The 57,671-nt window shown below is 57.9% G+C and carries 45 protein-coding genes and 1 pseudogene (1 of these 46 running past the window's edge); 17 read left to right on the top strand and 29 right to left on the bottom strand.

Features of this window, described 5'->3' with window-relative positions:
- Nucleotides 1-225 precede the first annotated feature (225 nt).
- The 9 genes and pseudogenes from PLU01S_RS09880 to PLU01S_RS26570 all read right to left on the bottom strand — a co-directional run.
- Nucleotides 226-2,163, bottom strand: coding sequence for an ATP-binding protein (locus PLU01S_RS09880; RefSeq protein ID WP_074827755.1), 1,938 nt, complete (start codon nt 2,161-2,163; stop codon nt 226-228).
- A gap of 274 nt (nt 2,164-2,437) precedes the next feature.
- Nucleotides 2,438-5,722: a PAS domain S-box protein gene (locus PLU01S_RS09875; RefSeq protein WP_139208849.1), complete on the bottom strand. Its 3,285-nt coding sequence runs from the start codon at nt 5,720-5,722 to the stop codon at nt 2,438-2,440.
- A 209-nt stretch (nt 5,723-5,931) separates the two neighbouring features.
- A complete protein-coding gene (locus PLU01S_RS09870) occupies nt 5,932-6,591 on the bottom strand; it encodes an ion channel (protein WP_010797490.1) in 660 nt (219 codons plus the stop codon).
- A gap of 90 nt (nt 6,592-6,681) precedes the next feature.
- Nucleotides 6,682-7,605 carry an SdiA-regulated domain-containing protein gene (locus PLU01S_RS09865; protein WP_074827750.1) on the bottom strand — a complete coding sequence of 308 codons (924 nt, stop codon included), beginning with the start codon at nt 7,603-7,605 and terminating at the stop codon, nt 6,682-6,684.
- Between the two features lie 117 nt (nt 7,606-7,722).
- A complete protein-coding gene (locus PLU01S_RS09860) occupies nt 7,723-8,601 on the bottom strand; it encodes a lipid kinase (RefSeq protein WP_074827748.1) in 879 nt (292 codons plus the stop codon).
- A 201-nt stretch (nt 8,602-8,802) separates the two neighbouring features.
- Entirely contained in the window at nt 8,803-9,219 is a 417-nt protein-coding gene (locus PLU01S_RS09855; protein WP_019366649.1) for a hypothetical protein, read from the bottom strand.
- A 76-nt stretch (nt 9,220-9,295) separates the two neighbouring features.
- A complete protein-coding gene (locus tag PLU01S_RS09850; RefSeq protein ID WP_074827744.1) occupies nt 9,296-10,300 on the bottom strand; it encodes an alpha/beta fold hydrolase in 1,005 nt (334 codons plus the stop codon).
- 130 nt (nt 10,301-10,430) lie between these two features.
- Complete coding sequence (locus tag PLU01S_RS26575) at nt 10,431-11,147, bottom strand: methyl-accepting chemotaxis protein (protein ID WP_374940326.1); 717 nt, start codon at nt 11,145-11,147, stop codon at nt 10,431-10,433.
- A 171-nt stretch (nt 11,148-11,318) separates the two neighbouring features.
- Nucleotides 11,319-11,576: pseudogene (locus PLU01S_RS26570) on the bottom strand (HAMP domain-containing protein); the annotation flags it as partial.
- Between the two features lie 670 nt (nt 11,577-12,246).
- Here PLU01S_RS26570 and PLU01S_RS09840 point away from each other — a divergent pair.
- Entirely contained in the window at nt 12,247-12,429 is a 183-nt protein-coding gene (locus PLU01S_RS09840; protein WP_019366646.1) for a hypothetical protein, read from the top strand.
- A 54-nt stretch (nt 12,430-12,483) separates the two neighbouring features.
- Here the strand turns inward: PLU01S_RS09840 and PLU01S_RS09835 are convergent, their stop codons facing one another.
- From PLU01S_RS09835 to PLU01S_RS09790, 10 genes are all read right to left on the bottom strand, one after another.
- Nucleotides 12,484-13,191, bottom strand: coding sequence for a DUF3053 family protein (locus PLU01S_RS09835; RefSeq protein ID WP_074827741.1), 708 nt, complete (start codon nt 13,189-13,191; stop codon nt 12,484-12,486).
- A gap of 156 nt (nt 13,192-13,347) precedes the next feature.
- Nucleotides 13,348-14,082, bottom strand: coding sequence for a hypothetical protein (locus PLU01S_RS09830; protein ID WP_074827739.1), 735 nt, complete (start codon nt 14,080-14,082; stop codon nt 13,348-13,350).
- Nucleotides 14,083-14,280: 198 nt separating this feature from the next.
- Nucleotides 14,281-15,522, bottom strand: coding sequence for an L-fucose:H+ symporter permease (gene fucP, locus PLU01S_RS09825; protein WP_074827736.1), 1,242 nt, complete (start codon nt 15,520-15,522; stop codon nt 14,281-14,283).
- 40 nt (nt 15,523-15,562) lie between these two features.
- A complete protein-coding gene (locus PLU01S_RS09820) occupies nt 15,563-16,876 on the bottom strand; it encodes an MFS transporter (RefSeq protein ID WP_074827735.1) in 1,314 nt (437 codons plus the stop codon).
- A 56-nt stretch (nt 16,877-16,932) separates the two neighbouring features.
- Nucleotides 16,933-17,286 (bottom strand): L-rhamnose mutarotase, encoded by a 354-nt coding sequence (locus tag PLU01S_RS09815; protein ID WP_074827733.1) that lies wholly within the window; start codon nt 17,284-17,286, stop codon nt 16,933-16,935.
- Nucleotides 17,283-18,059, bottom strand: a complete 777-nt coding sequence (locus PLU01S_RS09810) for an L-fucose dehydrogenase (RefSeq protein WP_010797502.1) — start codon at nt 18,057-18,059, stop codon at nt 17,283-17,285. Before PLU01S_RS09810 ends, PLU01S_RS09815 begins: the two co-directional genes overlap by 4 nt.
- Nucleotides 18,056-18,931 (bottom strand): amidohydrolase family protein, encoded by an 876-nt coding sequence (locus tag PLU01S_RS09805; protein ID WP_074827731.1) that lies wholly within the window; start codon nt 18,929-18,931, stop codon nt 18,056-18,058. The genes PLU01S_RS09810 and PLU01S_RS09805 overlap by 4 nt, the downstream gene beginning before the upstream one ends.
- Before the next feature lie 100 nt (nt 18,932-19,031).
- Nucleotides 19,032-20,318 (bottom strand): L-fuconate dehydratase, encoded by a 1,287-nt coding sequence (locus tag PLU01S_RS09800; RefSeq protein WP_074827728.1) that lies wholly within the window; start codon nt 20,316-20,318, stop codon nt 19,032-19,034.
- A gap of 150 nt (nt 20,319-20,468) precedes the next feature.
- The gene (locus PLU01S_RS09795; protein WP_074827727.1) at nt 20,469-21,317 is read right to left on the bottom strand and encodes an ureidoglycolate lyase; all 849 of its coding nucleotides are present in this window, start codon (nt 21,315-21,317) and stop codon (nt 20,469-20,471) included.
- A gap of 39 nt (nt 21,318-21,356) precedes the next feature.
- Nucleotides 21,357-22,097, bottom strand: a complete 741-nt coding sequence (locus tag PLU01S_RS09790; RefSeq protein ID WP_019366638.1) for an SDR family oxidoreductase — start codon at nt 22,095-22,097, stop codon at nt 21,357-21,359.
- Nucleotides 22,098-22,277: 180 nt separating this feature from the next.
- Between PLU01S_RS09790 and PLU01S_RS09785 the strand changes: the two genes are divergently transcribed.
- Nucleotides 22,278-23,045 carry a FadR/GntR family transcriptional regulator gene (locus tag PLU01S_RS09785; protein ID WP_074827726.1) on the top strand — a complete coding sequence of 256 codons (768 nt, stop codon included), beginning with the start codon at nt 22,278-22,280 and terminating at the stop codon, nt 23,043-23,045.
- 6 nt (nt 23,046-23,051) lie between these two features.
- On the opposite strand, the gene PLU01S_RS09780 is transcribed toward PLU01S_RS09785, so the two are convergent.
- The gene (locus PLU01S_RS09780) at nt 23,052-23,789 is read right to left on the bottom strand and encodes an SDR family oxidoreductase (protein WP_074827725.1); all 738 of its coding nucleotides are present in this window, start codon (nt 23,787-23,789) and stop codon (nt 23,052-23,054) included.
- A gap of 201 nt (nt 23,790-23,990) precedes the next feature.
- Here PLU01S_RS09780 and PLU01S_RS09775 point away from each other — a divergent pair, with 201 nt between their 5' ends.
- From PLU01S_RS09775 to PLU01S_RS09750, 6 genes are all read left to right on the top strand, one after another.
- Nucleotides 23,991-25,055 (top strand): glycosyltransferase family 4 protein, encoded by a 1,065-nt coding sequence (locus tag PLU01S_RS09775; RefSeq protein ID WP_074827723.1) that lies wholly within the window; start codon nt 23,991-23,993, stop codon nt 25,053-25,055.
- A 20-nt stretch (nt 25,056-25,075) separates the two neighbouring features.
- Nucleotides 25,076-27,220, top strand: a complete 2,145-nt coding sequence (locus PLU01S_RS09770) for an amylo-alpha-1,6-glucosidase (protein ID WP_074827847.1) — start codon at nt 25,076-25,078, stop codon at nt 27,218-27,220.
- A 205-nt stretch (nt 27,221-27,425) separates the two neighbouring features.
- A complete protein-coding gene (gene recC / locus PLU01S_RS09765) occupies nt 27,426-30,929 on the top strand; it encodes an exodeoxyribonuclease V subunit gamma (protein WP_074827721.1) in 3,504 nt (1,167 codons plus the stop codon).
- Entirely contained in the window at nt 30,926-34,627 is a 3,702-nt protein-coding gene (gene recB, locus PLU01S_RS09760; RefSeq protein WP_074827719.1) for an exodeoxyribonuclease V subunit beta, read from the top strand. Before recC ends, recB begins: the two co-directional genes overlap by 4 nt.
- Nucleotides 34,628-34,761: 134 nt before the next feature.
- Nucleotides 34,762-36,756 carry an exodeoxyribonuclease V subunit alpha gene (gene recD, locus PLU01S_RS09755; protein ID WP_074827844.1) on the top strand — a complete coding sequence of 665 codons (1,995 nt, stop codon included), beginning with the start codon at nt 34,762-34,764 and terminating at the stop codon, nt 36,754-36,756.
- A gap of 239 nt (nt 36,757-36,995) precedes the next feature.
- Complete coding sequence (locus PLU01S_RS09750; RefSeq protein ID WP_074827718.1) at nt 36,996-38,582, top strand: DNA recombination protein RmuC; 1,587 nt, start codon at nt 36,996-36,998, stop codon at nt 38,580-38,582.
- Between the two features lie 42 nt (nt 38,583-38,624).
- On the opposite strand, the gene PLU01S_RS09745 is transcribed toward PLU01S_RS09750, so the two are convergent.
- A complete protein-coding gene (locus PLU01S_RS09745; protein ID WP_074827716.1) occupies nt 38,625-39,938 on the bottom strand; it encodes an MFS transporter in 1,314 nt (437 codons plus the stop codon).
- 621 nt (nt 39,939-40,559) lie between these two features.
- Nucleotides 40,560-42,482, bottom strand: a complete 1,923-nt coding sequence (locus PLU01S_RS09740) for an AAA family ATPase (protein WP_074827712.1) — start codon at nt 42,480-42,482, stop codon at nt 40,560-40,562.
- 433 nt (nt 42,483-42,915) lie between these two features.
- Here PLU01S_RS09740 and PLU01S_RS09735 point away from each other — a divergent pair, with 433 nt between their 5' ends.
- From PLU01S_RS09735 to PLU01S_RS09715, 5 genes are all read left to right on the top strand, one after another.
- A complete protein-coding gene (locus tag PLU01S_RS09735; RefSeq protein ID WP_074827707.1) occupies nt 42,916-43,701 on the top strand; it encodes an SIR2 family NAD-dependent protein deacylase in 786 nt (261 codons plus the stop codon).
- 269 nt (nt 43,702-43,970) lie between these two features.
- Complete coding sequence (locus PLU01S_RS09730; RefSeq protein ID WP_019366625.1) at nt 43,971-44,600, top strand: helix-turn-helix transcriptional regulator; 630 nt, start codon at nt 43,971-43,973, stop codon at nt 44,598-44,600.
- A 4-nt stretch (nt 44,601-44,604) separates the two neighbouring features.
- On the top strand, nt 44,605-44,997 hold the full coding sequence (csgE, locus tag PLU01S_RS09725) for a curli production assembly/transport protein CsgE (RefSeq protein WP_019366624.1): 393 nt from the start codon (nt 44,605-44,607) through the stop codon (nt 44,995-44,997).
- Nucleotides 44,994-45,404, top strand: coding sequence for a curli assembly protein CsgF (locus tag PLU01S_RS09720; protein ID WP_010797522.1), 411 nt, complete (start codon nt 44,994-44,996; stop codon nt 45,402-45,404). Before csgE ends, PLU01S_RS09720 begins: the two co-directional genes overlap by 4 nt.
- A 28-nt stretch (nt 45,405-45,432) precedes the next feature.
- Nucleotides 45,433-46,284 carry a CsgG/HfaB family protein gene (locus tag PLU01S_RS09715; protein ID WP_010797523.1) on the top strand — a complete coding sequence of 284 codons (852 nt, stop codon included), beginning with the start codon at nt 45,433-45,435 and terminating at the stop codon, nt 46,282-46,284.
- Nucleotides 46,285-46,325: 41 nt separating this feature from the next.
- On the opposite strand, the gene PLU01S_RS09710 is transcribed toward PLU01S_RS09715, so the two are convergent.
- From PLU01S_RS09710 to pobA, 4 genes are all read right to left on the bottom strand, one after another.
- On the bottom strand, nt 46,326-47,399 hold the full coding sequence (locus PLU01S_RS09710) for a glycoside hydrolase family 5 protein (protein WP_083397948.1): 1,074 nt from the start codon (nt 47,397-47,399) through the stop codon (nt 46,326-46,328).
- Between the two features lie 484 nt (nt 47,400-47,883).
- Nucleotides 47,884-48,681, bottom strand: coding sequence for a hypothetical protein (locus PLU01S_RS09705; protein WP_074827706.1), 798 nt, complete (start codon nt 48,679-48,681; stop codon nt 47,884-47,886).
- A 66-nt stretch (nt 48,682-48,747) separates the two neighbouring features.
- A complete protein-coding gene (nadC, locus tag PLU01S_RS09700) occupies nt 48,748-49,596 on the bottom strand; it encodes a carboxylating nicotinate-nucleotide diphosphorylase (RefSeq protein ID WP_074827704.1) in 849 nt (282 codons plus the stop codon).
- 99 nt (nt 49,597-49,695) lie between these two features.
- Nucleotides 49,696-50,880, bottom strand: coding sequence for a 4-hydroxybenzoate 3-monooxygenase (gene pobA, locus PLU01S_RS09695; RefSeq protein ID WP_074827702.1), 1,185 nt, complete (start codon nt 50,878-50,880; stop codon nt 49,696-49,698).
- 169 nt (nt 50,881-51,049) lie between these two features.
- Here pobA and PLU01S_RS09690 point away from each other — a divergent pair, with 169 nt between their 5' ends.
- Both PLU01S_RS09690 and PLU01S_RS09685 read left to right on the top strand, forming a co-directional pair.
- A complete protein-coding gene (locus PLU01S_RS09690; protein WP_074827700.1) occupies nt 51,050-51,946 on the top strand; it encodes a helix-turn-helix domain-containing protein in 897 nt (298 codons plus the stop codon).
- Between the two features lie 45 nt (nt 51,947-51,991).
- Nucleotides 51,992-52,849 carry a LysR family transcriptional regulator gene (locus tag PLU01S_RS09685; RefSeq protein WP_010797529.1) on the top strand — a complete coding sequence of 286 codons (858 nt, stop codon included), beginning with the start codon at nt 51,992-51,994 and terminating at the stop codon, nt 52,847-52,849.
- Nucleotides 52,850-52,889: 40 nt separating this feature from the next.
- On the opposite strand, the gene PLU01S_RS09680 is transcribed toward PLU01S_RS09685, so the two are convergent.
- Both PLU01S_RS09680 and hmpA read right to left on the bottom strand, forming a co-directional pair.
- Nucleotides 52,890-54,068, bottom strand: a complete 1,179-nt coding sequence (locus PLU01S_RS09680; RefSeq protein ID WP_083397947.1) for an HPP family protein — start codon at nt 54,066-54,068, stop codon at nt 52,890-52,892.
- A gap of 143 nt (nt 54,069-54,211) precedes the next feature.
- Complete coding sequence (hmpA, locus tag PLU01S_RS09675) at nt 54,212-55,393, bottom strand: NO-inducible flavohemoprotein (RefSeq protein WP_074827699.1); 1,182 nt, start codon at nt 55,391-55,393, stop codon at nt 54,212-54,214.
- Between the two features lie 142 nt (nt 55,394-55,535).
- Between hmpA and norR the strand changes: the two genes are divergently transcribed.
- Both norR and PLU01S_RS09665 read left to right on the top strand, forming a co-directional pair.
- Complete coding sequence (gene norR / locus PLU01S_RS09670) at nt 55,536-57,086, top strand: nitric oxide reductase transcriptional regulator NorR (RefSeq protein ID WP_074827695.1); 1,551 nt, start codon at nt 55,536-55,538, stop codon at nt 57,084-57,086.
- 97 nt (nt 57,087-57,183) lie between these two features.
- On the top strand, nt 57,184-57,579 hold the full coding sequence (locus tag PLU01S_RS09665) for a hypothetical protein (RefSeq protein ID WP_074827693.1): 396 nt from the start codon (nt 57,184-57,186) through the stop codon (nt 57,577-57,579).
- A 47-nt stretch (nt 57,580-57,626) separates the two neighbouring features.
- Here PLU01S_RS09665 and PLU01S_RS09660 read toward each other — a convergent pair whose 3' ends face one another.
- On the bottom strand, nt 57,627-57,671 hold the final stretch of the coding sequence (locus PLU01S_RS09660) for a hybrid sensor histidine kinase/response regulator (protein ID WP_074827691.1). 1,071 nt of this gene lie beyond the right edge of the window; only the last 45 of its 1,116 coding nucleotides appear in the window; its start codon lies beyond the right edge, outside the window; the stop codon is at nt 57,627-57,629.

The raw sequence follows: 57,671 nt of genomic DNA, 5'->3' as shown, positions 1-57,671 counted from the left end.
ACGGCTGTAATCAGCCGAGCGTCATCAGGCAGCGACTACTGCCACAACAACCGGAGGGGATACGACAGGTGGTGCGAGGGAGAAACGCGCATGCAGGCACCCCACGTCCGGTGCGGACGAGGAGGAGAACTGGCCTGTATGCAGATGATTCATGGTAGCGTCAGCCAACAGCTGGCAAATGATTAAGAAACATTAGCGCCTCCGCTGGCAGAGCGCAAGCCATAATCAATCTTCCAGAATGATTTCCTTGATCCGGCTGGCCAGCAACTCCATTGGGAATGGTTTGGTCATGACGTGCATGCCTGCCTCAAGGTTGCCATTTCCCACGGCTGCATTTTCCGCATAGCCGGTGATGAACAGTATCTTGAGATCAGGGCGTGCCTGGCGGGCCGCATCGGCCATCTGCCGCCCGTTCATGCCGCCGGGCAGGCCCACGTCCGAAATCAGCAGGTCCAGGTGCGTATCGGAGAGCAGTATCTTCAGCCCCGAAGCACCATCGGCCGCTTCGATGGCGGCATAGCCCAACTCTTCGAGCACTTCGGTGATAAGCAAGCGCACCATCGGCTCATCGTCAACAACCAGAACGGTCTCGCCGGTGCTTGCACGTGGGGCGCGCATCAGTTCAGTCTGCTGAGGCTCTGGTTTGCTCTCTTCCAGATGGCGCGGCAGATAGATCCAGACCGTGGTGCCTTTGCCAGCTTCGGAATAGATGCGTGCTTGCCCGCCTGACTGCTTGGCAAATCCGTAAATCATGGACAGGCCCAAGCCGGTCCCCATGCCGATGGGTTTAGTCGTAAAGAATGGGTCAAATGCCCGCGCTACGATTTCTGGGGTCATGCCAATGCCAGTGTCCATGACTGCTATGGCAACGTATTGCCCAGAGAGCATGTCCTGTTCATGGGCATCGCGCTCATCGACCCAGATATTGGCGGTACGGATTGTCAGCTGGCCGCCGTCCGGCATGGCATCCCGTGCATTGATACATAGATTGAGCAGGGCACTTTCCAGTTGGTTCGGATCGCACAGCGTTGACCAGAGATCAGCGGAAAGGCTAGTGGTTACCGTAATCTCCGGGCCTACCGTCCGGTCGATCAGGTCCTGCATGCTTTCGATCAGTGTGTTGGCCTGGGTCGGTTTGGGATCGAGCGTTTGGCGACGGGAGAAGGCCAGCAGCCGGTGGGTCAGGGAAGCCGCGCGGCTGGCAGCCGTCTGGGCGGCGGTAATATACCGATCGATATCCGTAGCGCGACCCTGGGCTACACGCATCTGGATCATCTCGAGGCTACCGGAGATGCCTGTCAGCAGATTATTGAAGTCATGAGCGATACCGCCAGTAAGCTGACCTACGGCTTCCATTTTCTGGCTGTGTCGCAACAATTCTTCGGCACGGTTAAGTGCTTCGCTTTGCTCTTTTTCAGGCGAAATATCGCGCACCGTGGCATAAATTTGATCCCCTCGAGCCACGGCGTTCCAGGACAACCAGTGATACGTGCCATTCTTGTGCCGGTAGCGGTTCTCAAAGCGAAAGACCGTGTCGCCCCGTTGCAGCATGTGCAGTGCCTGGGCGGTGCGCTCTACATCGTCCGGGTGGACAAATTCACTGAAGGGTTTGGAATGCATCTCCTGGTCGGACCAGCCAAGGGTTTTAGTCCACGCCGGGTTAAGGCTTACAAAATAGCCAGCAGCGTTAGTCGTACACACTAGATCAGGCGTTGTTTGCCAGATCTGGTCGCGCTCACGGGTACGTTCCTCTACGCGACGCTCTAGCGTGTCCATCAGATCGTTCAGGCGAATCAGGTTCTTTCTGAGTGCAGCGCACACTGCCACGATGCCGAAGTTGACGAGGATGAACAGGGCGTTGGCTGCCCACTGGAGCAGATCGAGATCGAACGTGAAGGGGGTAGAGACAAACAGGTAGGCCGCTGCAAGGGCGGCAACGACGGTGGCGAAAAGACCGGGCCCCAGGCCCAGCGTGAAGCCGATAATCATCAGAAGCGGAATGAACAGCAGGTACGGCAGGCCCAGAACAGGCAGGGCCAGACGAACGCCTGCACTGACAATGACAGCTGCCCCGGCGACAGCATAGCGCAGGGGGGTAGGCCATTCATGGCGTAATACCCACTGTTGCAAGCGATCAAAGAGCGTTTCTTTCTTTTGCTGCAAGATTCCGGTACCTGTTCAAACTCAAGTCTATGACTTGGGCTTGCCACGCTAAGGATATAGAACGGAGGTTACGACGTGTAAGGGCACGTACGTAAATGATCCGTAGTCACTCGTGTTGGACACACCGATTGCGATAAGGTCCCGACTCGTTCAGGTTGAGGCCGTAGCGTAATCCTGACAAGTGACAGAACGCCCTACCCAAACTGCAAAATGGTCAAGCATTAGGTATATAGCGGTTGGCGCTCCATTTTCTTGAGGCCGCATTCAGCATTGTTCAACAACTCTTGAGGATAGTTTCCAGGCGGGTTGCCAGCAACTCCATGGAAAAAGGTTTGGTCATGAGATGCATGCCATTCTCCAGATTACCATTGCCTACTACCGAATTTTCTGCATAGCCGGTAATAAATAGTACCTTCAGGTCCGGACGTTGATGGCGAGCGGCATCGGCCATCTGGCGGCCGTTCATGCCCCCTGGCAATCCTACGTCCGAAATCAGCAGATCGATATGGGTGGAAGAGGAGAGTATGTCAAGCCCTGACGCGCCGTCAGCCGCTTCGATTGCCCTATAGCCCAGCTCCTCGAGTACCTCTTTGATCAGCATGCGTACGGTGGGCTCATCATCAACGATAAGTACGGTTTCACCCTTTTCCGTGCGCGGTGCCTCCCCTGATCTAACCTGCTCCGCACCGGCCTCGACCGCACCTGCATAGCGAGGCAAATAAATTTTCATGGTGGTGCCCTTACCGGGTTCGGACAGGACACGCACTTGACCGCCGGACTGCTTGGCAAATCCATAGATCATGGAAAGACCCAGTCCAGTGCCCATGCCGATGGGCTTGGTTGTAAAAAATGGATCGAATATACGCTCCATGATTTCCGGCGACATGCCCGTGCCCGTGTCGGATACTTCCGTCACGATGTACTGCCCGGGGTTCATGTCGCGCTCATGGGCGCTGGCCTCATCCTGGTAGCGATTTTCGGTTCGAATGAGTAATCGACCACCATCCGGCATGGCATCTCGTGCATTGATGCACAGGTTCAGTAGGGCGTTTTCGAGCTGATGGGGATCACAGAGCGTGGGCCAGAGTGCTTCGCTGAGATCGGTCGTGATACACACGGCTGGCCCTACGGTACGTGTGATCAGTTCACGCATGCCTTCGATCAGCTGGTTGGCCTGGGTGGGTTTGGGGTCGAGCGTTTGGCGACGGGAAAAGGCCAGCAATCGGTGGGTCAGGGCCGCGGCTCGATTGGCAGAGTCCTGAGCAGCGGTGATGTATTTATTCAGATCGTTCAAGCGTCCTTGGGTCAGGCGCGTCTTGAGCAGGTCCAGGCTACCGGAAATCCCGGTGAGCAGGTTGTTGAAGTCATGAGCCAGACCGCCGGTGAGCTGTCCTACGGCCTCCATTTTCTGGCTATGGCGCAACCGTTCCTCCGTCTGATGCAGGGCTTCGGCCTGCGCCTTTATTGTGGTGATATCACGTGCAATGCTGTGGAACAGCCCGTCACGACGTTGGGAGTTCCAGGATAACCAGCGATAGCTGCCATCCTTGTGCCGGTAGCGGTTCTCGAAGTTTGACAAGGCCTGGCCGTTGGCAAGTAGCCGTTTGGTTTGCACGGTATGTTCCAAGTCGTCTGGGTGGAGAAAATCCTTGTAGGGGCGTGCCTTCAGCTCCTGCTCCGACCAGCCCAGGGTTTCGCTCCAGGCAGGGTTGAGGTTGAGAAAGTAGCCTTCCGGGCTGGCGGTGCAAACCAGGTCTGGCGTGCTGCGCCAGATCTGGTCGCGCTCGCGGGTACGCTCCTCGACACGTTGCTCAAGCGTCTCGTTCAGCTCCCTCAACTGGCTCTCGCTGGCCTTGAGCCGGTCTTCGGCCGCTTTGCGAGCCGAGAGATCGATGGTCACGGCAATGATCGAGTGTAGGTTGCCTTCATCATCGTTCAGACAGGTCAGATTGCTATTGGCCCAGACAATAGTACCATCGGGTCGGAGGTAGCGCTTGTCGAGGCGAGTCGGCTGTCGGGTGGCCAGGACATGTTGAAGCGCCTCGAGCGTCCTGGGTTGGTCTTCCGCTAGGGTAACGGTCTTTGCGGTTGTGCTTAACATCTCTGTGCGAGAGCGACCCAACAGGCGGCAGAGCTCGTCATTGACCCGTAGAAAGCGGCCGTCGAGGCTGATTTCGGACAGGCCTACCGAGGCTTCGTCGAAAATGGAAGCCAGGCGGGTTTCGCTTTCCTTCAGCGCCAGCTCAGCGCGGGTGCGTTCGGTGATGTCGCGGCCAATGGAGAGCAGTTTTTCAGGCGTGCCGTCTGCGCCTGGTATGTAGGAAATAGCAATATCCCACCATTTGGGTTTTCCTGTGTGGGTAGGGCAGTAGCCCTGGAAGCGTCCTGTCCCTCCCGCGCGAGCATTTGCGATGGCGTTGCGTGCCGCCTCCAGATCTGCGTCTTTCCATACCCGGAGCCACGGCTTACCCAGTACGCAAGAGAGGTCCGTAATCTCCATGGACTCTATACCGCCGGGGCTCACGAACTGGGTATGCCCTTCGAGATCCATGATCACGATGCAATCCTGACTCGAATTGAGAATAAGGCTGTTCATCTGGCGAGAGATGCGTAGCGCATTCTCGATAGAGTGATTCGCAGTAATGTCCCGCGAAATGGAGAGCAGCTTTTCAGGCCTCCCATGAGAGCCGAGGATAGGCGTGACCTGTACATCCCACCACTTAGGGGTTCCTGCCAGGGTATTGGCCTGCCCGATGAACCGGCCAACCTGACCCGCGCGGGCCAGCGTCATGGCCTCTTTCGCTTCCTGGCTCCCCTTGTCTTGCCAGAAAGTCGGCCAGGGGCAACCCGCAATGGCATTGAAGTCGCTGACTTCCATAGCGTCCTGGCCGTTTGGGCTCATGTAAAGCAGTTTGCCGTCAAGGTCGAGCACCTTGATGCAGTCGTCAGAGGAGGCCAACACGCTGCGCAGGAACTCGGCATCGGCCTGCTGAGCTTCAATTACTTTTTGCTGCCGGGTCTGATCGCGCAGAATTTTCAGAAAACCCAGGTGGGTTCCATCGGCTGATCGGAGCGGCATCATCTCGCCATTGGCCCAGAACAGGGCGCCGTCCTTTTTCTGGTGCCAACGCTCATCACTGGCGCGACCTTTTTCCAGGGCACGTTGCATCTCGCATTCGGCGCGCTGCTGGAATTGGTCCTCTACAGTGAAGAGGCGATTGATAGAGGCCCCTAGTATACTTTCGGCTGTCCAGCCAAAGACCTGCTCTGCACCAGAGTTCCAGTGAGTAATGCGACCGCACTGGTCGGTTGTGATGATCGCAAAATCGACAGCACTGTTCAGAATATCCTGATGGCGCTGGTTCTGTTGGTGAGTCGTTTCGGCAACGGCCTTGAGCGCCATATTCTCGGCTTCGAGTTTGGCGATACGCAGACGCAGATGTTCGTTTTCGATGGTAGTCATGCCGGTATAAAAAGAAGGGTGCGGTACGCCAGGTACCTGGCAGTAGGGGCCAATGCCTTGCCATGAGTAGCAGCACACAGGCACAGCTTCGCTCACGATCAGGTCACGAATGAATGACGTTGGAAAGGGAGGGGATTAGTGAACGACCCAGTCTATCCAGCACTTGAGAGACTGTCTATCACGCCGGCTGCCCAACCGTCGGCCTGTCTGGGTAACAGGTATGTAGGCGGGATGATATCGATGGGCTATCGGTGTGTCAGGTGCTAAAAGCCGGGCTGTCGTTTACAAGGGGCGACCGGTTGGTTCTAGCGCTTGATGACTGTCAGGCTGATCAGGCGAGCCACTACCAATGTGATGTACATGACGCCTGCAAACTCCTCGAGCATTACCAGACCGCGGGCAAGCGGTGAAATAGGCAGAACGTCACCCAGCCCTACGCCGGAAAGCGTGGTAAAGCTCAGGAATAGCAGTTCCATCCAGGTCCGTGGTGCCTCAGGGTTCTGCATGGCGGTAAAACTGCCTGGCAGGAGCAACTGGCAAACGGTAAAGGCATAGGCAAACGCCCAGGCCAGCAGAGTAAAGGTTGCGCCTACGGCAAACAGCTCATCGGTCGATGCGCGCTGATCCTCCATCATGTAGGCAATCAGGCTGGCGGCTGCGTAAAAGTAAAAGGCGCCTTCCAGCAGGGCGGAGGCAACCGTAACGGCCTGGTTGGGCCAGATCTCGCTGACGATAGCCAAGCACAGGATGAGCGCGGCCAGAATGAAGGCAATCGAGTGGAGCATTGGACTGCGGCGAACCATACGCAGGGCAGCAACCAGTACGATGACGCCAAACGCACCAAAGACGGCTCGCCCACCCGGCATGTTCTCCATGAAGGGATAGAGCACGATGCCCAATAGCTGGATAAGTAACAGGCTTGCAGACGGGTAGCGAACCAGATACGTAACGAGGGTGACTTTCATTCAGGGCACGGGCAGGATGGAAACGCCATACAGCGTAACCCGGCAGCGCAAGGCTCACCAGAGCCTTGCGGATAAAGAGCTCGACTAGGCCTATGACTTCTTCTTGAAGGCGTAGAACAGGTTAGGCTCACTGATCACATACAGGTTGCCCTGATCATCCATTGTCATGCCCTCAGCCTGGGGAACATCCTTGGCAAGCCCCTGATTACCACGCCTCAAGCTGAAGGAGCTGACCGGCTTACCGGTGGCATCCATTTCCACGATCATCTTGGATTCATCAGACAAGGCCAGCAGATGGCCTGTACTCGTATCATAGTGAAGGCTGGACAGGTCGGTCACAAACAAATCCCGGTCGCGCTGTGCGTTGACATGCACGTCGATGTCGATCGGCTGGTCGGGCGAGGCGGTCAAAAAGCCGTTGATCTCGAAGATGCGGACCGGGTCCTTTTCCTTGGCAACAAAAAGGCGCTGCTCCTTGGGGTCGTAGGCCAGGCCCTCGAAGCCTTTGTTATTATTATCCGCCGCGCTGAGTGAAAACTGTTTGGCATTGGCTGGGTCGGCAATATCGATGACCTGGGTCTGATCATTGACATGCACTTCGATCAGACGATGGTTACGTTCCTCTGTAATCAGGAGGACGCCGGGACGAACGTATTCGATCGCTTCCGGATCACCGAAACCCCGGAGCGGAATACGACGCAGTACATCACCGGAGAGCGAAAGCTCGATAAGGTGCGAGTCCTTGTTGGTCACCGTAAAAAGCGTTTGGCGGCTGGCGTCGAAGGTCAGCGCTGACATGTTTTCGTCATTACCCAGTGGCTTGGCATCGATTGTGACATGGTAGTCAGGCAACCACAGGGCTTGCCCTTGGGCCTCCTCGGAGCTGAAGCGCTGTTCCAGACGGAACCAGACCTGCTCAAACAGGCGCTGCTGGGCACCTGCGGTTATCGCGGCTGCCACTAGCAAGCAGGCCAAGGCCGTTGCCATCGTTTTGGAGGAGAGAGCGTTCTGCATGTTAGGTCAGGTTCAGAATTCTGGGCGTATAGCCTACGGGGGGTGGGCTTAACTGAAGCTGAATAAGGCAGGTGCGAGTGTTTCCGATTCTTTCACCCATGGTTCGATAGGTGCGCTCTATGGACGATAGATCCTGAGCGCTTTGGGTTTGATAGAAAAGAGAGCGGGCGTGTAGGTGGTCAGCTCACCATCAGTATTGATAGGCATGGGTTTGCGGGTGTTCAGCCGGATAGCGGTTGTCTGAAACGCCCTGACCTTATCTGCCTTGCCATGGGTGCCCTTGTGCAGGCTGGGCAGCAATGCGATCAGTTCCCACCAATGCCTGACCTCAAGGCTATAGAAATCCAGGCGTCCATCGTCGGCGGTTGCGGATTCTTCCACCGTCATGCCACCGCCATAGTGACGGCCATTGCCCACGGATGCCTGGACCGTTCGGACCTTTTCCACCTGTCCGTCATGTTCGATATACAGAGTGAAACGGCGAAAGCGGCGCAGTAGCCTAAAGGCGGTCAGGCCATAGCCGAGACTGCCCCATTTCTTCTTGATATCCGCGGTCAGCTGATCAGCCAGATCGGCACTGAAGCCAATGCTGGCGACGTTGAGAAAGACATGATCGTTGACGACACCTACATCGATGGCTCGCAGCTGCCCCCGCACAATGATGTCGACGGCCTCGAGCGGGTCCTGAGGAATATTCAGTGTCTTGGCCAGGTCGTTGGCAGTGCCGAGCGGCAGGAGGCCGACGGGCAGGCCAGCCTCAATCAGGGCGGGAGCTGCGGCGTTCAACGTGCCGTCGCCGCCGCCGACGATGATCAGGTCGCATCCTTTAGCCTGTCTGATCTTCTCGCTGATGGAAAGGTTTTCCCCTCCGGTAGGTTCGACTACGGTTATTCCGCCCTGGCTGAGCTTTTCAACGATGGGCGTGTAGGATTCACTTCCACGGCGGGCGCGTTTATTGATCAGCAGAAGGGCGCGGCGGGTTTCGGTAGCGGTCATTGCGTCTGAGATCCCCTATGACTTGTTTATCTCTGACACTTCACGTGTAGGTCTGTCCGAGGGATGGAACGCGAGAGTGCCCCGTTCTGACAACTGCCTGCGAGGCGGAGTTGTTTCAAAAGATCAGTGAAGCCTTACGTTGCGTGATCATCCGCTCAAACTGACGTTAAAAGCATAGCTAGCAGGTAGGACCCGACGGTTTCAGGCGCGAGGGCTGACACGGGCGCTTTTGAGCAGCCGGTAGTCCTGCCACAGGATCACGGCCGCTGCGGCGGCGTACGCAAGGCAGGGTGCCCAATAAGCAGGATTAGCCAGCGCTTCGCTCAGGCACATGACCGCACTGATAGAAGTAAATAGCCACGACGGCACTCGCAGGACACACGCCATTGCGCTGGCCCAGAAGCGATCCCTCAGAAAGCCCAGGGGAACGCAGGCGGCAATCTGCATGACTACCAATACGAAGGTCGCAACAGCAACGGTCAGCACCACCTGATTGTCGGGCGTTTGTGCGTCACGAATAGGGATGAGCAGCGTGCCCAGGCGGGTATGGCTCAAGGCGGTATAAGCCAGGAGCAGCAGGGCGCTGGAGAAGATGATGCGGGCTGGTATCGAGTTCATTGAGCGTCGCGTTACAGGAAAAGGCGCCTATATTACCTGAGCCCGGCGCCTGTTCATGAATACTCTCCAGACAGGTTCAACCCGACGGTGTCTGTTCGGCCAAGGTATGAATAGCGTCGAGTACTGCCTGCGGTGCCAAGTGATGCAGCATATGCCCGGCGCCCTCGATGACACGGAAATCCATCTCCGGCAACTCGGTATGCAGCCTGCCCGAGTGCACATGGGTATGAACCAGCCGATCCTCGCGTCCCGCCATGATGATGGAGGGTACTGTCAGCGTTTTGTAACGCTCCTTGAGTTGTAGCGTTGCGGGAATGATCAGGGCTATTTCGGCTGCGCTGGCATGAAGCTGCACAGGACGAAAGGCCATCCAGGCCGGAAATCGCTTGAAGCGGGCGGGCACTTTGGCGGGTGCAAACATTCGCTTCATCATGAGTGGCCATATGCTGCGATACAGCAGCGGTGAAACGGAGTGGCACATGAGGTCACCCACGCCGGGGATGGCCGGCAAAGCCGCCATGGGAATATCAGGGCGAACGGTCGGGTAATAATAGCCGGACAGCAGCACAAGGCCTCGGACAGACTGCGGGAAGTCGAGCCCCAGCGCCATGGCCACCAATGCGCCCCAGGAATGGCCGAGAACGATAGGGCGGTCGATACCCATTGCGGCAAAGGCCCGATTGAGCAAATGGGCCTGTTCGAGCGGACCCCAGACAATAGACGACGGGCGCTCACTGTAGCCATACCCTGGGCGGTCAAAGATGATGACCCGATAGGTACGGGCTGCGTGTTCGACCAGTTCGCTCAACTCGAAGTCAGTACCCATGGTCGTGTTGCCATGCAGAAGCACAAGGGGCTGTCCCTCACCGTATTCGACGTAATGGATCCGGATACCATCCACCTCGATAAAGGTGCCTGCCGGTGGGTGCTGCTTTTCCGCCTGACGGCTGTAATGGCGGACCAGCATGGCTGATGCCGCGACGGCCAGGGAGCCCCACACAAGCGGGCCGGAGCGGGAGGGTAAAGGCGTGGTTTTGCTAGGCGTAACGTGTGCGCTGTCGGTATGCCGGAGATTTTTCATGCCAGGGCTCCCGCTAAAGACAATTTAGAGTAGTCCACGGGAAAGCCGTTCGCGGTAGGGACGAATGGCACGTTTGGCTTTTACCTGAAACCAGCCATCAGCCTGTAGGGGGCGGATGGCTGTAGGTCAATCAGGCTGCGCCCAAGCGCTTGGTCAGCTCGGCCAGTCCCTGGGACAGGTTTTGCAAGTGCACCGCAGCGTCTTGCGTCTTTTCAACCTGGGCCTGGTTGGCGCTGGCAATGGCCGTAATTTCAGTCAGGTTACGAGCAATGTCTTCACTGACGGATGTCTGTTCCTCCGCTGCTGCCGCAATCTGGATGTTCTTGGCGCGCATCGAGTCGACCGAGACCGAGATGGTGTCCAGAATCGCGCCAGCTTCCTTCACCTGCGTGACGCTGCGCTCACTGATGCTCTGACCGTTCTGAATGGCCTTGGCCGCGTTGGCAGTGCCGGTCTGAACGTTGGCAATGATCTGGTTGATCTCGTTGGTCGAGTCGGCTGTGCGACGCGCCAGGTTACGGACCTCATCGGCCACAACCGCAAATCCGCGACCGGCCTCACCGGCGCGGGCGGCTTCGATGGCCGCGTTAAGCGCGAGAAGGTTGGTCTGTTCAGCAATGCCGTGGATGACTTCCATTACCTTGCCGATACGCACGCTGTCTTCTTCGAGCTGATTGATGACAGAGGCCGTACCGGCAATCTCGTCGCTCATGTCGACAATGGTCTTGATGGTGCCCTGCATGACGACGCTACCGCGCTGAACAGCCTGATCGGTTTCGGTAGCAGCAAGGGAGGCTTCGCTTGCGTGACGTGCGACTTCTTGGGCAGTAGCCGACATTTCATGCATGGCGGTCGCCACCTGATCGGTACGGGAGAACTGCTCGTTGCTGCCTTGGGCCATCTGGTTGGCAATGGCGTTCAGGTCGCGGTTGGCAGAGTCCAGGTCCTGGGTGCTCTGCTTGAGACGTGTGAATGTATCGGACAGGAAGTTACGTAGAATGCTGGCGGCTCCCGCCAGTCGACCAAGTTCATCCTGGCGGCTGGATTGGATATTTACGCTGAAGTTGCCATGACTGAGCTGATTGATATGGCCGATGAGCTCACTGATCGGTACGACCAGACGGCGATTGACCAGCCACAGGCTGATAACGAGGATGGCGATACCGCCCCCAATCAAGGCGATCAGGCCCGTCAGGAAGGTGGTGTCGGCCTGTGCACTGATTTGGGTAGATAGCTCGTCACTGTGCTTGTGCAGTTTGGTGACAAGATCGGCCATCTGGGCGGTGGCGCTACGGTCGATACCTGCAACGGCCTTGTCACCCGCCTCCGGGTCGAAGCCGGCAGCCCTGAAGCGCTCGAAACCTGTGCGATAGGCTGCGCCCAGCGTCTTGTGCTCGGCCTGCAGGCTTTGAATGGCTTGTGCGATAGAGCTGTCTGACCACGGCTGCTTGCTTAGGTCAGACAGCAGTGCCTGAACCTTTTGCTCTTCTGCCTGGAAGGCATTCCAGTGTTTTTCGCGTTTGGCGTCATCCTTGCCGCGCAGCAGGGCGTTTTTCCATTCCTGAACTTGGGTTTTAAAGTTCAGGTTGGCTTCGTCGATCAGCAAAACATTACGGATCTCATTGGCCAGGAGACCTTGATAGCGTTGAACGCTCCCGGAAAGAAATTTGAAGGAAACGATTGAAATAGCCATGAGCAGCAAGAGACTGCCGCAGAGCAGGGCAAGAACTTGAGCACGCAGGGAACGGTTAAGCATCACAGTGTCTCGAGAGAGGGAGGTACTCATCACTGTGTCGTTGAAATAGCAAAAAACTTAATGCGATAAATATTCTATCGGCTTGATAAATTAATGAATTTTTTGTGACAGGCGTCTGGCTCGAACATTTGCCGTGAATGGCTATCCAACAGAGTGACAGTCACTAACAGATAAGAACGCGAGGTGCATCATGAGTGATGAACTGCTGGCGCCCATTCACGCGATGGATCCAAGCCCGATCAACCCAGGCGGTGGCCAGGAGTCGCCCTGGCCCGATGAGCCAGTAGGGCCTGATGGAATCATTGATCACCCGGATGACGTGACCGATAACCCTGACGTGATTGACCCGGATACTCCGCTTGTCCCCAGTTGACCCATGAAAGGCTGGGCAGAGAGCCGCTGTCCAGCCTTTCCTTCACCGACTTTCCTACCCGCGACCGTAAACGACCGCTACCATCTTGCGTTGAGCCTGCATGGTCGCCTGGGCCTTGGTGTTCAGGGCCTGGAGACGGGTGTTCAGTTCTTTCTGGATAACGGGGTCGGATACTTCGATCATGGCACCGTTGACCTTGATCACGTCCTGATGGGCATTGATGTAATCAAGCGCTTCGAGCGTTGCCGTCAGGGTCTCGCTGGCAACCGGCATCATGTTTTTCATGGCTTCGGCCGGCTGGGTGACAACTCGATCATAGGCCTTGTCATAGACAGCCTTCAGATCTTCCGGCTGCTTGAAGGATTTACGCGCTTCATCCGCCTTCGCCTGTTCTTCGCTGATCAGCGCTGGCAGCTCGTTCAGTGTTTTTTGGGCAGATTGAATATCCTCGCGGCGCTGAATAGCCTGTCCCATCGAGCTGATGTTCATCTGCTTCATCGCCGTGGTCAGCGAGTCTTCGGTTCGCTCGTTGAGGGACTCGTGAAAGTGCTGCATCGCTGCATACTGGGCGCTGTATTCGCCAAAGAGGTTCTTGTCTTCGTCCCGAAGAACCGGAACGTGTACGCCGGGCTTATCGATGATGCGGGTTTGCAGGAATTCAATGAATGCCTTGCGCTGCGCCTCTTCGTTGGAGCAGGCGGACAGTAGGCAGGCGCATATCAGGGTGAAGAACAGGGCAACCGCGGGGTTACGCTTGAGCATGAGATCTCCCTATGAGCTCAAATGGAGTAGAGCCGACCTGCAACCAGAGGTCAGTCGGCGCACCGTATATAGGGGATTGGAAAGCGTGGCGAGCGGGATCAGCCGAATTGGTGAACGGGTTCTGCTTATAAGACGGACTTGACGTGTTAGGCGGTGTTAGCCCATCGGATCGAAATAGCTTTTGGCCGAGCAGTACCGTTCTTCCATCCACTTGCTTTTGTTCTGCTCATCCTTATCGTGGCGGACGCGCCAGTCCTGGCACTTTTGTCTGAAATATTCCTTAGCGCCCTTGCGGCATTCGCTATAGCCGACCGAATCCTTGCGGTAGTTGCCGCATACGCTGGTGTCGTCGATGCGGTTGTTAACAATCTCCCAGGCCGCCAGATAGCTGTCACTGCTACCCCATGCCTCAACCCAGTGCTGCTCGCTTTCCCGTACCGGGTCGGCCGGATAGATGAGCGCCCGTGGCAGGTGATCATGGTGGGCGCGGTAGGCTCTAGGGACCCCCCCTTGATGAGGGTATGGTGGCTTTCCCAGATGACAGCGAATGATCGAGTCATCTATCTCGCCGTCGCTTCGCATACAGGCCAGTTCAGCAGAAGAAGCAATTTCGGTCTGATCCAGCGAAAGATCGACAAGACCCTGGGCCGAAGGGGGAGTATCGATACCGTCAGCGGGCTCAAGCAGCGTGACAGGGGCTTGCAGCTGTTCAATATCCTCCAGCGCATTCCAGGCCAGCAGGCTGGCAAACAGCAGCAACGCCAGCCACAGAAGTTGAGCCAGGGTTAATGTACGGCGGCGCTTGAGTGGTCGGGTGACAGGATTTGGTTCATGCATAAGCATGGGCTTGTGCCCATCGTCTTGCTGTTGACCGCGGTCGTGTGTGCCCATGATGCTTCCTTGCAGGACTCGAAACGACGGTACTGACGTTGAAGATGCGTGATGAATTTCACGTTACATAAGGGTATCCAGACCAGGCGGATAAATCCAGCAGGCGGACCGTGCTTGAGCCGTTCAACCGATTGAGCAGAGATAAAAGGCAGTAAGGAGGCGATGAAGCGGACCAGGCGTACCTGGCCCGCTCGGTGGTCAGGCGCTGCGCTGCTGCGAGGCGCCGTACCAGATCACCAGGGCAAAGCAAAGCATGGGCAGCGAGTACGCGTACGCAGTGCTGCTCATATCGGCAATGAGGCCCATGAAGTAGGGCATGATCGCGCCACCCACGATAGCCATGATCATGAAGGAGCTGGCGCGCTTGGTGTGTGGGCCGAGGTTCTTCACACCCAGCGCAAAGATGGTGGGAAACATGATCGACATGAAGAAGAACACGGCGATTAAACCCACCACGGCAATGCCATCGAATCCGGCCACCACCAGACCGCACAGGAAAAAGTTGATCACGCCATAGATCATCATCAGACGAGCCGGCGCGATGAATCCCATCAGCCAGGTGCTGAAGAAACGGCCCAGCATGAAGCACAGCATGGCAATAGACAGCATGAACGACGCGGACTGGCTGGAAGTGTCGGACCAGTGCTCGGTCACGTAGTTGATAAAGAAGGCACCCACACCTACCTGCGCCGCCACGTAGAAAAACTGGGTGATGACGCCGCCAACGAAATGCTTGTGCTGCCAGAGTGTGCGGCTGTCCTGCCGGGCAACGGCTTCCTCCTGATTGCGAAGGTCGGGGAGAGTGGTCTTGGCAAAGAGCCCGGCGATCATCAGGACCAGAGCGGCGATACCCACGTAGATCATGCTGACCGAACCCAGGCTGTCGGAGGAGGCGGTACCTGCACTGTTGGTGGCCGAAAAGAACAGGGTGCCGCCCAGGATTGGGCCGGTGAACTGACCGAGGCCGTTGAAAGACTGAGCGAAATTGAGGCGGCGCTCGGCTCCGTTCGGATCGCCCAGAACCGTGGCATAGGGATTGGCTGCCGTTTCCAGGCAGCCCAGACCGCAGGCGATTACGAACAGGGCAAAAAGAAACATGGCAAAGCTGGCTGAAGACGCTGCCGGAACGAACAGCAGGGCACCTAATGCATACAGGCACAACCCGACCAGGATGCCGGCCTTGTAGCCGCGCTTGCCCATGAAGATCCCGGCGGGCAGGGCAACGATAAAATAGGCGCCGAAGTACGCCGCCTGAAGCAGGCCGGACTGCGCCTTGGTGACGTGCAGCGTTTCCTGGAAGTGTTTGTTGAGTACGTCGAGCAGGCCATACGACAGGCCCCACATGAAGAACAGGCTGGTGACAAGGATGAATGCCCATTGGTAGCCCGAGCGTTCCTGGCTGGCAACGGGTGTGGCCGTTCTGGTTTGGTTGACTAACATGACAGCTCTCCGTGGTTCTTATCGTTGTGCAGCGTTGAGGTCATTTGGTGGGTACAGCAAAACCGGCGTCCTGGCGTTGAACGGTCGTTCCTCCAAGGGCCAGCAGGCCTGCGCCAAGCAGGGCGACAGTTGCCAGGGTGTACATGCCGGCATGGGGATTGGCGAACGTCTGTTCCATATAGGTTTTAAGGGTGGGCGCAAGAAAGCCGCCCAGGTTGCCCAGCGCACCGATTAGGGCAATTGCGCTGGCTGCTGCGACACCGCCCAGGTAGCGGGTGGGAAGCGTCCAGAAGAGCGGCTGAACCGTGATAAAGCCGGCAGCCGCGAGGCAGAAGGCAAACAGCACGGGCACGATGCTTTCGATAACCGTCGATCCTGCTATGCCCACTGCGGCGAGCAGCAGCATGGCCACTGCCAGTTGGCGATGCTTGCCGGTGCGGTCTGCATAGCGAGTCACCATGAACAGTGCACCCAGGGTGAATAGCCAGGGAATGGCCGTCAGCATGCCAACCTCAAAGCCGATCTTGGTGCCGAGCAGCTGAGCGATGCGCGCCGGAAGATAAAACAGGACGCCGTAAACGCTTACCTGGATAGTGAAATAGATCAGTACGAAGTACATGACCTTTGGGTTGACGAGGGCTGCCTTCCAGGAGGAGGGGCTGTGGTCCTTCTTGTCGGTTTCTTCCTGCTCGATGGCCTTGTGCAGCGCCGTTTTCTCGTCCCGGGTCAGCCACCGTGCGTCCCGCGGGCGGTTCGGCAGGTAGAAAAAGGCAATCACGCCAATGACCGAGGCAAGCAGCCCCTCCACTACGAACATCCATTGCCAGTTGCGCAGGCCGAACACTCCGTGCATGTCCAGCAGCCAGCCGGAGACAGGGCCTCCTAGCAGCAGCGAGGCCGGTACCCCAAAGTAATAGAGTCCATAAGCCGCACCGCGGTGACGATGAGGAAACCAGTAGGTAAGGTACAGGACGACACCCGGTGAGAGTCCTGCCTCAGCTACGCCCAACAGGAAGCGGAGGATATAGAAGGATGTCTCGCTCTGGGCAAACATCATGGCAGCGGAGACAAGGCCCCAGGTCACCATGATCCGGCTCAACCAGATTCGCGCACCGATACGGTGGAGAATCAGGTTGCTGGGGACCTCGAAAAGGGCATAGCCGATGAAGAAAATGCCTGCGCCCAGCGCAAAGGCGGCATCGCCGATCCCGGTATCGGCTTGCAATGCGAGCTTGGCATACCCAACGTTAGAACGGTCGATAATGGCCATGGCAAACATCAGGGCCACGAATGGAATAATTCGGCGACGGCTCTTGGTCAGGGCACTGTCGAGCGGGGCGGTAAGCGTAGACATGAATGACTCCAGTTATTGTTGTTTTCTAGAGCGCTCACACATCAAGCAGGACGTGGCTAATCCGGGGCCGGTTGCTCAGCCAGCGCGAAGATATTTTGCATCGGAATCCATTTGCTGCCCTGCGGCGTCCAGGGTGTCGGTGTCTGGTATCGCCACATCAGCGCTTCCCATTCCTGCACCTTGGGATTGGCCGCGGCGGCGGCTTCGAAGGCATCTACACTGAAGTCAGCACTGACATCCATGATCATGAACAGGCGCGTGCCGAGGCGGTAGATCTGCATGTCCTGCACGCCGGCGTTACGCAGATGGGTGGTGATCTCGGGCCAGATACGCGCGTGCAGCTGCTCGTATTCGGCAATGAGTGCAGGGTCATCCTTGAGGTCCAGCGCCATGCAGTAGCGAGCGTTCATGTGAGTGCCCTGTCCAGATGCATATAGCCGCCATCGACCGTGAGCCATTGCCCGGTGGTATGGGCAGCGCGAGGTGATAGAAGGAAGACGACCGTGTCGGCAATCTCCTCGGGAGTGGTCATGCGCTTGCCCAGCGGAATCTTGCTGACGATTTTGTCCAGTTTGTCTTTAGGATCATCAAAGGTGTTCAGCCAGTTCTCGTACAAAGGCGTCATGACCTCGGCCGGGATGACTGCATTCACGCGGATGCCATCAGCCAGCAGCGAGGCGGCCCATTCTCGAGTAAGGGACAGTTGTGCGCCTTTGGCGGCGGTGTAACCACTGGTGTTGCCCTGGCCGGTGAGCGCGGTCTTGGAGCTGATATTGACGATGCTGCCCTGGCTATCCCGAAGGGCGTCGAGGCAGAGATGGGTCATGACGTAATAATGAATGAGGTTCTTTTCCAACGACTGGATAAACGCCTCGCGTCCAGCCTCAAGACTGACCCCGTCGTTGACCCCGGCGTTGTTGACCAGTCCGTCCAGGCGGCCGAATCGGGTCAAGGTTTGCTCGACGGCTGCGCGGCAAGAGATTTCATCGCACAGTTCAGTCTGGATAAAGAGTGTCTGTGGCTGAAGCGCGTCCAGCTTGGCGGCGAAGTCATCTTCCAACGGTGTGCGGCTGACAATCACTGGGATAGCGCCTTCGTCAGCCAGACCGAGGGAAATGGCGCCGCCGATCCCTGAGCCGCCGCCGGTTACGATAAAAACTTTTCCATCCAGATGCAGGTTCATGCGGCGTGCTCCTGTGCATTGACCGTAAGGCCATACAGGCGAATTGCATTGCCGCCCATGATGGCGGACTGCTCGGCGGATGAGAGGGGCGCGATGGCCAGCTGAGCCAGGGCATGGGCATGGTCGTACTCGCTCGCCAGCCGGCACACCGGCCAGTCCGATCCGAACAGCACGCGCTCCGGGCCGAACAGCTCCAGCGCCTGGTTCATGTAGGCGACCAGATAGTCCGGTCGCCAGGTTGTCCAGCCAGCTTCGGTAATCAGGCCGGACAATTTGCAGTACACATGGGGCAGGGCGGCCAGTGGCGCGAGCTGCTCAGCCCAGGTTTGCAGGTTGCCGTGTGCGATATCGGGTTTGCCCAGATGATCAAGCACCAAAGGTTGGCGATCATGCCTTCGGGCAAAGGTGTACGCGGCCTTGAGCGAGGGGGACTTGATAAGGATTTCATAGAGGTAGCCGCGGGCCTGAATAATGGCCACACCCTTGTTGAATGCGGTGTCGGCGAGAAAGGCATCCGGGTCCGCTTCGTCCTGGATCTGGTGGCGAAAGCCACGCAGGCGCGGCTGGCCTTGCCAGCGATCGAGCGACTCAAGCAGGTTGGGCGCTTGTAGATCTACCCAACCAATAACGCCGGCAATCCACGGATGTTTCGCAGCCAGCGCCAGCAGTGCGTCAGTCTCCTCCTCGCATTGCCGGGACTGAACGGCAATGCATCCCGCCATCTGGTGTTCTTTAAGAAGCGGCTCGAGATCCGAGGGCAGATAGTCGCGCTTTAACACTGACATGCTGTTGTCGATCCAGCGGTACTGATCCGGCTCGTAATGCCAGAAGTGTTGATGTGCGTCGATTCTGGGTATTTCAGGGCGTGTCATTGTTATTGTCTCCTGAAAGCAGTGGGCGGCGGGATCGGTGAGGCTGGTCCCTCCGATATGCTCGTTGAGTAAAAGGGTAGGCCCTCTACTCAACCTGCCGCTAAGTGTTACGGGGAAACCGATACTGCTGGCGCGAGGCCGGTTTCATGGTGATCGAAAATCCTGGTGCCTGGGGCGGCAGGTAGGCGGGGCCCTTCATGACGCAGGGGTCTTCGAAATGCTCATGAAGATGATCGACATACTCCACAACGCGCCCTTCATGCGTGCCCGCCACGCACAGGTAATCGATCATCGAGATATGTTGCACGTATTCGCACAGTCCAACGCCGCCGGCATGGGGGCAGACAGGTAGCTCGTACTTGGCGGCCATCAGCAGCACAGCAAGCACTTCGTTCAAACCACCCAGACGACAGGCGTCGAGCTGTACTACGTCGATGGCGCCACGCATGATGAATTGCTTGAACAGGATGCGGTTCTGGCACATCTCGCCGGTAGCCACCTTGACCGGGGTAATACCCTCTTTGATCGCGCGATGACCTTCTACGTCGTCCGGGCTGGTGGGTTCCTCGATGAACCAGGGCTTGGCAAACGACAGCTTGTTTACCCAATCGATGGCCTCGTTGACTTCCCAAACCTGGTTGGCATCGATCATCAAGTGTCGGTTCGGGCCTATCACTTCACGGGCAATGGTGACGCGGCGGATATCGTCCTCAAGGTCACGGCCGACCTTGAGCTTTACATGAGAGAAGCCGGCATCGATGGCCTCCTGACAGAGGCGGCGGAGTTTGTCATCCGGATAGCCAAGCCAGCCGGCAGAGGTGGTGTAGCAGGGGTAGCCATGGGCCTTGAGCAGGCCGATGCGTTCTTCTTTGCCTTTGGCGCGCTCCGTGAGCAGTTGTATCGCTTCTTGCGGTGTGATGCAGTCGGTGATGTAGCGAAAGTCGACGCACCGTACGAATTCTTCCGGCGACATGTCGGCGACCAGCTGCCAGACCGGCTTGCCAACCTGCTTGGCCCACAGGTCCCAGGCCGCATTCACGACGGCACCGGTCGCCAAGTGGATGGCGCCCTTGTCCGGACCGATCCAGCGCAGTTGGCTGTCGCTGGTCATGTGACGCCAGAAGCGGCCCATGTCTGCCGTGATCCATTCCAGATCAAGCCCTTTGATCTGACCTTCCAGTGCCTGAATGGCCGCACAGCAGATCTCGTTGCCCCGGCCAATGGTAAAGGTCATGCCGTGGCCTTCGAGCTCAGGTTGGTCGGTTTCAAGAATCACATAGGCGGCAGAGTAATCGGGATCGGGGTTCATGGCGTCCGACCCGTCCAATGCCTGTGACGTAGGAAAACGAATGTCCTCTACGCGAAGACCGGTGATTGTTATTGTCATATCGGTTCTCCGGAAGCCCTTGATGCCGGGCTTGTCAACGCTGTGTTGGAGGCCCGCTCAAAAGCTCTTCATATGAGAGCGCATGTTGAGCGGGCGCTTCTCCGGGCGTGCGACGCGGTTAAACGTCCCAATCACCCGAGAGGCATGGTTTCAGTCAGCCTGAACCGTGCGCTGCTTCTGCTCGCCCAGGCCCGCGATGCCCAGGCGCATTTCCTGGCCGGGCTTCAAGTAGACTGGTTCGGGCTTGATGCCCAGCCCCACTCCAGGCGGGGTGCCGGTGGAAATGACGTCACCCGGTTGCAGGCTCATGCAGCGGCTCAGGTAGGCGATCAGCTCCGGCACCTTGAACACCATGGTGCGGGTATTGCCGTTCTGGTAACGCTTGCCATCCACTTCCAGCCAGAGGTCGAGCGCGTGCGGATCGGCTATTTCGTCCTTGGTGACCAGCCAGGGGCCGAGCGGGCCGAAGGTGTCGAATCCCTTGCCCTTATCCCAGGTGCCGCCACGCTCGATCTGCCACTCACGCTCGGATACATCATTGATGACGCAATAGCCCGCTACATAATCCATGGCGTTGGCTTCGTCGATGTAGCGCCCGGCCTTGCCAATCACCACGCCCAGCTCAACTTCCCAATCGGTCTTGGTGGAGCCACGCGGGATCTCTACGTCGTCGTTCGGGCCACAGATGGCGCTGGTCCACTTGTTGAAGACCACCGGCTCCTTGGGGACGTCAAGACCGGACTCGGCCGCATGGTCGGCGTAGTTAAGACCGATACAGATAAACTTGCCGACACGGCCGACGCAGGGGCCGAGGCGAGGGGAACCGCTCACAACGGGCAGGCTGCTCGGATCAATGTTCCTGAGCGTGGCGAGTCCTTCAGCCGTGATGGCCTGACCGGCGATGTCATCAATATGGCCAGAGAGGTCACGAATCTGACCCTGAGCATCCAGCAGGCCCGGCTTCTCCTGACCTTTTTCCCCGTAACGCAGCAATTTCATGAGCGGTTTCCTTGTGCGATAAATTGGTGTGCGGTGGGCTTAAGCGACCCAGCCGCCATCGATTACGTTGATGGTGCCCGTTGTGAAGCCTGAGGCATCGGAACCCAGATAGAGCGCCAGTGCAGCGATTTCCTCGGGCTTGCCGATTCGGCCCATAGGTTGGCGGGACACAAACGCAGCATAGACTTCGTCTTCGGCTCGGCCTTCCTGCTGGGCTTGCGCCGCAATACGCTGGCGCAGGGAAGGCGAGTCGACCGTGCCGGGGCAGATCGCATTGCAGCGGATGCCTTTGGCGACGAAATCAGCCGCTACGGATTTAGTCAGGCCGAGAACAGCGGCCTTGCTGGCGCAATAGGCGAAGCGATTCGGTACGCCTTTCACACTGGAGGCCACTGACGACATATTGATAATCGAGCCGCCGCCGTTTTCGATCATGGCCGGTAAAAAGGCACGAATCATCCGGTACATGGCGGTAACGTTCAGATCGAAGGAGAACTTCCAGGCCTCTTCATCACAGTCGAGAATGGTGCCGCTGTGCACGTAACCGGCGCAGTTGAATAGCACATCAATAGCGCCTAACTCACTGGCAAGTGCCTGGATAGCATCGGGCTGAGTGACATCAAGAACATGGGTACGAACATTGGGAAGCTCGGCGAGGGCGGTAGCGTTGATATCGACCGCAATGACGTCAGCGCCCGCTTCGGCAAAGGCCAGAACGCTGGCCCTGCCAATTCCTTGAGCAGCGGCGGTGACGAGGACACGTTTTCCAGCAACGGACATGAGAGCCTCCTGTTTTTATTATTCGTATGGATGACCCGCTTGCGTTAACCGCTGCTATGCTGGGGGCATATCGAGCGGCTAATGGTCAGGCCATTGGTCCTCTGGTTTAGCAGTGAGTCAGCGGCTGCGCAAGTTTTTTCTGTAGCGCAAGCGACGCGATGTATGCCAGCGGGATACGTGATGCCAATACAAACAATTGAAAATCCAAGGCTTTATCGTCAGATCGCCGATCAGCTGCGCAGCCTGATCGACAGTGGCGAATTTCCTCCTGGGAGTCGCCTGCCGGCCGAGCGGGAGCTGGCCAAACAAATGGGCGTAAGCCGGGCCTCGGTACGTGAGGCACTTATTGCACTGGAGGTCATCGGCCTGGTGGATGTGCGGGTTGGTAATGGCGTTCTGGTCTGCGCCAATGACCAGCGCCCGGCGGACGATGCGCCGGTGATGGAGCTGGCGGCGCGCGGCCAATGGGTAGGGCCTGATCCCGAGCTGGATGTACAGGTGGATTTCAATGCCGAAATCCCGCCGTTCTCGCTGCTTCAGGCGCGTCAGCTGATTGAGCCGGAAGCGGCGGCCCTGGCTGCAATCAATGCCAGCGAGGAAGAGTTGGCCGGTATTCACGCGGCCTATGAGCGCAATGTGCAGGACAACCGCGAGGGCTCGACGACTCATCCCGGCGATCGACTGTTTCATATCCGCATCGCCCAGGCCAGCGGTAATCCGGCCTATGCCCTGATGATCCAGCACCTGCTGGGGCACCGCTATGGCTCGATGTTTCAGCGCTTGCAGGCACACTACACCCCTGATGACATGCCCCATCGCTCTGAGGACGAGCATCTGCGTGTACTGAAGGCTCTGCAGGCCCGCAATGCGCAAGAGGCGCGCTCCGCCATGCGGGCGCACCTGGATGAGGTGATTCGGATCTTTTCTCGCGGTCAGGAAGCGGAGTAATCGCCTTTATTCCATGGCTGTCGGCCTGAGCAGGATTTCATTGATATCGACCGCTGCCGGTTGACCGATGGCAAAGGCAATGGACTGGGCGACCGACAGGGCGGGGATAGCCATTTCATGAATGTGCCGCACGCTTTTGGCAACGTCTTCGTCCGTTACGCTATTGGGCAGCTCCGTGTCGACCGGGCCGGGTGAAATGATCGTGCTACGGATGTTGTAGGGCGTCATCTCCATGCGCAGCCCTTCGGCAATCGCGCGTACGCCGAATTTGGTTGCCGAATACACGGCACTGGTCGGGCGCACCCGATGGCCGGACAGGGACGAGACATTGATGATGTGTCCGCTCTTCTGCTGCTGCATGATCGGCAGGACCGCCGCAATCCCGTAAAGGGTGCCCTTGAGATTGATATCGATCATGCGCTCCCAATCTTCGACCTTACGCTGATCGAGTCGCGAGTTGGGCATGATGCCCGCATTGTTGATCATCACATCGACCCGCCCGCAGGTCGTAACGGCTGCCTGGATAAGCGCCTCGACGTCATCCCGCTTGGCCACATCCATCTGCACCACCTCAACGCGACCGCCAACGGTTCGCAGCCCCTCGGCAATGGCGTTCAGTTTATCCAGCCGACGTGCGCCCAGGACGACCGTCGCGCCCTCTGAGCTCAATAGCCGTGCGGTGGCCTCGCCAATGCCACTGCTGGCACCGGTAATGACAATGACCTTGCCTTTTATGTTGCTCATGGCTGTTACCTGAATCGACTGGTTTACGAGGGAGTGCCTGAACGCAGGGAGGTTCCAGACATGGGTCAGCAGAGCGGCCTTTGCTACTCGGCAGCGCTTGAAATTTATCGGCTGATCCTTACATTTTTCCGCGGCGTTTTTCGCCGGCGAACATTCGCACCTTTCTGGCCTTGTTCATCCTTTTTTCAAGGAGATTAATTGATGAAGATCGCGCAGATTGCCCCCTTGTATGAAGCGGTGCCGCCTAAGCTCTACGGTGGTACCGAAAGGGTCGTGGCTCATCTGACCGATGCGCTGGTCGAATTGGGACATGAAGTGACCCTGTTTGCGTCTGCTGATTCATGTACGTCCGCCCAACTTGTGCCCGGTTGCGAGCGGGCGCTACGACTGGACCCTGCACCGCTCAAGTCTGATATTGCCAGTCACTTGAGCATGCTGCACACGTTGCAGGAGCGGGCCGATGAGTTTGATGTCCTGCATTTTCATGTGGATCTACTGCATTTCCCCTTGTTCGAGCCCTTGGCTGAGCGGACTCTGACCACTCTCCACGGGCGGCTCGACCTTAAGGGATTGCCGGAAGCCTACCGGCGTTGGCACCGGTTCCCGCTGGTGTCCATTTCTCACCATCAACGCACGCCACTGGCTTTTGCCAACTGGCATGGCACCGTGCATCACGGTCTGAATGCGTCCACGTACCGGTTCCATGAGCAGATGGGCGAAGGGTACTTGGCATTTCTGGGCCGCATTTCTCCAGAGAAACGGCCTGATCGGGCGATTGCCATTGCACGGCAGGCAGGTGTTCCCATCAAGTTGGCGGCCAAGGTGGACAACGCCGACCGCAAGTACTTCGAACAGGAGATCAAGCCGCTTCTGGATGATCCGCTGGTGGAGTTCATTGGCGAAATTGGTGACAGTGAAAAATCCGAATTTCTGGGTAACGCGCGGGCGCTGCTCTTTCCCATCGACTGGCCTGAGCCGTTCGGGCTGGTGATGATCGAGGCCATGGCCTGCGGGACGCCGGTGATTGCCTGGCACTGTGGCTCAGTGCCAGAAGTCGTGGAGCCGGGCGTGACCGGGTATATCGTAACGAGTGAAGAGCAGGCCGTGGAGGCGGCGCGGCAGGTCCTGACCCTGGATCGACGTCGGGTTCGCGAGATATTCGAGCAGCGCTTCTCCGCCACGGCCATGGCCAAACACTATCTGGAACTGTACCGGCAGCTGCCGGGCAATCGGAACACTGAAGTCAACTTCAAGCAAACGGCGTAACGACCATGGGTGAAATCCTTATGTCTGATCAGTCAGCACAGCAAGGAAGCGAGGTCGAACAGGCGCGTCATCCCGAACGCCTGTTCGTGCTCATGGAGGGTGATACTTTTGTCGTGGCAGATGCCTATGGCGACATGGGTGGGCGGGACGATGGCTTGTTCCATAACGATACCCGCATCGTGTCCCGTTACCGATTGACCGTGGCGGGGAGGCGACCATCGCTGCTGTCAGCGTCGGTCAGTCAGGATAATGTCTACTTTACCTCCCATCAGACCAACCAGCCGTTGCCGCGGCTGGGTGAAAGCACGACGCCCGAAGGCGTGATTCACATCGAACGCAAGCGCTTTGTCTGGAAGGGGTATGTGCATGAGCGCATCCTGCTGGCCAACTACAGTGACTTGTCTACTGAGGTGCCGCTGGAGCTTGAGTTTGGCGCGGACTTCCGAGACATGTTTGAAGTGCGTGGACAACAGCGTAGCCATCGGGGCGAGCAGGAGCATACCCAGATGGCCGAGCGCAGTGTCACGCTACGGTATCTTGGGCTCGATGAGCAGCCGCGCCGTGCTGCCATCAGTTTTTCCGAACAGCCTGTTGAGTTAAGCGAGCAAGGCGCGCAGTTCAGGGTGGCTCTGGAAGGACGTGGAAGCTGGGAGCTGTATATCGACATTGGACCAGAACCGGCTCAGCCTTCGCGGGCACGTTATCGGCAGGCCGCTGCACAAGCGCGGCGCAGTATGCGCAGGCGACAGCGGCGGGGTGCTCAGGTCAAAGCCTCTGGCCGTCTGTTCCAGGCGTGGCTGGAGAAGTCCCGTGCGGATCTGGCGCTGCTCACAGCGGAGCTGCCTAGCGGGCCGTATCCCTACGCCGGTGTACCCTGGTACTCAACACCTTTCGGCCGTGATGCCATCATCACGGCGCATCAGGTGCTCTGGTTGAATCCTGAGCTGGCCCGTGGGGTGCTGTCTTACCTTGCGCAACATCAGGCTCATGAAACGTCGAGCTTCCGGGATGCCGAGCCTGGCAAGATCATGCATGAGACGCGCAAGGGCGAAATGTCGGCGCTAAACGAGCTGCCGTTCGGTCGCTATTATGGCGGGGTGGATACCACACCGCTGTTCGTCATGCTGGCTGGAGCCTATGCTCGGCGTACGGGCGACCGGGCATTCATCCAGGAAATCTGGCCCGCACTGCAGGAGGCTATTCGCTGGGTTGAGGGTAATGCCGAGCGTAACGCACAGGGGTTCATCAGTTATGCCCGTGCAGAAGAGAGTGGTCTGGCCAACCAGGGATGGAAGGACAGTCATGACTCGATTTTCCATGCCGATGGCCGTACACCGGATGGTTCGATCTCACTGATTGAAGTGCAAGGGTATGCTTATAAGGCGTATCTGAGCATGGCTGAACTGTCGGAATGGCTCGGTGAGCAGGACAAGGCCGCGCACTGGCGCACACGGGCCGAGCATCTGCGGGCAGCGGTGGAAAAGCATTTTTGGCTGGAGGGGCGGCAGTTCTATGCCCTGGCCCTGGATGGCCATGGCGAGGCATGTGCGGTTCGAGCCTCCAATGCAGGCCACCTCTTGTTTACGGGGCTGCCTCAATTGGCGCGTGGTCAGGCCGTTTCGCAACAGCTCTTGTCCCGCGCCTTCAATTCCGGATGGGGCGTACGGACCCTGGTGCCAGACGCTGTACGGTTCAACCCCATGTCCTATCACAATGGCTCGGTCTGGCCACATGATGTGGCCCTGTGCGCCGCCGGTATGGCGCGCTACGGTGAGCGGGAAGGGGTGGTACGTCTGCTCGGAAACATGTTTGAAGCCGCGGCCCATTTCGGGATGCGTTTGCCAGAGCTCTTCTGCGGTTTCGAACGTGCGCCGGGCGAAGCGCCGATTGCCTATCCGGTGGCCTGTCTACCCCAGGCGTGGGCCGCCGGCTCGGTATTTATGCTGCTACAGGCTTGCCTGGGCGTAGAGATCGATGGGTACACCGCAAGCGTCACGATCACTCAACCCCGCTTGCCGTTTGGCATCGACCGTATTCAGCTGAAACGGCTACGCCTGGGCCAGCAGGAGATAGACCTGACCTTCCAGCGGCTCGGCGAGCGTGTGGTCGCGTTTGTAGACGGCCAATACGGACCTCAGCCGGTCCGGGTTGATATACGTCTTTGAGTCGATGGCAGGGCTGGCCCGGCTGGCCCTGCCTGCTCAACAGACGAGCGGTAAGACGCCCGTCTGCCGTGGTATTGCTGAGGTCAAGAAAGCGCTATTCAGCACGAAAACCTTACCGGTGGCTTTGAACAGGTCTGGCTCTTGAGCCGTGATCTCCGTACGCTTCGCCTTTTTTGCAGTTCCAGATCTACCCAGAGGCTTATTCATGCAGGACGCGGCTCATCTGACGCCCGGTTTTATGGTCGTTCACGGCAATCGTCTGGAGGACCTGCGCAATCTGACTGTTGCCTGGATGCGCCATCATCCCCTCGCGCCTCTGGAAAACGAGCAGGTGCTCGTGCAGAGTAACGGCATCGCCCAATGGCTCAAGCTGGCCCTGGCCGAAGACCCGACGGAGGATGGCGAAGGCGGCTGCGGTATTGCGGCGGCTATTGATGTACAGCTGCCGTCGGCTTTCTTATGGCGGGTGTATCGACAGGTCTTGGGTCGCGATACCGTTCCGGCGTCTTCCCCGCTGGATCGTACGCCGCTGACGTGGCGTCTGGTGCGGCTGCTGCCCAGCCTGCTTGAGCGGCCAAGCTTTGCCTCGCTGCGGCGCTTCCTCGATGAAGACAGCGACATGCGCAAGCGCTACCAATTGGCAGAGCGTCTAGCCGATCTCTATGATCAGTATCAGGTGTACCGCGCCGACTGGCTGGAAGACTGGGCCAATGGCAAGGATCAACTGAACAAGCTACGTGATGGCGCCGTACCGCTGCCGCCGATATGCCAATGGCAGGCAGAGCTGTGGCGTGCCTTGCTGGCGGATGTGGGCGATGACGGCATGGCGGAAAGCCGGGCGGGGGTGCATCAACGCTTCATCAGCACCATGAAGGCGCTGGAACAAGCCCCTTCGCACCTGCCGCGGCGGGTCGTTGTATTCGGCATCTCATCGGTTCCCGCCCAGCTCCTGGAAGCCCTGGCCGCCTTGGCGCGCTTCAGTCAGGTGTTGCTGTGTGTTCACAACCCGTGCCGCCACCACTGGGGTGACATCGTGGCGGACAAGGACCTCTTGCGCCATGAATACAAGCGGCAGCTGCGCAAGCCGGGTATGCCTATGCAGATTGATCTTGATGAACTACACCAGCATGGTCATCCCTTGCTCGCCAGCTGGGGTAAGCAAGGCCGCGATTACATCAACTTATTAGATCGCTTTGATGAACCGGATAGCTACAAGCATCAATTTAAAGATCTGAGTGATGGCCGAATTGATTACTTCCATGATGTTGCAACTAAGTCGAATCCTAAGCACATGCTCGCCCAATTGCAGGACGATATTCTCGATCTGCGCCCCTTGAGTGAAACCCGCGAGCGTTGGCCGGCCGTCAATCCCACTAAAGATCAGTCCATTCGTTTCCACATTGCTCACAGCCCGCAGCGCGAGGTGGAAATTCTCCACGATCAGCTCTTGGCACGCTTCTCGGAAGACCCTACGTTGCGTCCGCGGGACGTCATCGTCATGGTGCCGGACATCGACAGCTATGCGCCCCACATTCGCGCCGTGTTCGGGCAGCTGGACAGCCATGATCCGCGCTTCATTCCGTTCACGTTAGCGGATCAGGGGCAGCGTGGTCGTGATCCGCTCCTGATTGCACTGGAACATCTCCTGCGTTTGCCGGAAAGCCGCTTTTCGGTGAGCGAGATCCTTGACCTGCTGGACGTCCCGGCCCTGCGCAAGCGCTTCGGCTTGAATGACACCGACCTGACAACCCTGCATCGCTGGATCGAGGGTGCCGGTATCCGCTGGGGTTTGGATGCCCGGCAGCGGGCACGGCTGGATCTTCCGGATGATCTCACCCAAAACACATGGCGTTTCGGTCTGCGGCGCATGTTGCTGGGGTATGCCGTGGGGCAGGGCGTGGCACGGGATGAAATCGAGCCGTTCGACGAGATTGGTGGCTTGGATGCTGCCCTGGTCGGCCCGCTGGTTACCTTGATGGATGCGCTGGACAAGGCCCATGACGAGCTGGCCGAGCCTGCCACTCCTGCAGTATGGGGCGAGCGTCTGCAAATGGTGCTGCGCACGTTCTTCGTGTCTTCCAGCGAACGTGACGAGTACTTGCTTGGCCAGCTGGAGCAGCTGCGTGAAGACTGGCTGGACACCTGCGAGGCGGTCCAGTTGGACGAAACGTTGCCGCTTACGGTGGTGCGTGAGGCATGGCTCGCCGGGTTGGATGAGGGCAAGCTGTCCCAGCGTTTTCTGGCAGGCGCAGTGAATTTCTGTACCCTTATGCCCATGCGTGCCATTCCATTCCGGGTGGTGTGCCTCCTGGGTATGAACGATGGCGATTATCCACGCGCCCAGCCGCCGTTTGACTTTGACCTGATGGGCAAGGACTATCGCCCCGGCGATCGCTCCCGCCGTGAAGACGACCGCTATCTGCTATTGGAAGCACTGCTGTCTGCCCGTGATCAGCTCTATATCAGCTGGATTGGCCGTAGCATTCGCGACAACAGTGATCGACCGGCCTCCGTTCTGCTAGGCCAGTTGCGTGATCATTTGGCCGCAGGTTGGACGTTGATAGATGAGGGTCCTGATAAGGAAAAGGGTAAGGAGGGCGAGCGCTTGCTTGAGGCGTTGACTCAGGAGCATCCGCTACAGCCCTTTAGCATCCGCTATTTTCAGGGCGAGCCGGGCTTTTTCAGCTATGCCCGCGAGTGGCTTGCCGTGCACGACAAGCAGCCGTCGCGAGGCCAGGAACCCATACTTCCGCCCCATGAGCAGGACGAGCCGCTGAGCCTGAATCAGCTACAGGATTTTCTGCGCCATCCGGTGCGGCATTTCTTCTCCCAGCGGCTCAAGGTGCATTTCGAAGAAATTGCCATTCCGACCCAGGACAAGGAACCCTTTGTACTCGACGGCCTGACCCGGTATGCCTTGAGCGAAAGCCTGCTTGATGCCGCCTTGAAGGCACCGGAACGCGCCGAAGAGGCGCTGCGTGCGCAGGGGCAGCGGTTGCAGCGCAGCGGTCTCTTGCCACTGGCAGGCTTTGGTGAGCTGATGCAGCAAGAGCTGATCCAGCCACTGCCTGACTTGCTTGAACGCCATACCGGCCTGCTGGTGGCGTGGCCGGAAGAGGTGGCAGGTGCACAGCCGCTCAGCTTCGAGCACAAGGGTCTACGCCTGGAGGGTTGGCTTGAGCGGTTACGTCGCCGCTCGGATGGCAGCCTGATTGCAATTACACCTGTTCCGAATGAAATCGGTTCGGCCAAGACACGTAAATGGTATCGGCTGATCCGACCGTGGATCGTGCACCTGACGGCCTCCGCCTGTGGCGTGCCGCTTACGACGGCCTTGGTGGCCACCGATGAAACCTTGATGCTCGCTCCGCTGGAAACCGCCCAGGCAGCCGCTGCGCTACGTGATCTTTTGCTCGCTTGGCAGCGTGGCATGTGTTGTCCACTGCCGGTCGCGGTAAAAACGGCGTTTGCCTGGCTCAATGCCGAGCAGGACCCCGTCAAGGCGCAAATGGCGGCTCGTAAAGCCTATGAAGGTGATGGTATAAACAGCCTGGGCGAGCGAGCTGAAAGCCCAGCCTTGATGCGTCAATACCCGGACTTCGCTAGTCTGACCGCCAGCGAGGAATTCGAGGGCTGGTGCAACGCCTTGTATCGCCCCATGTTCGAGGCGGGATGGTACGACCAGCCAGCACAAGGAGCCGCCGCATGACTACACCACAGAACCGGCCGCTTGCGTTGCGCTTTCCCTTGCGCGGTAGCCAGCTGATCGAGGCGAGCGCTGGCACCGGCAAGACCTTTACCATTTCCGCCTTGTACGTACGCCTGATTCTTGGGCATGGCGGCGAAGAAACCGGCTTTGGCCGCGAGCTGCTGCCACCACAAATTCTGGTCGTGACCTTTACCGACGCCGCCACGCGTGAGCTGCGTGACCGAATCCGTGCGCGCCTGTTCGAGGCCGCCCGCTATTTTCGTGGCGAGATCGATGCGCCCGACGCGTTGATCGAAGCGCTACGGGATGATTTTTCTGAGGCTCAGTGGCCTGGCTGTGCACGCAAGCTGGAAATGGCCGCGCAATGGATGGACGAATCCGCCGTTTCCACCATTCACAGCTGGTGCCAGCGCATGCTGCGCGAGCATGCGTTCGACAGTGGCAGTCTGTTCAACCAGACCCTGGAAACGGACCACAGCGAACTCCTGGCTGAAGTGGTGCGGGATTACTGGCGACGGTTCTGTTATACCCTGAGCGGTGAATCGCTGGCCTGGGTGCGCGAGCATTGGGTCAGCCCTGACCAGTTGGCAGAATCCGTACGCGAGCTGATCGTAGGCGAGACGCAAGGTATTGCCGACCAGGAGCCGGGCACGCTGATCGATGAGTGCCTGACGCGCAAGCGAGGACTGCTCCGAGAGCTAAAAGCACCGTGGGCGGTCTGGGCTGAAGAGCTGCGCCTGTTGTGTGATGATGCCTGTGCCCGCAAGGTGGTGGATGGCCGCAAGCTCAAGGCGCAGTGGTATGTACCCTGGTGCGAAAAGATCACGGCTTGGGCGCAGGATGAATCCGCTGAGCTGCTTGATATCGGCAAGGGATTCGAGCGCTTTACGCCAGAGGGATTTGCTGAGGTCTGGACCAAGGCGACTGCCCCGGACCATCCCGCGCTGGCAGAAATGAGCCGGCTCAAGGCCGCATTGGACAGCCTACCCAAACCGGACGTTGAACTCCTGCAACACGCCGCGCACTGGATCAAGCAGCGCTTCATTCTGGAAAAGCGCCGCCGTGCGGAAATGGGCTTCGATGACCTCCTGGCCCGTCTGGACGTAGCCCTGCAAAGTGACGGGGCAGGAGAGCGTCTGGCTGAACTGATCCGCGAACAGTTTCCGGTGGCCCTGATCGACGAATTCCAGGACACCGATCCGGTGCAGTACCGCATCTTCGAGACGATCTACCGGATACAGGATAACCGGCAGGATATCGGGCTGTTCCTGATTGGAGACCCGAAACAGGCCATTTATGCCTTTCGCGGCGCGGACATCTACACCTACCTGAAGGCACGCTATTCCACCGAAGGACGCCTGCATACGTTGGATACCAACTATCGCTCCAGCGAGGCCATGGTGGCTGCCGTCAACCAAGTATTCGAGCAGGCCGAGCAGCATGAGGAGGGACGCGGCGCCTTTCTGTTCCGTAAAGACGGTGAAAATCCGCTGCCGTTCCAGCCCGTCAGAGCACAGGGTCGTAAGGAACGTTTGGTGGCCGAAGGGCAGGGTATACCGGCGCTAACCCTCTGGCACTCCAACGAGATCGAGCCGGTTTCCAAAACCGCTTACCTTGCACAACTGGCGCAGGTGGCGGCCAGCGAGATCGTGCGCCTGCTTAATCTAGGGCAACAGGATAAGGCCGGTTTCGAGCATCCGAAGAAAGGTTTTAGTGGATTGCGCCCGGCAGATATCGCTGTGCTGGTGCGGGACGGTATCGAGGCCCAAGCCATTCGTAGCCAGCTGGCGGCCCGTGGGGTACGTAGCGTTTATTTGTCGGACAAAGACTCGGTCTTCAACTCTCAGGAAGCACACTGCCTACTCTCCTGGCTGCGTGCGTGCGCCGAGCCGGATGTCGATCGTGTGCTCCGTGCCGGGCTGGCCAGTATCACGCTGGACCTGCCGCTGGCCGAGCTGGACAGGCTTAACCACGACGAGCGCGCCTGGGAGTCACGGGTCATGCAGTTCCGCCACTACCGGACCCTCTGGCGTACCCAGGGCGTGCTACCCATGTTGCGCCGTTTTCTGCATGACTTTCAGTTGCCGCAAACACTGATGGCACGGGTTGACGGTGAGCGTGTACTGACCAACCTCTTGCATCTGGCGGAGCTTCTGCAACAAGTGGCGACCGAGCTGGATGGTGAGCAGGCCCTGATTCGCTATCTGGCGGAGCACCTTACCGAAGGCCATACCGCCGAGGAGCAGATCCTGCGCCTGGAAAGCGATGAGGCACTGGTCAAGGTTGTTACCATTCACAAGTCCAAAGGCTTGGAGTATCCACTGGTCTTCCTGCCCTTTATCTGCTCGTTCCGTCCAGTGGACGGCAGCCGTATTCCGGTGCGTTATCACGACCTCGACGGCACACCCAAGATGACCCTGACGCCGGATGCCGAGGTGATCATAGCCGCAGATGAAGAGCGTCTGGCCGAGGATCTGCGCTTGCTGTACGTTGCCCTGACGCGTGCACAACACGCCTGCTGGATGGGCGTGGCTGACCTTAAGCGCGGGCAGAGCAAGGAGTCGGCTTTCCACCGCTGCGCCCTGGGATATCTCACGACCGGAGGAGAGGTGCTGTCGTCCTCGGGTGTGTTGGCGGGCATGTTGGAAGAGATGACAGGTAAACTGCCGGCCATCTCGGTGGGGCCGCTGCCGGAAATCACCACTGCACGCTTCGCGCCTCGCGAAGAGGTGCGGCCTGAGCTCAAGGCCTGCCAGCCACGGCGCGTAGTCGCGGAGCACTGGTGGATTGCCTCTTATAGTGCGTTGCGCATCGGCGAGCTGACTGACGAGGCAGAGACCGCCGTTCTGCATACCGACCTGTCACCCGAAAGCCCGGAAGCACAAAAACTGTTCGACGATGACCGCCTGGACGATGACGCCCAGCCCGCCATAGCTAGCAGCGGAGTCGACCTGCATCGGTTCCCCCGCGGTCCGGGTCCGGGAACGTTTTTGCACGGTCTGCTGGAGTGGGCGGGTAATGAGGGTTTTGCGAACATAGCCGAACAGTCCGAGCTGATCGAAGACACTGTGGCACGCCGTTGCAACCGGCGCGGCTGGGAAGGCTGGATTGCTACCCTGAGCGATTGGCTGAAAGAGCTGCTGACAAGGCGTCTACCGCTCGGTTCACCGGGCTCGTCTGTGACGCTGGCCCAGCTCACGCACTACCAGATCGAAATGGAGTTCTGGTTCTCTACCCATCGGCTGGAGGCGGAGGCACTCGATCAGCGGGTGCGTCGCTACGTCATGCCAGGCAAGCCACGCCCCTCGGTTGAGCGAAGCCTGCTTAACGGCATGTTTAAAGGGTTCGTTGACCTGACGTTCGAGCATGAGGGTCGCTATTACGTAGCGGACTACAAGTCCAACTGGTTGGGCGCCGATGATGCCGCTTATACCCAGGAGGCCATGGCGGGCGCTGTGCTAGAGCATCGCTATGACCTCCAGTACGTCATTTATCTGTTGGCGCTGCATCGCCAGCTTAAGGCGCGTCTTCCAGACTATGATTACGACCGTCACATGGGCGGTGCTCTTTATCTTTTCCTGCGGGGCAGTCGTGCTGCCAGCAAGGGCGTGTTCTTTACTCGACCACCACGTGAGCTGATCGAAGAACTCGACCTGTGCTTTCAGGGAAGTCCTCAACTGACCGGGGAATACGCATGACTCAAGAACAACTTTCCTTATTCGATATGGCTTTTGCCGACGAGCCTGCGTCAGCCGATGCTGCAGCCGCTGCGCCGGCCAGGATAGCCACTGCACTGACGGCCCATACACCGGACCTCCGGCCGCTTGAATGCATGGCGGATCTGTTTTTGCTGCTGGACCGCTGGGTTGAGCGAGGGTGGCTTAGGCCGCTGGACCGCGCCTTTGTATCCTTTCTTTATGAGCTCGACGGGCAGAGCCACCCGAGCGTGATGCTGGCAGCGGCATTGACCAGCCATCAGCTGGGCCATGGGCATGTGTGTCTGGATCTCGCCGAAACCTTGGGCAACCCGGACATGGCATTATCGCTGCCACCGGAGGGCGATGAAGACAGGCAACCGGTGCTGCTGCCTTCCGAGGTACTGACAGCTCTCAACGTAGCGCACTGGTTGAGTGCGCTGGAGGCCAGTCCTATTGTGGCCATCGGTCAGGTCGATGACTGTCCGCTGGTGCTCGATGGCCAGCGGTTATATTTGCGCCGTTACTGGAGCTATGAGCGCCGTGTCAGCGAATGCCTGCGGCTGCGTCTCTCCGGCCTGGGGTCTGTGCCGGATGACCTTTGCACACGCTTGGCTGCGCTGTTTCCCGAGCGTCCATTGATCGATGGCAAGAACGTGACCGACTGGCAGAAGCTGGCCTGTGCCCTGGCGGCGCGAGGCGCGTTCAGCATCATCACCGGCGGTCCGGGTACCGGCAAGACCACTACAGTTGTCCGGCTTCTTGCGCTGCTTCAGGCTCCGGCTGTCGAGAAGGGAACGCCCATGCGTATCCGCTTGGCGGCGCCAACAGGCAAGGCTGCCGCCCGGCTGACCGAATCCATTGGGCGACAGGTGCAGTCATTGGGTGTAAGCGAGGCCGTGCGTCCGCATATTCCCGTAGACGTTACTACGGTGCACCGGCTGCTTGGTAGCCGCCCGGATACCCGTCATTTCCGCCATCACGTCAGCAACCCGCTGCCGCTGGATGTGCTGGTCGTGGATGAGGCGTCCATGATCGATCTGGAGATGATGGCCTGCCTGCTCGACGCACTTCCGCAGCACGCGCGGCTGATCTTGCTGGGCGATAAGGATCAGCTGGCCTCGGTCGAGGCAGGCGCCGTTCTGGGCGATCTGTGCCGTGATGCCGAGCTGGGCTATTACACGCCGAAAACCCGCGCGTGGCTGGAGGAAATCTGCGGGGAATGCCTGAGCGACGAATCGCTGGAAGACGGTCACGAGGAGCAGCATGCTCTGGCACAGCAGGTCGTCATGCTACGTCATTCTCGCCGGTTCAATTCCAGTAGCGGTATCGGCCAGCTGGCACGCCGGGTAAATCTTCAGGAGGCCAGCAGTGCACGTGAGCTGTTGGTCAAAAAGACCTACGATGACCTGTTCTGCCTGCGGCTGCGCGATGCCGAAGACAGGGCACTGGAAAAGCTAGTGCTGGATGGTCACTCACCCAAGGGACCCCGCGGCTACCGGCATTATCTGAGTATGATGCAGGCGCTTCGGCCCAGTTACGACCTGCCAATGGATGATCCTGTCTGGGAAGTCTGGGCTAAGGACGTGCTGGATGCCTTCGATGAGTTCCAGCTGCTCTGCGCGGTCCGTAAAGGACCCTGGGGAGTAGAGGGACTTAACCAGCGGATCGCCAAGGCGTTGCTCAGTGCCGGGCTTATCAGCCAGGACCAGGGCTGGTACGAGGGCCGCCCGGTACTCGTGACCAAGAATGACTACAGCCTGAACCTCATGAATGGCGATATCGGCATTGCCTTATGTATGCCAGAGCCTGCCAATCGATCAGGCAAGGCAATTCGTGTAGCCTTCCCGCGCAATGACGGTAGCGGCGGCCTGCGCTTCATTCTGCCGAGCCGGTTATCTGCCGTGGAAACCGTGTTTGCCATGACAGTACACAAGTCCCAGGGCTCCGAGTTCGCGCATACGGCGCTGATCCTGCCGGATACAATCAGCCCGGTATTGACCAAGGAGCTGATCTATACCGGTATCACCCGGGCCCGGGACTGGTTCAGCTTGATCGAATCCAAAACAGGCGTTTTTGAAGAGGCGGTGTCCCGCCGGGTCAGGCGCCTGAGTGGGTTGATGCTGATGTAAGCCTGTTCACATGTAAAGCGTATCGGCCTTGGCGTGGAGCGCCTTACCCAATCTGTATGCGTTGCAGGTTGGGTGGGGCAGGCTTGGGAGTTATCGCTGACGTGGCGGCTGGCGGTACAAATGCTACCAGGCTGCTCTACAAATAATCCTTTCGCGCTAAAACCGGGCCGTAGGCACTGGACGGGCTCATCCGGCCCACATAAGGTGCGAGCTTTGATGTATCCGTTGTGAGGCTGGCTATGAATTCGCTGAACCTGATCTCCCTAGTGTTGCCGCTGGCGGCTCTGCTGGGGTGGGGCGTCACGGCAGCGTTGCTGGTCAGACAGCAGCAAGGTTTGCAGGCGCGCCTTCAGGAAACCCAGGAACTGATCGAGGCAGAGCGCAATGAGGCCCAGCGGTTGGAAGTGGCCAACAGTCGGCAGGCGGTTGAGCTGAATGCCGAGCGTGACCGCATAAAGCAGCTGAAAGAGCAGATCGAAATGCTCCGGCAAAGCGAGACGGAGCTGCGTGGTCAGGCGCGTCAGGCGCAGTTGGATATGTCAGATTACCGTGCCGCGTCTGAGGCGGCGCGCGCGCAGCTGAACGGCCTGCAGCAGCAGCTTGCCGAGCAGCGCACCCAGCAGGCCCGCGAGCAGCAGATACTCCAGGATATACAGACACGGCACGCCCAGCTGGTGGAAGAGCATGCCACCTTGCGGACCACGCTTGAGCAAAAAGAACAGCATTTCCTTGAGCAGACTCAGCTCCTGAAGGAAAGCCGCGAGCAACTCAAGGCCGAATTCGAGCAACTGGCCAGCCAGATCTTCGAGGCGAAGGGGCAGACCTTTTCCCAGCACAGTCAGCAGTCGCTGGATGCATTGCTCAAGCCATTTCGCGAGCAGATCGAAGCGTTCCGCCACAAGGTTGAAGATATCCATCACAAGGACACCCAGCAGCAGGCCGCTCTGGCACAGCAGCTGTTCGATCTAAAAGAGCTTAATCGGCAGATCACGCAGGAGGCCCATGAGCTGGCGACCGCCCTGAAAGGCCAGAAGAAAGCTCAGGGCAACTGGGGTGAGCTGATTCTTGAAAACGTGCTGGAGCGCTCCGGTTTGCGTCAGGGCACCGATTTCATGCGTGAAGTCAGCTTTACCACCGAGACAGGTCGTCGTCGGCCGGACGTCCTGGTGTATCTGCCCCAGAACAAGCACCTCATCATTGATGCCAAGGTCTCGCTCAACGCCTATACCCGCTACATCAATTGTGAAGATGAGGCCGAGCGCCGGATCGCTCTGGCAGAACACGTGCGCGCGGTAGGAGAGCGCATCCGCGAGCTATCGGATCGTGAGTATTTCAAGCTGCCGGGACTCAATGCACCCGAGATGGTTTTCATGTTCGTACCCATCGAGTCGGCATTTGTCGAGGCCCTCAAGGCAGACGAGACCTTATTCCAGCGGGCCATCGAACAGAATGTGCTGGTCGCAACCCCGACCACTCTGCTAACCAGCCTCAATATTGTCCGGCAGCTCTGGCGCTTCGAAGACCAGAGCCGGCACACCGCCGAACTGGCTGACCGTGCCAGCAGGGTATACGACAAGCTACGGACCTTTCTGGGAAGCATGGACGGTATTGGCAAGAGCCTGGAAAAAGCCCAGGAGGCTTATCACAAGGCCTGCGGGCAGCTCGTTAGCGGGCAGGGCAACCTGGTCAAGCAGGTCAACGATTTCCGTGCGTTGGGTGTGTCCGTCAAAGCCGAGATCGATGAGCAGTGGGCAGAGCGGGCGGACCTTGAACTGAACCTGATTTCCCTTGAGGGGGAGTCGGTGTTTCAGGAACGAGAGGTATAAAAAAGCGCGGCACAGGCCGCGCTTTTCCATTCAGGAGCAGGCTCAGCTCTTGGCTGGTTCGGCGCCAGTGAGTGTCTGGTTCGCATTAGCCGGCTGCGTGTCGGTCAGGTGAGAGCGGTCGGTTGCCACGTTCCAGACGATCAACGCCGCCACGATGTCGAAAATGGCTAGCACGATAAACAGTGGGCTGTAGCCTACCTTGGTCACCAGCACGCCGAAGACAAACGTGAACGCCGCGGCGCCCAGGTAGCCGAACATGCCGCCCATGCCGGTAGCCGTCGCCACTTCATTCTTGCCGAATGCGTCAGCAGTCACCGAGTACAGCGCTCCTGAAAGCGTCTGATGGGCAAAGCCACCGATGCAGAGCAGGGCAATCGCAGTGTACGGGCTCGCCACAAGGCCAGTACAGGCTGGTGCGATCATGCAGAAGGCACCCAGCATCAGTACGATCTTGCGCGAGGTGAACAGCGAGACCTTGAGGTGCTTATGGAAGAAGGGGCTCATGTAACCGCCCAGCACGCAACCGATGTCTGCCGCCAGGAAGGGAAGCCAGGCAAACAGAGCCACTTCCTTAATGTTCATGTGACGTTCGGTCATCATGTACAGCGGAATCCAGGCGTTGAAGGTCTGCCAGGCCGGCTCGGATAGAACGCGCGCCGCTCCAATGGCGAAGAAGTTACGGCTGGTCAGAATCTTTTTCCAATTGGCTTTGGCAGGCGTTTCATCCTTGTGCTGGGCTTCCTGGCCCGAAAGAATGTAGTCCCGCTCGGTGTCGGACAGCAGTTGCTGCTGACGCGGATGTTTGTAGAACACCAGCCACAGGGCGCTCCATACAATGCCGAGCACGCCCACGATCAGGAACGCCAGCTCCCAGCCGCTCTGCAGGATGGCCCAGACCACCAGCGGCGGTGCCAGCAGGGCGCCTACCGATGAGCCGATGTTGAACCAGCCAATGGCGACCGAACGTTCCTTGGCTGGGAACCACTCGGAGGTAGCCTTCACCCCTGCGGGGATACCGGCCGCTTCTGTCAGCCCCAGTAGGCCCCGGAAAAACGCAAGCCCTTGCCAACCGTTGGCCATGGCCGCTGCTGCGCACGCCACCGACCAGGCAATGGCGAAAATCGCAAAGCCCAACTTGGTACCAATGGCATCCAGCAAGTAACCTGCAATAGGCTGCATGAAGGCATAGCAGAGCTGCCAGGCGATTACGATGTGAGAATACTCTTCGGCGCCAAAATCGAGCTCTTTCATCATGGTGGGCGCTGCCACCGACAAGGTATTACGGGCCAGGTAGTTGACGATCAGACCGCCCGTGACAAGGGCGACCATCCACCAGCGGATTCCTTTTATTTTCATGACACACCTTTAATTGTTCTTAATGGTTGAGCTGTGCTGCAGGGCAGGGCTAAAGCGTTGAAACGCCGCAATGCGCAGTCAAATGCTGCGTTCGAAACAGGACACACAAGGCGAGCAACGGGCTCGAAGCGTTCGGCGTGATATCGCCATAAAGGGGCTTAAACCCGGCCAACGAATAACGAAATGACGCGGATCGGAGGAAACGTGCATGAGGTACGATGGATTCGAGAGGCGGATGTATGACGACTTTGATTTGACGCCGGACCTGCAGGTGATGCCAGGCAAGCGTGACAGATGTAGGCCTGTCAACAGGCTTACAACCGCGCTAGTAGACGGGTTTACCTCTGCACAATAAGTAGTCGGTGCCACACGGTTTCGAATAGGTGTAATCGCTGCGAGGGCCATAGCGCTACATATCCATTTGTTATGATTGTTGTGTCATACGTCGTCATACAACTGGAAATATTATGTAACGTTCCTTTGTTACTTTGTCAATTCAGACTATCGGCGAAAGGCAGACGGTTTTGCTTTCTACGGTAAGAAATTGCAGATTTTTCCCAATAAAAAAAGCCCGCGGTGTTCACCACGGGCTTTGGGGATCAGCGAGAGCTGTGGCGTGGATTAATCCAGCGTCCAACCGCTCATGGCTGCGTTCTGGGCACGCTCGGGATCGGCCTTGATGGCGCGATTGAGGGCCTTGACTGCCTCGCTACCGCCATGGGCAGCCAGCGCATGCATGACATCCTCGCCCGGGATCGTCTCGTGCTCGAGCAGGCCTTGGGTAATGCTGTCCAGGGCCGGACGCAGGCGCTGCAACAGGGCCATGCATTGATCGTTCAGGCGATGCAGGAGCTCATCTGCGGCCTCGATGGACGTATTTGCATCGTATTCAATGCCGGCATCACGCAGTGCCTGAATGCTGATCAGCGAGCCTTTCGGTCCCATGCCCAATGAACCCACCATCGACAGGGCCAGCTTGGAGGCTTCCTGCAGGTCCTGGGCCGCGCCCGAAGATACTTCATGGAAGTAGATCTGTTCGGCACAGCGGCCGGCGAGCAGCATCTGGATACGAGCCTTGAGTTCCGACTCCAGATGCAGACGCTTGTCTTCCACCGGTGTTACCAGTGTCACACCCAAGGCCTGACCACGGGGCAGGATGGTCACCTTCTCGACACGCCCAGTGTTGAGCGCCGCTGCTACCAAGGCATGGCCGGCTTCGTGTACGGCAATACGGGTCCGCTCGGTATCGCTCAGCGGCGTGACAGCAGTAGGCTGCTCACCGATACGGCAGGTCTCGATCGCATCCACAAAGTGGCTCATGCTGACCTGAGTGCAGTTCTCACGTGCCGCCAGCAGCGCCGCATGGTTGGCAATGTAAGCAATGGCAGCAGGTGTCAGGCCAACGGTGTTACGGGAGAGGGCCTCGAAATCCAGGTCACCCTGCACCTGAATTTTCTTGGCGTACAGGCGGAACAGCTCGATACGGTCTTCCAGGGTTGGCAGACCGACCGCAATGGTCCGGTCGAAGCGGCCTTCACGCACCAGTGCCGGGTCCAGCGAGTTGGCAAAGTTGGTCGCACCCAGGACAAGCACGCCGCTAGAGCCATCGAAGCCGTCCATCTCGGTCAGGAACTGGTTGATGATGCGGTTAGCTTCCGCGTCGCTTGAGCGGGACTGCTCGGCACGCTTGCCAATACCGTCGATCTCGTCGATGAAGATGATGCACGGAGCCTTCTTGCGCGCTGTACGGAACAGGGACTTCACTTTCTGAATGCCCACTCCAAAGAACATCGAGGAGAAATCACTGCCCGTCACCTGGATGAAATGCGCGTTGCATTCTGTAGCCAGTGCTTTGGCCAGCTGGGTTTTTCCTGTGCCCGGCTCGCCGGTCAACAGGACACCCTTGGGCGGACGTGCGCCCAGTGCCGAGAAGGCGGCAGGGTTACGCAGGCAGGTAGTGATGTCCTCCAGTGCACGCTTGGCTTCATGGGCCCCAACGACATCCTCGAAGGAAACATTCGTGCCCTTGCGCTGGATCTTGAACGGGCTCATAGCGCGGAACGCCAGCGGTACGGCCAGCAGAAGCAGCAGCAGATAGGTGGGCAGGTTGGCCAACAGGCTTTCCATGACCGGACTGCGCTCAGCCGATTCGGCAAAGGTCGCAACCGGGAACAGGGTCTCGCCACGGTTCGAGTAGTCACGCAGAACCAGATCGCCGACCCGGCCAGAAGGATCGGCTACCGTGTAGTGAGCGTTGGCCGTGGTAGTGATATACACCGCTTTTTCGCCAATCACAGCACCTGCAATGGCGTTGCTGCGCATGTCGTTGACCAGAACGGACAAGTCCTGCGGATGGTCTGTCCACGGTTGTGGTGCCGTGCGGACCGTATCAAGCATCGCTTGAACCGAGCCGGGGGCTGCTGTGCTGACAGTTGCCTGACCAGACGTCAGGCTCCAATAACCGATACTGCCAGCAATTACTGCAGCCAAGGCCAGCGCGGGAATAACAGTGAAACGATGCTTGCTAAAAAAGGATTTCTTCATGGCGATTCCGGTGAGGCGAAACGTCAGCAAGAGAAAAATACTCTCGCTCGAAGGGAACTTCCGGATTATCGGCATGTAGCGCAGCGAGTGAACCCGCTCTTGTCGAAATACGATGAGTGGCGGCACCGTCGGTCGAGTTTGAAAACGATAAGGTATCTGTTGGTAAAAGAAAAATGAGAACTTTGAGCAATTGTGTAGCGTATTTACACCAGTGCTCTGGCATGCACTTCCCATTAAAAATGGTAGCGCCTGCCGCAAAAACTGGTTACGTTTCGACTGGCAAATTCATATTAATTGGCTACAACTGGATAAGCATTTCATATTCAGACAAGAACGTTTTATTCACCAATAGGACCTTTGGTGAAAAAAGACCGGAAAGGCCTCTTTATAAAAGCAGGATCGGCCCACTCATGGAAAGATTGGAACAGATGTTATGAGCCAAACCCCATCCTCTACGTCCCTGGCGATAGATGAAGCGCTGAAACACTATATTCGCGATGCACAGCACGTGGTGTTCTTTACCGGTGCAGGCGTATCGGCCGAAAGCGGCATTCCCACCTTTCGAGATGCACAGACCGGACTCTGGGCAACGTTCGATGCCACCGAACTGGCAACCCCCGAAGCCTTTGAGGCGGATCCGGCCCTCGTCTGGGGATGGTACGAATGGCGTCGTATGAAGGTGCTGAATGCTCAGCCCAATCCGGCCCATCTTGCCATTGCCCGTCTGGCCCAGCACTTTCCACGCGCTACCGTCGTTACCCAGAATGTCGATGATCTGCACGAGCGTGCCGGGAGTGCCGATGTACTGCACCTGCATGGCAGCCTGCATCAGCCGCGCTGTTTTGCCTGCGGCACCGGCTATTCGTTCGAGCGTGAAATACCGGTTGAACCAGATCAAGGTCGTCGTGTCGAACCGCCACGCTGTTCCAGGTGTAATGGTTTTATAAGGCCGGGCGTCGTCTGGTTTGGCGAGTCGTTACCGGTACAGGCCTTGCAGCAGGCATTTGATGCGGCAGCCCAGTGTGATGTCCTATTTTCCGTCGGTACATCCGGTGTGGTCTACCCGGCCGCTCAGATGCCTCATATTGCGCGTGATGCCGATGCCGCGGTCGTTCATATCAATCCACAGCCGGTTTCAGGAGTACATTCCGATGACTGGACGTTGATTGGTGCAGCAGGTGATCTATTACCTAAGTTGGAAAGAGAAGTCTTTTCCTGATGTATCTCGTTACGTGAATACAGTCCTGTTTCATAAAGTGTTCACGTTGGTTCTTGAGAATTCTGTTGTTTCAATCCAGCCTACTGAATATTCAACCGTCATCAGGGAGTGATGCCAAAAGAATCTCAATATATCGCTGTGTTTAATTTCTCATTTGTTTGAGGCGAAATGGTTTCAGGGGCTTTTTTGTTTGTGATCGCAAGATCGTTGGATAGCCTACCGACATTAAGAATAACCGAGGCTTAAAGTTGAGTTCAGCAGACGCCATTATGGCAACAGGCCGCCCGCCACTTACCGTCAAACTACTGACCAAGAATCAGTTGTTGGGGCAGTTGTTCCAGCACTTTCTCAATCAGCAGACGGAATTCGAGTTATGCGTGGGTGACTTCAATGGATTGGAAAAGGCCAGGGCATCTCTGTGGCTGCTTGATGTCGGTAGTGTCGCATTCGAGCAGTGCTCGGCTGTGCTGGATCAGTTGATTGGTCAGGCACCGGTTGCGCTGGTCAATACCTCGGATGAGCAGGCGCAGCAGCTCATCGAAAAGCATCCCGAGATCAAGGGAATCTTCTACACCCATACCTCCCGAGAGCTTTTGCTCAATGGCATACAAGCCCTGCTGATGGGACGGGACTGGTTGCCACGTGATGTCATGGAGCGTCTGATCGAGCGCTATCGGCGGATGCAGACACTGGAAGAGGAGGCGGTGGACCTGACCGGGCGCGAGCGTGAGATCCTGAGCCTGGTTGGCAAGGGGTATTCAAACGCGGAGATTGCCCATCAGCTCTGCCTGAGTACACACACCATCAAGAGCCATATTCATAACCTGCTTCGCAAGATTGGCGCCTCCAATCGTGCAGAGGCCGCGCTGAAGTTCTACGAAAAGAGTAAAGGACATTAACGCAATGAAGCGTTGGGGAGTCGGACTGCTGGGGATGATGATGCTGATGTCGGCACAGGCTGCCGATGATGAGGAGAATATCCAGGGCTTTATCGTTGACAACACGATCTCCCGCTTCGGTCACGACTTTTATCGCTATTTCAGCGATCGGTTGGTCGATACCAGCCAGCTGGATTTCAACTTGGTAGTACGCGAGAGGCCTTCTGCGCGTTGGGGAAGTTTGGTCTGGGTGGAGCATGACCAGCGAGTGGTTTACCGGCAGTTCATCCAGCCTAATGTCGCGGAGCTCAAAGGCACGGCCTATGCAGCGGCGGACATGGTCAAGGACACAGTCGCTAAACAAAAACTGGAAAATCTTTTATATGACACCTTCGACATGGACAGAGACGAGCTATGAAGAATAAGAACGTACATTCAGCAACGATGCTAGGGCTGCTATTGCTAGGTTCCGTCTCGTCGCTCCAGGCCACTGAACTGGTCTATACCCCCAAGAACCCTGCTTTTGGCGGCAGCCCGTTGAACGGCTCGTATCTGCTTGGTAACGCGCAGGCCCAGAATGACTATGATGATCCTAATGCCAAAAAGGCAACTACTTTATCGGCATTGGAGCGCTTTACTAACCAACTGCAATCTAGCTTGCTCTCTGACGTTCTTGCTAAGGCTCGAAAGGGAGAAGCAGGTAGCCTTCAAACTGACGATTTTATTGTCAATATGCTCAAGGATGAGACTGGACAGTTGGTCATTCATATTACCGACCGAGCAACCGGCGAAATATCCGAGATCGTAACCGGAACGACTTACTAAGCAGCACGCTAAACCAGGAATAGCCATTATGAAACGACTCATGATGTCGTCAGCGTTGCTGTGCGCGATGCTGATGCAGGGATGTTCTGTGCGTGACCCCATGCCCGCCGAACAAAATGCCCAACCTACACTGACCCCACGGGCTTCCACCTATTACGATCTGCTGAATCTGCCGGCACCGCGAGGCAAGCTTGTTGCGGCCGTCTATGGGTTCCGTGACCAGACCGGCCAGTACAAGCCCAGCCCGGCCAGCTCGTTCTCTACTGCCGTCACCCAGGGTGGCGCCAGCATGTTGGTCGATGCACTCCAGGCCAGCGGTTGGTTCGTGGTGCTGGAACGTGAGGGTCTGCAGAACATTCTGACCGAGCGCAAGATCATCCGGGCGACCCAGAGCAAGCCCAACACGCCACAAAACATTCAGCAGCCGCTCCCTTCACTGCAGGCAGCCAACATCCTGCTGGAGGGTGGCATCGTTGCCTACGACACCAATATTCGCAGCGGCGGCGAAGGCGCTCGCTACCTGGGAATCGGTGCCTCCCAGGAATACCGGGTCGATCAGGTGACGGTCAATCTGCGCGCCATCGATGTACGTGGCGGACAGGTATTGGCGAACGTGATGACATCCAAGACCATCTTCTCGATTGGTCGCTCGGCGGATGTCTACAAGTTCGTCGAGTTCAAGAAGCTACTAGAGGCAGAGTCTGGCTATACCACCAACGAGCCGGCTCAGCTTTGTGTACTGTCGGCTATCGAAGCGGCTGTCGCGCATCTGATTGCCCAGGGGATCGAGCGTAAATTGTGGGTCGCCTCCGATGTTCATGCGCTGGATGATAATGAAGTCCTGAGCAAGTACGTCACCTCAAAAACGATGCCCAAGTAAGCCAATGGAGCCTCAAGCAGGCCCCATTTCCATAGGTCCGATCAGTTCGGGCCTATTTGTATGCACTGACTAGGTGTGCTCAGGTATTTCTTGAGCGTCGGCCATTGCGGGCGTTCCTGTCCATTCACGGGCTCAACCGCCAGGTTGTAGTTACCCCAGCCAGGACCTGCCGCCCAATAGGTTGCCGGGATACAGTTCTGTCTGAGATAGGCCAACATGTTGTCCATCAGTACCAGCCAGCGAGGATCATTGTCCGGGACGCCAAACTCGCCGATATAACCCTTCTTGCCATGCTTTTTCAGCCACTCTACGAAAGGCTTCACTCGCGCCACACCATACATGGGGTCCAGTGTGCTGACGTCCACGGTCTCGTAGGTGCCACCGGAGTTGTTATCGAAATAGGTGTGCGCCGAGAAAATCAGATTGTCGGACGGGTCTTTCAGATTGAGCAGCGAATCGTTCCATTGCGCCCAGCGGGTTGCCTCCGCCCAACCATTGCCTTCGACAATGATGGGTTTGACCTTGTCCACCGTACGCACGCCATTGATGCCATGCTGTGCTGCGGTCGGCCAGTAATCGAGCGCACCGTTGGGTTCATTCATGATGTCGTAGGCGTAGAGGGCAGGGTGCTTGGCCCAACGAAAGGCGATGCGGTACATCACGTCGTGGTAGGCCGCATACGGCACGTTCTTTGTACCGATCAGCTCACCGCGATAACGCGCATAGTTATGCAGGTCTAGAATGACGCGCACATTGTATTTCTGTGCATAGTTCATGGTCTGCTGGATCAGCCCTACATAGTCCGGGTCAAGCATGCTGTAGAGCTTGGGCTGTAGGCGCTCCCAGATAATAGGGAAGCGAATCAGGCGAACGCCTCTCTCGCTCCAATCCTTGAAATGGGTTTCCGTAGGAAAAATGTAGTTGCGGTTGTTGAGGCCGGGTAGAACGTGGGCCGCAAACCCTGCGCCCGACATGTTCAAGCCAACCAGACCGACGCTTAAATCATCCGCTTGGGCTGTAGCGGATAGCGTAGCTACAAAAGTAGAGAGCAGCAGCCCCTGTACTGCACCACGAAAGAGGCGTCTGAGTCGTGCGATGGATTCAAAGCGGTTCATGAAAGTTTCCCCAATATTGAATAAATCAATTACCAGCTGCTGTGTTGCGCTGGATAAGCCGTGACAGTTGCTTAAGCGCCGAGATGATTTCTGCGACGCATGCTGTCGTTGTGCTTGGCGTATCGACGGCTTAGCGTTTGGCTTGAGGAAGGAAATGGCAGTGAAAAGGCCGTCATAGAGCGGCGATTAGTCGCAATAATAGCTATTTAGAATGATTAATTTAGGCCTGTCAAAAATATGGCGAAGGCGCTTATAAAAATAATTGGCGCGGCTAAGTGACGATGAGTCAACGATTAACCGGAGCTATGAATGATGTTCGGGACAGATATTTTCGTGGACGAAAAACGCACAGGAAGCGCGAGGCGGACCAGCGAAGAGGGTTTGAAGCGTTTACGGCTAAAGTTCTAAAGTGTGAGCTTGATCAATATATCGGTGGCCTCTGCCGCTGCTGCAGAAGCCACCGATTCCAAGGGCATTCCAGACGTTAATGCACGGATTGGGCGCCCACCTTGCTGAGCACTGCAAGGGTCTGCTTGAGCGCGGCGAAGGCAGCGTTAGTATTCTCATCCGTACTCAACAGGCCGTCGAACAGGCTGGCAATCAGCACGTTATCCCGCTGCGTAAAGGTTTCGATAATGGCCGTTGCGTTCATCTTGGCAGCCGTACCGGTTGCCTGGATATGCTCAACCAGCAGCGAGGCAAGCAGGGCAACATAGCGGGCTGCCAGAGGGTAGGCCTTGAGAAACACACTGTAGGGCGCGTCAAGCAGGCTTGGAGAGAACCCTTTGGCGAGACCACGTTGAGCCGTAGCGGCTGCCAGGTGAATGGCTGCCTCACGGTCCTGAGTAACGGCAGGATTATCCTGCAGCGCCTTGCTCATATGGGTAATAAGTGTGTTGAGAAATACCTTGCGGTTGGCCAGGTATTCGTCTTCGATATCCAGCAGGTTCTTGTGGATGTATGCCAATTGCCGGGCTTCTTCTTCGCCTTCGGCGGCAATCGTCGCGTTAAAGGCTCGCGTCAACGGCGCGGCGAGGATGCTGGGTTTGCGTCCTTCCAGCTCGGCCTGAAGAATTGGTCCGCTGGAATCTGAAAAGAAGATGCGATCCTTGTACTGCTTGAACAATCCGTTGCGGGCCGTTACCCATTGCTCGGGTTGAAAGAGCTGTACGGCCGTGCTGTCGGAAATGATGACACGGTTCTTGGGACGCGCGGACAGGTAGGCTTCCAGCTGTGGGCTGGTGAAGGCGCTGCTATCGATGACAAGGTAGCGATGGCTCACAAAGGTTCCTTGATAAAGCCTGCGGGCCAGCGAACCGGCCTGCAGTGAACAACAGGAGGCATATGATCAAAGCGCCAGGCGCATGGAAAGATCCAGTGCCTTGACGTCTTTGGTCAGCGTGCCTATTGAAATATAGTCGACACCGGTTTCGGCGATTGGGCGAATGGTCGTGTCGTCGATACCGCCCGACGCCTCCAGCCTGGTGCGGCCCGCATTGATTCTTACGGCCTCGCGCATATCCTCAAGCGAGAAATTGTCGAGCATGACGATTTCAGCGCCTGTGGCCAGGACCTGCTCCAACTCAGCGAGGTTCTCAACCTCTACTTCAACCGGCTTGCCGGGGGCGATACGACGCGCCGTCTCGACCGCCTGGGCAATACCGCCGCAGGCCGCAATATGGTTTTCCTTGATAAGAAAGGCATCGTACAGACCAATGCGGTGATTATGACAGCCGCCACAGGTGACGGCATACTTTTGTGCCAGCCGCAGGCCGGGTAGGGTCTTGCGCGTATCCAGCAGGCGGACCTGAGTACCGCTGACCAAGTCTGCGTAGTAACTGCAGCGAGTCGCTGTGCCTGACAGCAGTTGCAGGAAGTTGAGCGCTGTTCGCTCGCCCGTCAGCAGGGAGCGGGCGGGGCCTGACAGGGTAAAAAGAATCTTGTCGGCCATGACCCGTTCCCCGTCTCGAACCTGCCATTCAACCTTTACGGTGGAATCGATCTGGCGGAACACCTCATCGACCCAGGCGGTGCCGCAGAGGGTGGCGTCTTCACGGGTAATGACAGTAGCCCTGGCGGTGCAGTCGGCAGGGATGAGCTGGGCGGTGATGTCGCCGGTTCCTACATCTTCAGCCAGCGCAGTGCGGACGTTGGCCTGAATTTCCTGAGGTAATTGTTCTAGGTAGGTGCTGGGCATGGACAGTCCTGGCGTGCAGCGTAAAACGCAGCCGAGTGGATGCGCTTTACGGGGCGTGGGTCAAGACGGCCAGATTACCAGAGCTTGGCTGCCGTCGCCTTATTCGATGGGTTCATAAGGCAGACCGACATAGTTTTCGGCAATGGTTTTTCTACCGGCCTCAGAACCCAGGAAATAATCCAGCTCGGTCTGCTGGATGCGGTGGCCAAAGTCATCCGTATCAGGAAAGCGATGGAGCAGGGAAGTCATCCACCAGGAAAAACGCTCGGCTTTCCAGACGCGGCGCAAACAGACCTCCGAATAGCGTTGTAGGAGATCCGTACGGCCTTCGTGATAAACCTTGGTCAAAATCCGGTACAGGGTGCAGACATCGCTGGCCGCCAGATTCAACCCCTTGGCCCCTGTGGGTGGAACGATATGCGCCGCATCGCCGACAAGGAAGAGATGACCATACTGCATGGGCTCGACCACAAAGCTGCGCAGAGGCGCGATGCTTTTCTCGATAGAGGGGCCGGTAACAAGTCTGGCAGCGGTTTCGGCCGGCAGGCGCTGTTTGAGTTCATCCCAAAAGCGTTCGTCGGACCAGTCCTCGACCTTCTCGTCAGCGGAAACCTGCACGTAATAGCGGGTACGCGTCTTGGAGCGCATGCTGCATAGGGCAAAGCCGCGCTCATGGTTGGCATAGATCAGCTCTTCGTTCACCGGTGGGGTGTCGGCCAGGACGCCCAGCCAGCCGAAGGGATACGCCCGTTCGAACGTCTTGAGCGCGTCTGCCGGAATCGACTGGCGCGAGATGCCATGATAGCCATCGCACCCGGCGATATGGTCGCAGTCCAGGCGTACGGTTTCGCCATTCTTTTCAAAGGTCACATAGGGCTTTTCGCCTTTCAGCTCGTGAAGCTGTACGTTGCTGGCTTCGTAGACACTAAGCGCACCACTGGCCTTACGTGCCTCCATCAGATCTCGGGTGACTTCGGTCTGGCCGTAGATCATGACCGTCTTGCCACCGGAAAGCGTCTTGAGGTCGATGCGCTCTTGGCGACCTTCGAACGCCAGCTCGAATCCATCGTGGACCAAGCCTTCCCGATCCATACGCTCGCTGACGCCAGCCTCGCGCAAGAGGTCGACCATGCCTTGTTCGAGGACGCCGGCACGAATGCGGCCCAGCACGTAATCAGGACTCTGACGTTCGAGGATAACGGTGTCGATGCCAGCGTTGTGCAGCAGCTGACCCAGGAGAAGGCCGGATGGACCGGCGCCGATGATGGCGACTTGTGTCTTCATTGTTATGGTCTCTCGCTTATTGTGTCGTCACGTCCGGCGAAGGGGTGGCCAGCGTGCGTTCTTATCTGCGTCGCCTGTATTTTTGGTTGATCATTGCCGGGCGAGAAGGCACTTTACGTAGGAAGTTCTGGACTTTTATAAACACTCTTGCATAAGAATGAGGTCCACCATGAAACCGCCCGTGCCGAATATTCCGGTGTTCATGCTCTATGGCGACCCATTGGAATGGCCTACACCGGACCTGCTGCACTGCGAGTCCATTCCCAAGCGCAGCAGCCTGCACGATTGGGAGATTCAGTTGCACCGGCATGCCGATCTGGTGCAACTGCTCTATGTGCGAAAGGGATGGGCCGAGCTTAATGTGGATGGGCAGCTGACCCGCATTAATGATGCCACCATCCAGGTGGTGCCAGCCTTTTGCATTCACGGATTTCGGTTCTCGGAGGACATCGACGGTTTTATTCTCACCCTGGCAATGCCCTTGGTTTCCCGGCTGCAGGAACATCTGGGCGGGCAGACCCAGACCTTCAGCCAGCCTGCGCTTTATCAGGTCGGACGAGAGCGGCGTTACATCCACACGCTGTTTGCCGCGATCAATAATGAGTACAGCTCCTCGGCACCGGCGCGGGACCTGCTCTTGCAATCGCTGGTTGGGGTGTTGGCGGTATGGTTGGGGCGGCAGGTGATGGTGCGCGACGCCCAGGAGCGGCCCGAGCGGGGTCAGTCCTACCTGACTGCGTTTTCCCAACTGGTAGAGGCGAATTACAGCAATCACTGGCCTATCGAGGCGTATGCCAAGGCTTTGGGTATCACACCGGCCTATCTCAATGGGCTTTGCAGGCGGCTGCGCGGACAGACCTCACTGGGCGTCATCCATCAACGGCTGTTGCTTGAGGCCAAGCGAAACCTGATCTACACGGGCCTTACGGTTAACCAGATTGCGGATCTGCTGGGCTTTTCCGAACCGGCGTATTTCACTCGGTTCTTCAAGCGGCTGGCCGGAGTGTCGCCTTCGGTGTTCCGCCAGGAGTCCTCCTCGCGCGAAGCAGAACTGCATACAGCCTGAGTTCATGGCTACACTGACGGCTCGCTTATCGATAATCGGATACCCATGGATCTTGAACTGGCCCGTACCTTTCTTGAAATTGCCCGGACTGGAAGCTTTCTGGCTGCGGCGGAACGGCTGCATGTGACGCAAACCGCGGTCACGGCGCGGGTACAGAATCTGGAAGCGCAGCTTCAGTGCCGGCTGTTCGTGCGTAACCGGGCGGGTGCCAGGCTGACGGCAGATGGTCAGGTGTTTGCCGGATATGCCAGTCAGCTGGTACAGACGTGGGACGCTGCGCGGCGTGACCTGCCGCTGCCGGAGGGGTTTCGCAATCTGCTCACGGTAGGCGGGGAGGTCAGCCTGAGCAATCCATTGATCCTCAATTGGGTAAAGCGTTTGCGGGAGGCATTGCCCGGCTACGCGGTACGGGCTGAGATTGCCGACAGCAGTCGCCTGCAACAGCAGGTAGAGCAAGGCGTGTTGGATGCGGCACTGGTCTATCAGCCGGAATACTGGCCAGGAATGCAGGTCGAGCAGGTGCTGGAGGAAAAGTTGATTCAGGTCTGCTCGGTAGCTCAACCTGAGCCCTACATCTACATTGATTGGGGCGAGGCCTTTCGCAAGCAGCACGACGCAGCCATGCCCGAAAAGGCGAAAGCGGCGCTTTCTTTCAGTCTGGGGCCTCTGGCCTTGCAGTACCTTGTACAGAATGGAGGTGCAGGATATTTCAGGACGCGCGTTGTTCAGAGTTATCTGGATAACGGCATTTTACAACGGGTGGAGCGAGCGCCGGAATTCACCTATCCCACGTATCTGGTGTACTCACGGGACAAGGAAACGCCCGTGCTTCAGGATGCGATCCAGTTGCTGCGAGACGTGATCGGTGAGGACGCAGACTGGTCCCAGCGTTGGGAGGGATGATCCCAGGAGGGCGCATGGTTAAGGCCATGCGCCCTCTGAATCAGGCGGCGCTTTCCTCGGAGGTGCGCTGATTGGCCGCCTCACGGTGCGTCAGTACGTTCTTCAACCAGCGTTGGTAGAGCGCAGCGATCAGGTCGGTCTGGCTGATGATGCCGACCAGGTTGCCCGGCTCATCCAGGACAGGCAGGTAATGCAGGCCCTTGTCTGAAAGCAGTGACACCAGCTCCACGATATGGGTGGTATCCCGCACACATTGCACATGGCGTGTCATAAAGCGCTCAAGCGGGATATCGCCTGGATTACCCTGCGCGTTCGGCGAGCCCGGCTCGATGGCCTTGAACAGGTCGGCTAGGGTCACGATGCCCACCAGATGCTTTGCCTCATCAAGAATCGGCAGCGCTTTCAAGTGATGAGATTCCAGCAGATTCCAGGCATCCTGTAGCCGCGTGTCAGGATGGGCGATCTGTAGGTCCCGCGACATGATCTGAGCGGCGGTGATGGCGCCCATGCTACGACTCAAGGCGTGGCGCTCGGTCTGACGGACCAGGGACTCAAGGTCGTCTCGAGTGATGTCGACAAAGCCACCAAACTCCTTCATGGCAAGCTCAAGATCTGCCGTCGTAAAGCCCGCACGCTGCGACGGAAGCGGGTCTCGTGTGTTATGCGGATTGACAGCGGGCGCCGGAGCCTTTGGGTAAGGCAGGCGAGTCAGGTTGTTGTAGATCAGGGCGCCTGCCAGAACGATTAGCGAACAGAGCGCCACCGGCAGCATGATGTACAGACCGAGTTGTTGAAAGGCCGGCCCGCCCAAGCTGACTGCCACGACAACTGCGATGCCCGGTGGATGGAGGCAACGCAGGCTGAACATGGTCACGATGGTCAGCGCCATTGCCACCGCGGCGGCCAGCAGGGTATGGTCGATCCACTGGCCAACCAGTGCACCAATTCCAGCAGCCACTACGTTGCCGCCGATAATCGACCAGGGTTGCGCCAGAGGACTGGACGAGACAGCAAACAGCAGCAGGGCTGATGCACCGATAGGGGCTGCAATTCGCAGAGCAATCTCGAGTCCGTAGAAGTGAGTACACGCCAGAACGCTGGCTACCATGCCCAGGCAGGCGCCAAGCGTGGCACGGACCAGTTCACGGGGCGGGGCTTTGACGGCAACGGGTTTAAAACGCTTGAACCAGGGCAGCAAGGAACGCAGTCTTTTTTTCACGATTATTAGAGGCTTTTATAGGCACGCAGGTAATAGCCTCTTTATCCTAGCGAGCCTGTTGGGATCGATCTAATAAATAATAATGAGCCTTTTGCTCAATAAAAGTGAATTAAAAGGCGGGCCGTTGAGACCCGCCTCTTTACTCAGGCTTCCAACGATGCTGCTGGCCCAAAGAATTCATAATGACTTTGCGCTTCAGGTACACCCAGCGCTTTCAGCTCACGCTTGATCAGGGCCATGAAGGGCTTTGGACCCAGGAAGTAGGCATCCAGGTCGCGGTTCTCGGGTAGCCACTGCTCCAGTAGTGCATGTGTTAAAAGTCCGTTTGCATCGCCCCGATCCTCGGGACGCGGATGGCTGTAGCAGAAGTAGCAGCGTAGCTGAGGATGCTTTGCCTTCTGCGCTTCGAGCCACGGGCGGAAGGCTTGGACGCCTGCGTCGCGGGCGCAGTGGATAAAGGTAATGGGACGACGGGTTTCGAGTGCCGCTTCCAACATGGTGAGTGCCGGAGTGATGCCGACACCAGCGGTAATGAAGACCAGAGGCTTGTCAGATGGCCTGAGCGTGAACTCGCCTGCCGGTGGGAAAAGCTCAAGACGATCCCCTTCGTTTACCTGATCGTGCAGGTAATTGGAAACACGGCCATCGGCCTCGCGCTTAACGCTGATGCGGTATTCGCGACCGTTGGCGCGTGCCGATAACGAGTAATTACGGCGTACCTCTTCACCCTCCAGATTCAGGCGCATGCCAATGTATTGGCCCGGTTGAAAGTCCAGCAGGGCTCCGCCGTCCTCGGGTACCAGGTAAAAGGACGTGATCTCGTCACTCTCTACCACCTTGCGGGCAACGCGGAACCAGCGACCGCCACGCCAGCCGCCGGGGGCTGCCTCATGAGTGGCGTACAGATCTTCCTCTGCGCTGATCAGGATATCGGCCAGCTGACCGTAGGCTGCGGCCCAGGCATCGATCACTTCGTCGGTAGCGATTTCCTGGCCCAATACCTCGCGAATAGCCCGCAGCAGGCAGGTCCCTACGATGGGATAATGTTCCGGCAGAATCTGCAAGGCGACATGCTTGTTGACGATCTGAGCCACCAGCGGGCCGAGTGCCTCCAGCTGGTCGATATGACGGGCATACATGAGTACGCCATTGGCCAGGGCACGAGGCTGGGCGCCACTGGCCTGATGCGCCTGGTTGAACAAGGGGCGGACCTGCGGGTACTCGTTGAGCATCATCTTGTAGAAGTGAGTCGTCAACACCTCACCTCCGGTTTCCAGCAGCGGAACGGTGGACTTGATGATTGTGCGTTGTTGAGCGGTTAACATGGTTCAGCTCCTGCGTTGGCTTTACCTAAGTAATACACGAGGCATGCCAATAGCGAGGGCTTTTAAAATCAATAGGTTATATAGATTCGAGTCATTTTGACTGCTTAATGTTTTTGTCAAAATGACTCCATGAGAGGTCATAATGACCACGGCTCCGTTGTTGTCTGCACTGATTCCCCTGGTCGCCGACCTGTCCCGAGAGCTGCCGGAGCAAGAGCGCTATCGCAAATTATTGCTGGCACTTCGGGAGTTGCTGCCCTGCGATGCCGTTGCCTTGCTCAGGCTGGATGGCGATCAACTGATACCACTAGCCGTACAGGGGCTCAGCCCTGATACGTTAGGGCGGCGCTTTCGCATCAGTGAGCACCCGCGGCTCAAGGCGCTGATCGAACATCGAGGGCCGACCCGCTTTGCAGCAGACTGCGACTTGCCCGATCCCTATGACGGTCTGGTTGAGGGCCATGAAGCTCTTGAGGTCCATGACTGCCTGGGCTGCCCGCTGTATGTGCAGGATCAGGTCTGGGGCTTGCTGACACTCGATGCCCTGGACGAAGCGCGTTTCGGCACTGTGGATCTGGACATGCTGCAAGCCTTTGCCAGTCTGGCTTCGGCCACCGTAACAGCAGCCGAGCGGATCAATGCTTTGACGCGACGCGTGGCCGATGAAAGCCAGTTGGCCGAACTCTACAAGCAGGCAGCAGGTCAGGTGCGAACCCGTGAGCTGATCGGGCAGAGTGCTGCACACAAGCAGCTCCTGCAGCAGATCGCTCTTGTAGGGGATAGCGACCTGACCGTATTGGTGACGGGAGAGACCGGTGTTGGCAAGGAGCTGGTGGCCGAAGCCATTCACGCGCAGTCTGCCCGTGCACGCCGGCCCTTGATCAGCATCAATTGTGCGGCGCTGCCGGAAACCCTGGTCGAAAGCGAGTTGTTCGGGCATGTGCGTGGCGCCTTTTCCGGAGCGATCAGCGAGCGCAGCGGCAAGTTCGATCTGGCCAATGGCGGGACGCTGTTTCTGGATGAGGTGGGTGAAATGCCTTTGGCGGCTCAAGCCAAATTGCTCCGGGTTCTACAGAGTGGTCAGCTACAGCGGGTAGGCTCGGATCGTGAGCATCATGTTGATGTTCGGATCATCACTGCCACCAACCGCGATCTGGCTGAAGAGGTAAAAGCCGGCCGCTTCAGGGCAGATCTCTACCATCGTTTGAGTGTGTACCCACTGAAGGTGCCCGCCTTGCGCGAGCGTGGACGTGATGTACTGCTGCTGGCCGGCTACTTTCTTGAGGAGAACAGGGCGCGATTAGGATTGCGTAGCCTGCGCCTGAGTCCTGAGGCTCAGAAGTCATTATTGACCTATGACTGGCCTGGGAATGTGCGCGAGCTGGAGCACCTGATCAGTCGCGCCGCACTCAAGGCGCTGTCGAGCCACGGCGAGCGGCCCCGTATCCTGAGTATCGACAGCCGCTCGCTGGATCTGCCCACTGCAACACCCATTGCAGACATAACGCCTGCTGTTGAAAGGCCCGACCTGCCTGTTAGTCTTCCCTTGCGCGAAGCGGTAGATACCTATCAGAAGCAATTGATTGAAGCATCGCTCGAGCGGCATCACCATCGGTGGGCGGATGTAGCCCGTGAACTGGCCGTTGACCGTGCCAACCTGAGCCGCCTGGCCAAGCGATTGGGGATCAAGTGATGTAGCTAACCTGATCCAGATCAGGTTTTGGGTTCAAGCGCCGCTGCACCATGGGTATCCGGAGCGGTCCAATAGTGCATCGAGCAGGAGAAAGGATATGACGCAGCGACTCGAATATCTCAGCCGCGAGCAGATAAAAGCTATCGCGGCATTGGCAACCTGTACCCAACTTACCCATGACGGGTTTGGTACCGGGCTGGGAGGAGGCTTGGGATTGGGAGGCGAATCCGCCACAGGCTCACTGATCGGTGAAACACTGGCCGAACAGCGCTTGCGGGAGGCGATATCCGGTCTGACCCACGAACAACTGGTTGAACTGCTGGCGCTGGTCTATGCCGGTCAGGACTGGAGTACCGCGCGGGCACTGGAAGAATATGCAGCATCCAAGCAGTCGCTACAGGACCTGTGCTCGGAGTTTCTTATCGACAAATGCATTGAGCACAGTCCCTATCTGCATGAGCATCTTGAGCGAGCTTTGGACGTGATCGCCTGATGCTGCGGAGCCCTCCGGTGGGGCTCCTTGAGTGGGCAGGGCAGCAATCAGGTGGATGGCACCGTAGAGGGCAGGTGGACTTCCACCACGAC

Source organism: Pseudomonas luteola NBRC 103146, assembly GCF_002091675.1.
In the GTDB taxonomy this organism is placed as follows: Bacteria; Pseudomonadota; Gammaproteobacteria; order Pseudomonadales; family Pseudomonadaceae; genus Chryseomonas; species Chryseomonas luteola.
This window is presented reverse-complemented; position numbering and strand designations above follow the sequence as displayed.

Coding starts and splice junctions, on each gene's coding strand:
- PLU01S_RS09870 (WP_010797490.1), bottom strand. CDS start 6,591: ATGAAAGTCACCCTCGTTACGTATCTGGTTCGCTACCCGTCTGCAAGC.
- PLU01S_RS09865 (WP_074827750.1), bottom strand. CDS start 7,605: ATGCAGAACGCTCTCTCCTCCAAAACGATGGCAACGGCCTTGGCCTGC.
- PLU01S_RS09860 (WP_074827748.1), bottom strand. CDS start 8,601: ATGACCGCTACCGAAACCCGCCGCGCCCTTCTGCTGATCAATAAACGC.
- PLU01S_RS09855 (WP_019366649.1), bottom strand. CDS start 9,219: ATGAACTCGATACCAGCCCGCATCATCTTCTCCAGCGCCCTGCTGCTC.
- PLU01S_RS09850 (WP_074827744.1), bottom strand. CDS start 10,300: ATGAAAAATCTCCGGCATACCGACAGCGCACACGTTACGCCTAGCAAA.
- PLU01S_RS26575 (WP_374940326.1), bottom strand. CDS start 11,147: ATGCATGAAATGTCGGCTACTGCCCAAGAAGTCGCACGTCACGCAAGC.
- PLU01S_RS09840 (WP_019366646.1), top strand. CDS start 12,247: ATGAGTGATGAACTGCTGGCGCCCATTCACGCGATGGATCCAAGCCCG.
- PLU01S_RS09835 (WP_074827741.1), bottom strand. CDS start 13,191: ATGCTCAAGCGTAACCCCGCGGTTGCCCTGTTCTTCACCCTGATATGC.
- PLU01S_RS09830 (WP_074827739.1), bottom strand. CDS start 14,082: ATGGGCACACACGACCGCGGTCAACAGCAAGACGATGGGCACAAGCCC.
- fucP (WP_074827736.1), bottom strand. CDS start 15,522: ATGTTAGTCAACCAAACCAGAACGGCCACACCCGTTGCCAGCCAGGAA.
- PLU01S_RS09820 (WP_074827735.1), bottom strand. CDS start 16,876: ATGTCTACGCTTACCGCCCCGCTCGACAGTGCCCTGACCAAGAGCCGT.
- PLU01S_RS09815 (WP_074827733.1), bottom strand. CDS start 17,286: ATGAACGCTCGCTACTGCATGGCGCTGGACCTCAAGGATGACCCTGCA.
- PLU01S_RS09810 (WP_010797502.1), bottom strand. CDS start 18,059: ATGAACCTGCATCTGGATGGAAAAGTTTTTATCGTAACCGGCGGCGGC.
- PLU01S_RS09805 (WP_074827731.1), bottom strand. CDS start 18,931: ATGACACGCCCTGAAATACCCAGAATCGACGCACATCAACACTTCTGG.
- PLU01S_RS09800 (WP_074827728.1), bottom strand. CDS start 20,318: ATGACAATAACAATCACCGGTCTTCGCGTAGAGGACATTCGTTTTCCT.
- PLU01S_RS09795 (WP_074827727.1), bottom strand. CDS start 21,317: ATGAAATTGCTGCGTTACGGGGAAAAAGGTCAGGAGAAGCCGGGCCTG.
- PLU01S_RS09790 (WP_019366638.1), bottom strand. CDS start 22,097: ATGTCCGTTGCTGGAAAACGTGTCCTCGTCACCGCCGCTGCTCAAGGA.
- PLU01S_RS09785 (WP_074827726.1), top strand. CDS start 22,278: ATGCCAATACAAACAATTGAAAATCCAAGGCTTTATCGTCAGATCGCC.
- PLU01S_RS09780 (WP_074827725.1), bottom strand. CDS start 23,789: ATGAGCAACATAAAAGGCAAGGTCATTGTCATTACCGGTGCCAGCAGT.
- PLU01S_RS09775 (WP_074827723.1), top strand. CDS start 23,991: ATGAAGATCGCGCAGATTGCCCCCTTGTATGAAGCGGTGCCGCCTAAG.
- PLU01S_RS09770 (WP_074827847.1), top strand. CDS start 25,076: ATGTCTGATCAGTCAGCACAGCAAGGAAGCGAGGTCGAACAGGCGCGT.
- recC (WP_074827721.1), top strand. CDS start 27,426: ATGCAGGACGCGGCTCATCTGACGCCCGGTTTTATGGTCGTTCACGGC.
- recB (WP_074827719.1), top strand. CDS start 30,926: ATGACTACACCACAGAACCGGCCGCTTGCGTTGCGCTTTCCCTTGCGC.
- recD (WP_074827844.1), top strand. CDS start 34,762: ATGGCGGATCTGTTTTTGCTGCTGGACCGCTGGGTTGAGCGAGGGTGG.
- PLU01S_RS09750 (WP_074827718.1), top strand. CDS start 36,996: ATGAATTCGCTGAACCTGATCTCCCTAGTGTTGCCGCTGGCGGCTCTG.
- PLU01S_RS09745 (WP_074827716.1), bottom strand. CDS start 39,938: ATGAAAATAAAAGGAATCCGCTGGTGGATGGTCGCCCTTGTCACGGGC.
- PLU01S_RS09740 (WP_074827712.1), bottom strand. CDS start 42,482: ATGAAGAAATCCTTTTTTAGCAAGCATCGTTTCACTGTTATTCCCGCG.
- PLU01S_RS09735 (WP_074827707.1), top strand. CDS start 42,916: ATGAGCCAAACCCCATCCTCTACGTCCCTGGCGATAGATGAAGCGCTG.
- PLU01S_RS09730 (WP_019366625.1), top strand. CDS start 43,971: ATGGCAACAGGCCGCCCGCCACTTACCGTCAAACTACTGACCAAGAAT.
- csgE (WP_019366624.1), top strand. CDS start 44,605: ATGAAGCGTTGGGGAGTCGGACTGCTGGGGATGATGATGCTGATGTCG.
- PLU01S_RS09720 (WP_010797522.1), top strand. CDS start 44,994: ATGAAGAATAAGAACGTACATTCAGCAACGATGCTAGGGCTGCTATTG.
- PLU01S_RS09715 (WP_010797523.1), top strand. CDS start 45,433: ATGAAACGACTCATGATGTCGTCAGCGTTGCTGTGCGCGATGCTGATG.
- PLU01S_RS09710 (WP_083397948.1), bottom strand. CDS start 47,399: ATGAACCGCTTTGAATCCATCGCACGACTCAGACGCCTCTTTCGTGGT.
- nadC (WP_074827704.1), bottom strand. CDS start 49,596: ATGCCCAGCACCTACCTAGAACAATTACCTCAGGAAATTCAGGCCAAC.
- pobA (WP_074827702.1), bottom strand. CDS start 50,880: ATGAAGACACAAGTCGCCATCATCGGCGCCGGTCCATCCGGCCTTCTC.
- PLU01S_RS09690 (WP_074827700.1), top strand. CDS start 51,050: ATGAAACCGCCCGTGCCGAATATTCCGGTGTTCATGCTCTATGGCGAC.
- PLU01S_RS09685 (WP_010797529.1), top strand. CDS start 51,992: ATGGATCTTGAACTGGCCCGTACCTTTCTTGAAATTGCCCGGACTGGA.
- hmpA (WP_074827699.1), bottom strand. CDS start 55,393: ATGTTAACCGCTCAACAACGCACAATCATCAAGTCCACCGTTCCGCTG.
- norR (WP_074827695.1), top strand. CDS start 55,536: ATGACCACGGCTCCGTTGTTGTCTGCACTGATTCCCCTGGTCGCCGAC.
- PLU01S_RS09665 (WP_074827693.1), top strand. CDS start 57,184: ATGACGCAGCGACTCGAATATCTCAGCCGCGAGCAGATAAAAGCTATC.